Source organism: Ancylobacter sonchi (genome assembly GCF_018390695.1).
In the GTDB taxonomy this organism is placed as follows: domain Bacteria; phylum Pseudomonadota; class Alphaproteobacteria; order Rhizobiales; family Xanthobacteraceae; genus Ancylobacter; species Ancylobacter sonchi.
In genome coordinates this window covers 113,389-163,369 of sequence record NZ_JAHBGF010000026.1, presented here as the reverse complement: position 1 = coordinate 163,369, position 49,981 = coordinate 113,389, and the positions used below count along the sequence as shown (strand labels likewise).

51 protein-coding genes and 1 tRNA gene (1 of these 52 cut by a window edge) are annotated in these 49,981 nt (G+C 66.9%); 32 read left to right on the top strand and 20 right to left on the bottom strand.

The genetic code is table 11. The annotated features are described in order from the left end of the window. Window positions 1-699: 699 nt before the first annotated feature. Entirely contained in the window at window positions 700-924 is a 225-nt protein-coding gene (locus tag KHC28_RS15255; protein ID WP_214009213.1) for a helix-turn-helix transcriptional regulator, read from the top strand. 305 nt (window positions 925-1,229) lie between these two features. Here KHC28_RS15255 and KHC28_RS15250 read toward each other — a convergent pair whose 3' ends face one another. Next, the gene (locus KHC28_RS15250; protein ID WP_214009212.1) at window positions 1,230-2,150 is read right to left on the bottom strand and encodes an Abi family protein; all 921 of its coding nucleotides are present in this window, start codon (window positions 2,148-2,150) and stop codon (window positions 1,230-1,232) included. 850 nt (window positions 2,151-3,000) lie between these two features. Here KHC28_RS15250 and KHC28_RS15245 point away from each other — a divergent pair. The 6 genes from KHC28_RS15245 (at window position 3,001) to KHC28_RS15220 (ending at window position 7,501) form a co-directional block, all read left to right on the top strand. Next, a complete protein-coding gene (locus tag KHC28_RS15245; protein WP_214009211.1) occupies window positions 3,001-3,468 on the top strand; it encodes a hypothetical protein in 468 nt (155 codons plus the stop codon). 159 nt (window positions 3,469-3,627) lie between these two features. Next, on the top strand, window positions 3,628-4,119 hold the full coding sequence (locus tag KHC28_RS15240; protein ID WP_214009210.1) for a hypothetical protein: 492 nt from the start codon (window positions 3,628-3,630) through the stop codon (window positions 4,117-4,119). Further along, window positions 4,112-4,396 carry a hypothetical protein gene (locus KHC28_RS15235; RefSeq protein ID WP_214009209.1) on the top strand — a complete coding sequence of 95 codons (285 nt, stop codon included), beginning with the start codon at window positions 4,112-4,114 and terminating at the stop codon, window positions 4,394-4,396. The genes KHC28_RS15240 and KHC28_RS15235 overlap by 8 nt, the downstream gene beginning before the upstream one ends. A gap of 204 nt (window positions 4,397-4,600) precedes the next feature. Then, a complete protein-coding gene (locus KHC28_RS15230; protein WP_214009208.1) occupies window positions 4,601-4,888 on the top strand; it encodes a hypothetical protein in 288 nt (95 codons plus the stop codon). Next, window positions 4,888-6,147 (top strand): DUF927 domain-containing protein, encoded by a 1,260-nt coding sequence (locus tag KHC28_RS27760; protein WP_214009207.1) that lies wholly within the window; start codon window positions 4,888-4,890, stop codon window positions 6,145-6,147. The genes KHC28_RS15230 and KHC28_RS27760 overlap by 1 nt, the downstream gene beginning before the upstream one ends. Continuing rightward, the gene (locus KHC28_RS15220) at window positions 6,140-7,501 is read left to right on the top strand and encodes a DUF927 domain-containing protein (RefSeq protein WP_214009206.1); all 1,362 of its coding nucleotides are present in this window, start codon (window positions 6,140-6,142) and stop codon (window positions 7,499-7,501) included. The genes KHC28_RS27760 and KHC28_RS15220 overlap by 8 nt, the downstream gene beginning before the upstream one ends. 238 nt (window positions 7,502-7,739) lie before the next feature. Here the strand turns inward: KHC28_RS15220 and KHC28_RS15215 are convergent, their stop codons facing one another. Next, window positions 7,740-7,934, bottom strand: a complete 195-nt coding sequence (locus KHC28_RS15215) for a hypothetical protein (protein WP_214009205.1) — start codon at window positions 7,932-7,934, stop codon at window positions 7,740-7,742. Between the two features lie 30 nt (window positions 7,935-7,964). On the opposite strand from KHC28_RS15215, the gene KHC28_RS15210 reads away from it, so the two are divergent. From KHC28_RS15210 to KHC28_RS15180, 7 genes are all read left to right on the top strand, one after another. Continuing rightward, window positions 7,965-8,156 (top strand): helix-turn-helix transcriptional regulator, encoded by a 192-nt coding sequence (locus KHC28_RS15210; protein WP_214009204.1) that lies wholly within the window; start codon window positions 7,965-7,967, stop codon window positions 8,154-8,156. A gap of 113 nt (window positions 8,157-8,269) precedes the next feature. Beyond that, window positions 8,270-8,515 (top strand): helix-turn-helix transcriptional regulator, encoded by a 246-nt coding sequence (locus KHC28_RS15205; RefSeq protein ID WP_214009203.1) that lies wholly within the window; start codon window positions 8,270-8,272, stop codon window positions 8,513-8,515. Beyond that, a complete protein-coding gene (locus tag KHC28_RS15200) occupies window positions 8,512-9,399 on the top strand; it encodes a head maturation protease, ClpP-related (protein WP_214009202.1) in 888 nt (295 codons plus the stop codon). The genes KHC28_RS15205 and KHC28_RS15200 overlap by 4 nt, the downstream gene beginning before the upstream one ends. Next, window positions 9,387-9,680: a phage tail assembly protein gene (locus tag KHC28_RS15195; protein WP_214009201.1), complete on the top strand. Its 294-nt coding sequence runs from the start codon at window positions 9,387-9,389 to the stop codon at window positions 9,678-9,680. The genes KHC28_RS15200 and KHC28_RS15195 overlap by 13 nt, the downstream gene beginning before the upstream one ends. 2 nt (window positions 9,681-9,682) lie before the next feature. Continuing rightward, a complete protein-coding gene (locus KHC28_RS15190) occupies window positions 9,683-9,820 on the top strand; it encodes a hypothetical protein (protein ID WP_214009200.1) in 138 nt (45 codons plus the stop codon). Beyond that, window positions 9,817-11,691: a phage tail tape measure protein gene (locus tag KHC28_RS15185; protein ID WP_214009199.1), complete on the top strand. Its 1,875-nt coding sequence runs from the start codon at window positions 9,817-9,819 to the stop codon at window positions 11,689-11,691. The genes KHC28_RS15190 and KHC28_RS15185 overlap by 4 nt, the downstream gene beginning before the upstream one ends. 52 nt (window positions 11,692-11,743) lie before the next feature. Continuing rightward, complete coding sequence (locus KHC28_RS15180; protein ID WP_214009198.1) at window positions 11,744-12,697, top strand: hypothetical protein; 954 nt, start codon at window positions 11,744-11,746, stop codon at window positions 12,695-12,697. A 121-nt stretch (window positions 12,698-12,818) separates the two neighbouring features. On the opposite strand, the gene KHC28_RS15175 is transcribed toward KHC28_RS15180, so the two are convergent. After that, window positions 12,819-12,895: transfer RNA gene (locus KHC28_RS15175), tRNA-Arg, on the bottom strand. Window positions 12,896-13,039: 144 nt separating this feature from the next. Here KHC28_RS15175 and KHC28_RS15170 point away from each other — a divergent pair. Beyond that, window positions 13,040-13,882: a HesA/MoeB/ThiF family protein gene (locus KHC28_RS15170; RefSeq protein ID WP_246564864.1), complete on the top strand. Its 843-nt coding sequence runs from the start codon at window positions 13,040-13,042 to the stop codon at window positions 13,880-13,882. Window positions 13,883-13,889: 7 nt separating this feature from the next. Here KHC28_RS15170 and KHC28_RS15165 read toward each other — a convergent pair whose 3' ends face one another. Further along, on the bottom strand, window positions 13,890-14,891 hold the full coding sequence (locus KHC28_RS15165) for a 2-hydroxyacid dehydrogenase (protein WP_214009197.1): 1,002 nt from the start codon (window positions 14,889-14,891) through the stop codon (window positions 13,890-13,892). 292 nt (window positions 14,892-15,183) lie between these two features. Here KHC28_RS15165 and KHC28_RS15160 point away from each other — a divergent pair, with 292 nt between their 5' ends. After that, window positions 15,184-15,726 carry an SH3 domain-containing protein gene (locus KHC28_RS15160; protein WP_376772710.1) on the top strand — a complete coding sequence of 181 codons (543 nt, stop codon included), beginning with the start codon at window positions 15,184-15,186 and terminating at the stop codon, window positions 15,724-15,726. Window positions 15,727-15,813: 87 nt separating this feature from the next. Here KHC28_RS15160 and KHC28_RS15155 read toward each other — a convergent pair whose 3' ends face one another. Continuing rightward, the gene (locus tag KHC28_RS15155; protein ID WP_214009195.1) at window positions 15,814-16,221 is read right to left on the bottom strand and encodes a tautomerase family protein; all 408 of its coding nucleotides are present in this window, start codon (window positions 16,219-16,221) and stop codon (window positions 15,814-15,816) included. Between the two features lie 95 nt (window positions 16,222-16,316). Here KHC28_RS15155 and KHC28_RS15150 point away from each other — a divergent pair, with 95 nt between their 5' ends. After that, on the top strand, window positions 16,317-17,183 hold the full coding sequence (locus KHC28_RS15150) for a LysR family transcriptional regulator (protein WP_214009228.1): 867 nt from the start codon (window positions 16,317-16,319) through the stop codon (window positions 17,181-17,183). Window positions 17,184-17,308: 125 nt separating this feature from the next. Here KHC28_RS15150 and irrA read toward each other — a convergent pair whose 3' ends face one another. Beyond that, window positions 17,309-17,791 (bottom strand): iron response transcriptional regulator IrrA, encoded by a 483-nt coding sequence (irrA, locus tag KHC28_RS15145; protein WP_281419118.1) that lies wholly within the window; start codon window positions 17,789-17,791, stop codon window positions 17,309-17,311. Between the two features lie 411 nt (window positions 17,792-18,202). Between irrA and fabA the strand changes: the two genes are divergently transcribed. The 3 genes from fabA to fabI (KHC28_RS15130) all read left to right on the top strand — a co-directional run bounded on the left by fabA (window position 18,203) and on the right by fabI (KHC28_RS15130) (window position 21,047). Further along, entirely contained in the window at window positions 18,203-18,709 is a 507-nt protein-coding gene (fabA, locus tag KHC28_RS15140) for a 3-hydroxyacyl-[acyl-carrier-protein] dehydratase FabA (RefSeq protein WP_214009227.1), read from the top strand. A 145-nt stretch (window positions 18,710-18,854) separates the two neighbouring features. Next, window positions 18,855-20,078, top strand: coding sequence for a beta-ketoacyl-ACP synthase I (gene fabB / locus KHC28_RS15135; protein WP_214009193.1), 1,224 nt, complete (start codon window positions 18,855-18,857; stop codon window positions 20,076-20,078). A 135-nt stretch (window positions 20,079-20,213) separates the two neighbouring features. After that, entirely contained in the window at window positions 20,214-21,047 is an 834-nt protein-coding gene (fabI, locus tag KHC28_RS15130) for an enoyl-ACP reductase FabI (RefSeq protein WP_214009226.1), read from the top strand. A gap of 123 nt (window positions 21,048-21,170) precedes the next feature. Here fabI (KHC28_RS15130) and KHC28_RS15125 read toward each other — a convergent pair whose 3' ends face one another. Then, window positions 21,171-22,652: a metal-dependent hydrolase family protein gene (locus KHC28_RS15125; RefSeq protein ID WP_214009192.1), complete on the bottom strand. Its 1,482-nt coding sequence runs from the start codon at window positions 22,650-22,652 to the stop codon at window positions 21,171-21,173. Between the two features lie 187 nt (window positions 22,653-22,839). Continuing rightward, window positions 22,840-23,697: a prephenate dehydratase gene (locus KHC28_RS15120; RefSeq protein WP_214009191.1), complete on the bottom strand. Its 858-nt coding sequence runs from the start codon at window positions 23,695-23,697 to the stop codon at window positions 22,840-22,842. Window positions 23,698-24,124: 427 nt separating this feature from the next. On the opposite strand from KHC28_RS15120, the gene KHC28_RS15115 reads away from it, so the two are divergent. From KHC28_RS15115 to KHC28_RS15080, 8 genes are all read left to right on the top strand, one after another. Continuing rightward, window positions 24,125-24,658 carry a c-type cytochrome gene (locus tag KHC28_RS15115; protein ID WP_214009190.1) on the top strand — a complete coding sequence of 178 codons (534 nt, stop codon included), beginning with the start codon at window positions 24,125-24,127 and terminating at the stop codon, window positions 24,656-24,658. Window positions 24,659-24,997: 339 nt separating this feature from the next. After that, a complete protein-coding gene (locus KHC28_RS15110; RefSeq protein ID WP_214009225.1) occupies window positions 24,998-26,806 on the top strand; it encodes an extracellular solute-binding protein in 1,809 nt (602 codons plus the stop codon). A 20-nt stretch (window positions 26,807-26,826) separates the two neighbouring features. Beyond that, window positions 26,827-28,734, top strand: a complete 1,908-nt coding sequence (locus tag KHC28_RS15105) for an extracellular solute-binding protein (RefSeq protein ID WP_376772709.1) — start codon at window positions 26,827-26,829, stop codon at window positions 28,732-28,734. A gap of 253 nt (window positions 28,735-28,987) precedes the next feature. Continuing rightward, window positions 28,988-30,097 (top strand): microcin C ABC transporter permease YejB, encoded by a 1,110-nt coding sequence (locus KHC28_RS15100; protein WP_214009188.1) that lies wholly within the window; start codon window positions 28,988-28,990, stop codon window positions 30,095-30,097. Window position 30,098: 1 nt separating this feature from the next. Next, window positions 30,099-31,286, top strand: a complete 1,188-nt coding sequence (locus KHC28_RS15095) for an ABC transporter permease (RefSeq protein ID WP_214009187.1) — start codon at window positions 30,099-30,101, stop codon at window positions 31,284-31,286. Window positions 31,287-31,300: 14 nt separating this feature from the next. Then, window positions 31,301-32,965: an ABC transporter ATP-binding protein gene (locus KHC28_RS15090; protein ID WP_246564861.1), complete on the top strand. Its 1,665-nt coding sequence runs from the start codon at window positions 31,301-31,303 to the stop codon at window positions 32,963-32,965. Next, a complete protein-coding gene (locus tag KHC28_RS15085; protein ID WP_214009186.1) occupies window positions 32,962-33,633 on the top strand; it encodes an NUDIX domain-containing protein in 672 nt (223 codons plus the stop codon). The genes KHC28_RS15090 and KHC28_RS15085 overlap by 4 nt, the downstream gene beginning before the upstream one ends. A gap of 97 nt (window positions 33,634-33,730) precedes the next feature. Continuing rightward, complete coding sequence (locus KHC28_RS15080; protein ID WP_214009185.1) at window positions 33,731-35,503, top strand: alkaline phosphatase; 1,773 nt, start codon at window positions 33,731-33,733, stop codon at window positions 35,501-35,503. 186 nt (window positions 35,504-35,689) lie between these two features. Here the strand turns inward: KHC28_RS15080 and KHC28_RS15075 are convergent, their stop codons facing one another. From KHC28_RS15075 to KHC28_RS15040, 8 genes are all read right to left on the bottom strand, one after another. Further along, complete coding sequence (locus KHC28_RS15075; RefSeq protein WP_214009184.1) at window positions 35,690-36,541, bottom strand: C40 family peptidase; 852 nt, start codon at window positions 36,539-36,541, stop codon at window positions 35,690-35,692. Window positions 36,542-36,703: 162 nt separating this feature from the next. Next, window positions 36,704-37,066, bottom strand: coding sequence for a MarR family transcriptional regulator (locus KHC28_RS15070; protein ID WP_214009183.1), 363 nt, complete (start codon window positions 37,064-37,066; stop codon window positions 36,704-36,706). 175 nt (window positions 37,067-37,241) lie between these two features. Continuing rightward, a complete protein-coding gene (locus KHC28_RS15065) occupies window positions 37,242-38,633 on the bottom strand; it encodes a leucyl aminopeptidase family protein (protein ID WP_214009182.1) in 1,392 nt (463 codons plus the stop codon). A gap of 81 nt (window positions 38,634-38,714) precedes the next feature. Further along, window positions 38,715-39,308, bottom strand: coding sequence for a histidine phosphatase family protein (locus tag KHC28_RS15060; RefSeq protein WP_214009181.1), 594 nt, complete (start codon window positions 39,306-39,308; stop codon window positions 38,715-38,717). After that, window positions 39,305-39,946 carry a hypothetical protein gene (locus tag KHC28_RS15055; protein WP_246564859.1) on the bottom strand — a complete coding sequence of 214 codons (642 nt, stop codon included), beginning with the start codon at window positions 39,944-39,946 and terminating at the stop codon, window positions 39,305-39,307. Before KHC28_RS15055 ends, KHC28_RS15060 begins: the two co-directional genes overlap by 4 nt. Before the next feature lie 52 nt (window positions 39,947-39,998). After that, window positions 39,999-40,796 carry an enoyl-ACP reductase FabI gene (gene fabI, locus KHC28_RS15050; protein WP_214009222.1) on the bottom strand — a complete coding sequence of 266 codons (798 nt, stop codon included), beginning with the start codon at window positions 40,794-40,796 and terminating at the stop codon, window positions 39,999-40,001. A 201-nt stretch (window positions 40,797-40,997) separates the two neighbouring features. Next, window positions 40,998-41,966 (bottom strand): DnaJ C-terminal domain-containing protein, encoded by a 969-nt coding sequence (locus KHC28_RS15045; RefSeq protein WP_214009180.1) that lies wholly within the window; start codon window positions 41,964-41,966, stop codon window positions 40,998-41,000. Between the two features lie 236 nt (window positions 41,967-42,202). Beyond that, a complete protein-coding gene (locus tag KHC28_RS15040) occupies window positions 42,203-42,619 on the bottom strand; it encodes an RT0821/Lpp0805 family surface protein (RefSeq protein WP_312893209.1) in 417 nt (138 codons plus the stop codon). A 114-nt stretch (window positions 42,620-42,733) separates the two neighbouring features. Here KHC28_RS15040 and pdxH point away from each other — a divergent pair, with 114 nt between their 5' ends. Together pdxH and KHC28_RS15030 are read left to right on the top strand one after the other, a co-directional pair. After that, complete coding sequence (gene pdxH / locus KHC28_RS15035; RefSeq protein WP_376772705.1) at window positions 42,734-43,366, top strand: pyridoxamine 5'-phosphate oxidase; 633 nt, start codon at window positions 42,734-42,736, stop codon at window positions 43,364-43,366. 60 nt (window positions 43,367-43,426) lie between these two features. Next, the gene (locus KHC28_RS15030; RefSeq protein ID WP_214009177.1) at window positions 43,427-44,173 is read left to right on the top strand and encodes an SDR family NAD(P)-dependent oxidoreductase; all 747 of its coding nucleotides are present in this window, start codon (window positions 43,427-43,429) and stop codon (window positions 44,171-44,173) included. 44 nt (window positions 44,174-44,217) lie between these two features. Here KHC28_RS15030 and KHC28_RS15025 read toward each other — a convergent pair whose 3' ends face one another. Continuing rightward, complete coding sequence (locus KHC28_RS15025) at window positions 44,218-45,219, bottom strand: magnesium transporter CorA family protein (protein ID WP_214009176.1); 1,002 nt, start codon at window positions 45,217-45,219, stop codon at window positions 44,218-44,220. A gap of 181 nt (window positions 45,220-45,400) precedes the next feature. After that, on the bottom strand, window positions 45,401-45,628 hold the full coding sequence (locus tag KHC28_RS15020; RefSeq protein WP_214009175.1) for a hypothetical protein: 228 nt from the start codon (window positions 45,626-45,628) through the stop codon (window positions 45,401-45,403). A 296-nt stretch (window positions 45,629-45,924) separates the two neighbouring features. On the opposite strand from KHC28_RS15020, the gene KHC28_RS15015 reads away from it, so the two are divergent. After that, window positions 45,925-46,527: a L,D-transpeptidase gene (locus KHC28_RS15015; RefSeq protein ID WP_214009174.1), complete on the top strand. Its 603-nt coding sequence runs from the start codon at window positions 45,925-45,927 to the stop codon at window positions 46,525-46,527. Between the two features lie 179 nt (window positions 46,528-46,706). Here KHC28_RS15015 and KHC28_RS15010 read toward each other — a convergent pair whose 3' ends face one another. After that, complete coding sequence (locus tag KHC28_RS15010) at window positions 46,707-48,089, bottom strand: aspartate aminotransferase family protein (RefSeq protein ID WP_214009173.1); 1,383 nt, start codon at window positions 48,087-48,089, stop codon at window positions 46,707-46,709. A gap of 110 nt (window positions 48,090-48,199) precedes the next feature. Then, entirely contained in the window at window positions 48,200-49,891 is a 1,692-nt protein-coding gene (locus KHC28_RS15005; RefSeq protein WP_214009172.1) for an extensin family protein, read from the bottom strand. 48 nt (window positions 49,892-49,939) lie between these two features. Between KHC28_RS15005 and KHC28_RS15000 the strand changes: the two genes are divergently transcribed. Then, window positions 49,940-49,981, top strand: the 5' end (the start) of a protein-coding gene (locus tag KHC28_RS15000; protein ID WP_214009171.1) for an HAD family hydrolase. It continues 666 nt past the right edge of the window; only the first 42 of its 708 coding nucleotides appear in the window; the start codon lies at window positions 49,940-49,942; the stop codon falls past the right edge of the window.

Below are 49,981 nucleotides of genomic sequence, written 5' to 3'. Positions count from 1 at the left end.
CCCATACCAGCCTCGGCGGCCTATCGCCGTCGATGTTCGCAAGCCGGTCCCATGAGGACCAAAACCCAGCCGGGCCTAACTTATGACCGGCAGGAAAATGGGGAGCACGTCAATGCAGCCTGTGATTGTCCTGACGCAACTGAGTCGCGTCTGAGTCTGGGGAGGCGCTTAACATGGCGAACGTTAAAGGCGGTAAGGATCATTCCGATAGCGTCGAACGGCTTGCAGGTCAGAAGCTACGCGACCCTAAAGCTGGCAAGGATATGAAGAGGCTCGCTGCCGCGGTCCTGGCTCATGGTGACGGGAAGCCCGCTAAAGCCGCTCCTAAGAAGAAATAATCTGGTCCACGTTTCTGGGGAAGGGTAGGGCGTGACCGTTGGTGACTCTGTCGGCGTAAACGCAACGAACTGGCGGTCGGACCCGAGGGCGGCCGCTCTGGCAACCCAGTTCGGCCGATCAGATCAGCGCCATCTGTCCGTGGCTCTTCGTGGAAAGCTATGCCGCCACCTACTCGCTGCGAGATAGTTGGTCTCTTGCCGCTGGTGGCTGGAGTGTGATCGGATCCAGCGAGGGCACCCTTGTGCGCCACGGTGGCGCGCAATGCCGAGGCAACAGTAGCTGAGCGCTTAAGTGTCGGAACACGCTCGAACGAAACTCAGGAGGTGGCCAGCAATGCATGATCAAGGAGCCTCCCCGGCTATGTACCTGACCGATGCCGAAGGCGACCGGCTGCTCAAGCTCGCCGAGGTGACGGCCCGCGTCGCTCTCGGTAAGTCGGCCCTGTACGTGAAGATCAACGAGGGCACGTTCCCGTCGCCGGTGCGGCTAGCGCCCGGCGCGGTGCGCTGGAAGAAGTCCGAGGTGGACGCCTGGATTGCCGGCTTGCAGCCGGTCTACCAGCGTCCTACCGGCGCGGGAGCGTGACCAGTTCGGCGATCGGCATCTGGCCTTCCATCAGGAAGTCTGCCCATGCCTGTGCGATCTCCCGGCGCCGGTCCATGTGCTCGGCACGGTTATAGGCGCCCTCGCGCTTGCCGTCTCGATCTGCGACGGGAAAGGCTGTGCGCGGCCGGCCTTCTCGGTGGGCGTGCGCATCGTGAGCCCGCGATGCTCGCGCTGGACGCAGAAAGATTCCCGCCATTAAGGAGGAAGGCGGTTCAATCTCCATGCGCCCCATGGTGGGGCGCAACCCCGTTCCACCGTGGAACGGGGTTGCCGGTGGTTCATCCTCAAATTGAGGGCGGACCAGCTATCTTCCAAGCAGGCAAGTTCTTCCAATTGTTCGGAAAGCCCATGGAGACAGGGTCGGCAAGCGGACAGGACGCAATCAGCCCGACCAAGTGTTTCCGCCACTCTGTGCCTGGCGCGACGATCCCAATCAAATAGCCGAGAACTGCCAACGTGTTGTAGAGCTTTCGCGTGGCTGCTGTGTTCATCGCCAGCTTCAGCGAGCCCGGAGAGTTTGGAATGGTCATTGTGACAGTGAATTGTTTATTCCAAAGCCTTCCATGATGAGCGCAGATATTTCGTACGTAGGTCAGATGATGCGCGACTGAAACAAGTATTTTTTCATCAAGACCATATAGTTTAGCGACTGCTTGGCGATCGTGCCGAAGCCTCAAGTTGCTAAACCATTTGGAAAGTTGTCCGAGAGACATGACTTCGGCAGTCATCCAAATCGGAGGCTGCGCCGGATCGCCATATTTCCTCTTGTAATGGACTATGAAAGTGTCCGTCGATCGTTCTATTTCTTCCAGAAGGCCGGCAAAGGCTTTGGCATATCGATCGGCCCTATCGTATAGGGCGGCGTCTAGGTAGCCGTGGGAGCCATACCTTGTCGCGAGGTGATAGGCCCATGCACCCCGCAATGACACCTCCACCCGCTCAATGGCATCCATCACCAGCAAACGAAGTTGACGATCGAATACGTAAAGCGCGATGGCGTCATCTATAGAGGTGCCGGCGCGAAACATGTGATCGCCGCTCAATGGCGCGGGCTGCTCAAACGGAAGCCAATAGGCCCTCAGCCTATAGTAGCTGACGTGTTGAAGGTAATGCTCTGCCCGCGCCCGATCTGGAATTCCCATGCCTCTTCGTTCAAGAAGGGCTATCTGATCAGCGATAGAAAGGGATGGCTTGGCGAACTTCATGTCGCCATGAATATGACGAGAACAGCGGGGTGAAAAGAAGAAACCCGCCAGGGTGCGCAGTGCGAAGCCGAGGCTTCGTCCGAGGCGTGGCGGGTCTTATTGATCAGAGATATGGCGCATCAGCCTTAAGATGGCAATAACGCGATCGTCGCAGGTGCGGTACCCAACAGCCTCGATCAAGTGCAACCCCTTGATCTGGATTCAGAAACTTTTTTCATTCCGAGCGCGCCTTCCTCAGCCGCACCCCGGCCCCTCGCCACTCTCTGCTTTGTTGGATCAGAAGGTCGACGCAACGACGTTCTCCCAGCCATAGTTTTCAAAGGCCTGATCTGGATTTTCGAAGCACGATCCACAGTAAAATGCTTTCCCGTCGGTATCTTCGATCGGTATTGATGCTGAGTGACGGCAATCAAGACACTGAAATCTCACGTGCGTTGCGCCTGATGATTTCGCCTCTGACACTTTTTCTGAGCTAAGCGTCACAGGAATTTGTCTGCCCTTAATTTTAATCGTAAAGCGCGTCATCGCTCGACACCAAAGCTCAACCTCACACCTGGCCCGCCGCTGGTCGTGTCGCCGCTAGCGAGGAACGTGACGCCAGCGGCTTCTAGAGCGCGCTGGATGGCGGCGGACGCATCCGCTGAAACGGCTCGGCGGGCTTTCTCAAAATCCACGACAGTCGAGAGGCCAAGCCCGGAGGCTTCCGCCAACCGAGGCTGGGTCCAGTCGATAAGAGCGCGAGCAGCGCGGCATTGTGCAGGTGTCATGACCAATATTTTCTGTTGACGATAAGGGGTGTCAGCTCTATCAACATAAACTGTTGACCAATCCATACCATAGGACACCGCCGATGCACACGCATTTGGGCGAACGCCCCAACTATGTCCGCGACTTCACGATGGTCGAGGCGAGCGGTTTGAAAAAGCGCACCGAAGCGACGATGGCCGCTTTGCAGGCGTTGCTCGACGAGCTGTCCGGCGATCCCGACCCAATCTTCACGGCGATTGCCGAGTGGCGCGCGGCGTCGACTTATTGTTGGTCGCTTATTGACGCGCCGCATGAAGCCTTAGAGGCCGCGGGTGACGCTGAATGTGCCGCGGCTTTTCAGCTCCTCACGACGTCGCCGACTTCGCTCGCGGGTTTTCTTGCGTTCTGCGAGTGGGGCGAAGAGGTCCAGATCGCGGAGCGAGAACGGGAAGGAAATCTCGCTGAGTGGTTCCCTGGCTATCGCATGGCAGGGACAACCGATGATGCGGAGACCCTGTTCTTTCGGACGCTCGCGGGTGCTGCACGTCGCTTTCTGCCGGCGCAAGTGTGAGCCGTCGATAGGGAGGCAGACGGGGGAGGTCCCTGGCGCCGCGGGTCGCAACCCATCGACTGCTAGCGGGCAGTTTTCGCTCAATGTCGCGAAATGACATCGCTTGAAAACAATCTGAATCTCTCATATGATTTCATATGTGAACATTGGAGTCGTGCCATGAGGGATTATTCGAGGGGCGAGGCCTGCCAGCTGGCTGGCATCTCCCTCAGGCGATTCGCCACACTCGATCATCGCCAGCAGCTCCCGATCGATGCCGGGGCAAAATATTCGCGTGTAAGGCACACGGCCGCTGATGTCTTGCTGCTGGCTGTCGGTGTGCGACTGGCTGACAAGATCGGACTCGATCATGGTCTCTCTCCGGAAACCGCCTGCTCAATACTGGGAGCACGGGGAGATGTGCTCCGGGCTGCTAAGAGCCGCGGAGCCGATTGGTGGTTCGGCTATGCCAGCGAGCCGATAGAGCTCGATGTTCCCGATGGCGGGTTCGGTGTGGCCGGGTCGCTCCCTGACGTGGTCGGTTCGTTAGAGCAGGAAGGGCGTAGGCCCCTCCGCGTCGCCTTGATCAACGTCTCGGCGGTGCTGAACGAGATTGGCCTGCGAGCCATGAAGCACGGCATCGCCTGGAGCGAGGGGGACATCAATGTCTGACCTCTCCCCTCAAACTCCGGACCGCTCCCGGCTACCCACCGCGCTCAACAAGCCTCGCCTGCGCCGGCAGGAGGCGACCATCTATCTCGAAACGGTTCACGGCATCCTCGTCCGTCCTGCCACGCTCGCGAAATGGGCGGTGACAGGTGGCGGGCCTGCCTTCCAGCACGCGGGCCGCTTTCCACTCTATCCGGTCGACGAACTGGACCAGTGGGCGGCCGCGCAACTCAGCCCGCTCCGAACCTCAACCAGCCATGAAGGGAAAATCGATGCCTGAAAGCAAAACCGCCACGACGGGGGTAGGAGCCCGGCGCGGCGGCAAAATGCGGAAAGCTTGCTCAGCTCTCTCCGCCAGTTTCAACCATATCCCGTGCTCCGGCGCAACCATGGTCGCCGTCCATGATGGACGATGCTTTGTCGGCTACCGCTGGTTTGCCAGTGCTGACGAGGCCCGCCGCCATATGATGCATGGAGGGCTTGTTTGATCGACTTCGCTCGCATCAATGCCGCAGCTTTGCCCGCGCTCCCGGCGCTGCTGTCGCGGTGGCTGCCGAACGGGCGGCGGGAGGGGCAGGAGTGGGTGGCTCTCAATCCTCGTCGCGCGGACCGCGCTGCGGGGAGCTTCCGCGTCAACATGCGGTCGGGGAAATGGGCTGACTTCGCCACCGGGGATAAGGGCGGCGACGTGGTGAGCCTCGCCGCCTATCTCGCCGGCACCGGCCAGGCCGAAGCCGCGCACAAGCTCGCCGACATGCTGGGAGTGCAATGATGGACGCCACCACCATGTTCGCTCCCCTCTCGTCGAACGAGGCCATGACGGCCGAGCAAACGGCGCCGAAGGCCAACTGCAAGACGCCGATCGTGCCGGTGCCTGACGACGCGCCACCCATGACTTTCAAACATCCCAAGTTCGGAGAGCCGTCGAAGTCATGGCCGTACCGAAACGCCGATTGCGACCTCGTTGGCTATGTCTGTCGGTGGGATTTCCTCGATTCCGAGGGCAGGCCTGCGAAGGAATTCTTCCCCGTCACCTATTGCGACATCGGGAACGGTAGGCGCGCTTGGCGATCGAAAGGGATGCCGGCGCCGCGCCCGCTGTTCAATCTTCCGTTCATGGTGGACGTCACAGAGGGCACGGTCCTCGTCGTCGAGGGCGAAAAGACGCGCGACGCTGCCGCCGAGCTGTTCCCCGACATGCTAGCGACGACACCCGCCCATGGCGCCAAGAGCCCGCACTTGACGGACTTCAGTCCGCTCGCCGGTCGTGACGTCATCATCGCCACTGACAATGACAAGGCGGGGCAGGAATATGGTGACAAGGTATGCGAGCTGCTGCGCGCGGCCGGCGCTGCTTCCATCCGACACCTGCCACCCGATCGGCTCGGCGCCTGGCGCTGGCAGGATGGCGAGAAGGTACTACGTGGCGAGCCTATCCCCGAGGGCTGGGATCTTGCTGACGCTCTTGACGAGGGATGGACTGCCGAACGCGTCGCCGAGCTGCACGACGATCCTGCTTTCCTTCCTCCTTATCGCGATGCTGCGGAGCGGAAGGCTGCTCAGTCCATGCTCGGTGACGACGCGGATCTCGACGGGCCGGAAGCCTTCGAGGGCTGGCCGTTCCGGCTCGCCTGGAACGGCGTCGAAAAGCGAATCGAGCGGGCCGACAAGGAAACCGGGATGATCACCGTCGAATGGCGGTGGTTCTGTTCGCTGCTGGAGGTCGCCGCCGAAACACGCAGCTCCGAGGGCGAGGAATGGGGCCGGCTGCTGTCCGTCACTGATCGCGATCAGCGCACCAAAGAATGGGCGATGCCGATGGCAATGCTGGCGGGCGACGGCACCGCCTATCGTGAACGCCTTCTATCCCTCGGTCTGATCATGGCGCCGGGCAAGTTCGCCCGTGATGCCCTGCACGAATACATCTCGACCGCCCGGCCTGACACCAAAGCGCGCTGTGTGGCGCGAGTCGGGTGGCACTCCCGTTCTTTCACCCTCAGCAACCAGACAGTGGAGCCAGCACATGGGTGAGCGCATTATTCTCCAGACCAATGGTGCGGTGGATCACGCGCTTCGGGAAGCCGGCACGCTGGAGCAGTGGCAGGAGCATGTCGGCCGTTACGCTGTCGGCAACTCTCGACTGGTGCTGGCGCTCTCGACGGCATTCGCTGCACCTCTGCTTTATCCGACGAGTGCCGAGAGTGGCGGCTTCCATTTCCGTGGCGCTTCCTCGACGGGGAAGAGCACTGCCCTTGTCGTGGCAGGTTCGGTTTGGGGCGGTGGTGGCATTCGCGGCTATGTGCGGACCTGGCGCGCCACGTCCAACGGGCTGGAGGGCGTTGCTGGGATGCACTGTGATTGCCTCCTCTGTCTCGACGAGATGGGGCAGGTGGACGGGCGGGAAGCCGGGCAAATCGCCTATATGCTCGCGAACGGTGTCGGGAAGTCGAGGGCATCGCGATCCGGCGAAGCTCGGCCGTCGGCAGAATGGCGCCTGCTCTTCCTCTCCAGCGGCGAACTCTCACTTGCCGATAAGATTGCGGAAGATGGGCGCGGGCGGAAAGCGGCCGCCGGCCAGCAGGTGCGCATCGTCGACATCCCCGCCGATGCTGGTGCTGGGCTTGGCCTGTTCGAAAACCTGCACGGTTTTCCTTCGGCCGATGCCTTTGCGCGGCACCTGAAGACGGCGGCGGGAGAGCACTATGGACACCCCAGCCGGCATTTCCTCCGCACCCTGGTCGACAATTTCGATGCCATCGCACCGACCGTCAAAGGCTTCATGGACGAGTTTCTTGCCGAGAACTGCCCCGCGGATGCCGATGGGCAGGTAAGCCGCGTCGCGGCGCGGTTCGGCTTGGTCGCAGCGGCCGGCGAGATGGCGACAATGGCGAGCATTGCGCCGTGGGAGTCCGGCGAGGCGACCCGCGCCGCTTCTCGTTGCCTTCAGGATTGGCTTGGCGCGCGCGGCGGTATCGAGCCTGCCGAGGAAAGCGAAGCGATCGGGGCCGTCCGTCGGTTCATCGAGCTGCACGGCACGTCGCGCTTCGAAGCTATGGGCGATTTGGCACCGAAGGATGGGATTGGCAGTCCGATTGATCAGCGCATATCGAACCGTGTCGGTTTCCGTCGCCGCTCGGATGCGGGCGGGACCGAATATCTGGTGCTTCCCGAGGCATGGCGAACCGAGGTGTGCTCCGGCTTGGACGCAGCCGCGGTGGCGAAGACGCTGGCGCGGCGCGGGTGTCTTGTCACCGGCAATGATGGCAAGCCTCAGATAAAGACTCGGCTCCCGAGTTTCGCCAATCCGGTGCGGTGCTATGTGCTGACGTCCGATATCCTCGGCGAGGCCGAGCCGCGCACCTATGCCGATCGGGATTTCGGCTGATGCCGGATCTCACCCGCTTCGCTGTCTTCGCTACGAAGGGGAGGGCTGTTCCCCTTGTTCCCCCAGCTGCGGAGAGTTGGCAAAGTGGGGAACGCATCAAAGCGTTGCAAATGAACGATTTGCGGAGGCCGTTCCCCATGTTCCCCTTCGAAACGATGTAGCTGAGAACGTGCGGGGAGCCACCGTGCCCGTTCCCCATGTTCCCCAACCCACCGAGAGTTGGGGAACAGAGGCAAGATCAACACAAGGCCTTGAAACCAAAGGGTTTCAGAAAGCTGTTCCCCTTGTTCCCCACGTTCCCCTCGAAAACAATGAGGGCTGGGACGAAGAAGACTGGCAAGCCGCTTACGACGAGAGAGCTGCCATCCTCGAATACGACGAGGGCTTGCCCCGCGCAGAGGCCGAGCGCCTGGCAGCCGAGCAGATCGCTCAATCCCGTTCCCTCAATCGCAAAGGGTGAGACATGTCCGACCGCATCCTCCGCACCATGAACGTCATCGCCAAGCGCCTCGGCGTCTCCCCGGCCACTGTGTGGCGCTATGCTGCGCGTGAAGGACTGCCCGTATTCAAAATGGCGTCCGGCTCGACATCTCCGCTCTGCATTCGAGAGAGTGACCTTGATGCATGGGTAAAGAAAAGGTCAGATTGCAATTGATCTGAAATGCATTGAGTGTCTTCACTCTGATCTGATCCAATATTTTGTGAATTTGTCTAAAACTGTCTGAGTCATTCGGCCGATCAGTTTGATCGGGGAACGCAAGGCTCACGATGGTAAAGATCGCACCTGATGGCGATGTTCTTTATGGGGCATCTGCCATCGCCGATTTTCTCGGCGTCTCTCCCAATACCATCTATTACCGCGTTCAGTCCGGCAGCCTGCCGACCTTCCGGTTGGGTTCGTCCATCTGCGCCCGTCGCTCGACATTGCGTGCATGGATGGAAGAGCAGGAAGCCGTAGCAGGCGGGCAATATATCGGCCTGTCGCGCGGTGGGATGCTGGAGCCCCGAGGATGAGCGCGGATAGGGCGGCCGGCAGCTGGCATGCCAGTGAGGCTGTGATCGAAAATCTCGATCAGGTGGGCAATAAAATTTCCGAAACATCCTCCGCGCGCAACTTTATTTCGTCGGGTCCTTCCGGGCCGGTGGCGGGGATGGGTGTTTCGGAGGCATGGGCTTCCCCTAGCGCCAAGAAATTCCCAGGGGGTAATAATAATTTTCTATCGCCCTCGTCGAGACCTGTCACGCCGCGTGATCCGCAAAACCTTATAGCGGACAATGCTTTGCGTCTGTGGGGCGCAATTGGCATCCCGGATGCGTATTCGCCGACGATCTACGCCGAAGACGTCGAAATCGCACTTTCCACGCTGAGCGGGCCTGTGGTCGTCCGGCTCAACAGTGGAGGTGGATCGCTCGGCGAGGGCCTGAAGATCTGGGCGATCCTCAAGCAGCATCCGACGCCGAAACTTATCGTGATCGACAGCATTGCCGCCTCGGCGGCCTCGATCATTGCGATGGCTGGCGATCAGATTGTGATGCGGACCGGCGCTCGGATGATGATTCACCGGCCTCGCCGCGTCGCCATACCGCTTGATCAGGCACGGGCTATGGCCGCGGCCGGGTCGCTCTATCGCATGGATATTGCGACGAACTTTGCGGCCGACATGGTCGCGGTCTACGCCGATCGAACCGGCCTCAGCCGTGACGCCATAGAGGCGATGCTTGATGCCGAGAAGTTCATGCCCGGCGATGAAGCAGTGCGGCTGGGTTTTGCCGACCAAGCCGATGTCCTCGAATGGCGGACGTCCGCCTTTCTCGCCGATTTCGATGCCCCTTTTCCGATCGCCAACCTGCACGCAATTCCTGCGGCAGCACATGGAGCATGCTCATGTCCAAGGTAATTTTCTCCCGCCCGCCCAAGTCCTTCGGCAGTGAAGTGCCGGAGGTGGAGTTTCGAGAGCCGACCGGCGCCGAGATCCGCCGCCACGGGCTGCCGTTTATCGCGCTTCCCTCCGGCGGGATCGACTTCGACATGGAGCGGGTGGCGCAATACGCCGTGCTGCTTTCCAGCCCGCCCCTGACGCCGAACGCCATCGACCAGCTACGTGGTGGCGACATGATCAAACTCGCGGGGGCACTCGCGCCTTTTTTCGGGGATTCGACCGACCCGACGATGTCGTGAGGTTGGCCTTCGATCTGGCGTGGTTCTGGAAGGCCACGCCGGATCACTACCTAGCCAAGTCGCTGTCGGAATTGCTTGAGGACCATGAAGACACGGTCGCTTTCATGGAGCGCAGCAAGAGCCCAGAGGACCGAACATGACCCAACCCTTGGACATTCGCGGCGTCGCCGAGATCACCGACCGCGTCTCACCGACGCTCGCGAGGATTGGCGCCTCGATGGGGGCCGTTGCTCGGAATCCGGCACTGAAGCGCGTAGCCGTCGATATGAGCGGCGTCAGCAGGGCGACGCAAGGTGTTGGGCGCGCGCTCGGCGGTGTGGGGCGCGGCTTGCAGTCGGTCGCATGGAACTTTGCGGCCGTCGGCTCCCTGGCCGCGCTGGGGGTGGTGACATATTTTGGTGCCGTGTCGTCAGCCGCCTATGCTGCCGCCAAGTCCTTTGCGGCCGCCGGCTCGGGAATATCCGATGTCGCCGATCGCCTCGGTGTCTCGGCGCAATCGCTTCAAGAGTGGCGGTATGCCGCCGAAACCAGTGGCGCTTCGGCTGGTGCTCTGGATGCCGGCCTCGGCCAGCTTCAGAAAACCATGGTGGACGTGAGCCGCGGCAAGAACAAAGACGCCGCCGGGCTGTTCCGCAAGCTCGGTATCAGCGTCAAAGATGCACATGGAAAGCTGAAGCCGCTCGAAACGCTCCTACCGCAGCTGGCACAGGCTTTCGAGAAGAACAAGGACCCTGCACTTCGCGCCCGTATGGCTATGACCTTGTTCGGCGAGAGTGGAGCGGCGCTGGTCCCTATGCTCGCCGACGGAAGGCAGGGTCTTAAGGACATTGCCGCCGAAGCGAGGAAGCTGGGCATCATCATCTCTGATGACGATGTCAAACGCGCCAAGCGCCTCGGCGACGAGATGGACAAGACCGGGACAGCATTCCAGGGGCTAGGCCTGACCATCGGCTCGGCGCTTGAACCTGTCTTGACACCCCTGCTTCGGCAATTTCGGGAGTGGATCACGCTCAACCGAGAATGGGTCGCCCTGAAGGTGAAGCAGGCGGTTATGGGGCTTCGTGACGCCTTCGCCGGCTTCGATATGAAGCAGTTCATCATCCAGACAGAAACCGGCTTCAAACGAATCGACGGCTTCGTAAGGGCGATCGGAGGCTGGAAGGGGGCGCTGATCGGGCTGGCCGGGGTGCTGACGGCGCCGCTATGGGTGCCGATCGTACAGTTGGGGCTGGCGCTGGGGAAACTCGCTTTCAACATCATCAAGGTCGGCAGCGCCGCCCTCGCCATGGGGGGATGGCCGGTGATCCTCGGCCTAGCCGCCGTAGCCGGCGCTCTCCGCAACTGGGAAGGGTTCTCCGCCGGCATCGGGCGGATATGGGACGGCTTCAAGAAGTTGTTCACCGGTGACGTGTTTGGCGCGATGGGAGACATCTGGGGCGGCCAGTTCGATACACTGACGGCCATCGTGTCCGGATTGCTGAAGATCCTCGACGACACCTTCAGCACCGACTGGAGCGCGAAGTTCGAAGGTGGCGTCCAGCGGATCCGGGAGATCATGAATGATGTCGCCACCTGGGTGCGTCAGGCGATTGCCGATATCCAGGCGGCCTGGAACAGCTTGAGCTTTACCGGCATCACCGGCGCGGCTCCCGCCGCCAACGGTTCTCGAGGCCAGACGATCACGCCGGGAACGGCCCCGGCCCCGGCGGCACCGAACTCACCATCATCAGATAGCCCGCCTCGGCAATACCGTGGCCGCTATGGCTCGTTGTCCGATCGCCCCAGCTTGTACGCCATGGAGCGTCGCGATCGGGTGGCGGATGCCGGCGGCGCGATGCGCGGTGGCGCTACCCTGAACGTGAAATTCCAAAACGCGCCCGCCGGAACCACCGCCGCTGTTCACACACAGGGGGCGGCATTCGGGACGTGGGATCTCGATATGGGACATTCGGGGCGTCGCGGTCCTGTCGACCCAATCACGAAAGAGCTTTACCTGTTCGATCGTGCCTGATCCTCCCATCCCACGAAGCTTGATACTCTCGCCAACGGTCAGGACACCACAGATGAAAATCTTCGACAGCTTTAAGGCGATGCTTCAGGTGAAGAAGCCAACGCTAGATCAAATGGAGGCGTCTGTTGCCTCGGCAGAGCAGGCAGTCGCTAGCTTGCGATCGCAAATGGAGGAGCTTGAGGGACGGCGCCGTGACTTGCTTATCGCCAGCGACACCGAGCGCGCCCGGCACAAGCAAGCGATCTCCACGACGGCCGATCAACTCGCCGATGCCGAACTCTATCTCGCTACGCTGCGTGAGCGCCTGGCGCTGGTGCAGCAGGAAACGGCTGAAGCTGAACGGGCGGCACGGTATGCCGCGGCCCTGTCCGCGCGCGCGGACGCCGGCAAGAGGCTGGCGAAGATCTATCCGCAACTCGTCAGCCAGTTCGTGGACCTCATGGAAGAAATGGCGCGCGCGGACGCGGCGGTTGACGCTGCCAACGTGGACCTACCGAAGGGGCGCACGCCTCTCGCCCGCACAGAGGCGGCGATGCTCTACCCACGTCGGGAGCGCGAGGTGCTCGGCGAGCGGATCGAAAGGCTCTGGATCGCCGATGGCATGTCGCGGCCTCTGGAAGACCAGCGCGCTGTTCGGCAGACGGGAACCGATATTGGCTTGGTGAAGCTGGACGATCCTTGCGACAATCCGCTTTGGAATACGCGTCCTTTGGTTCTCGCTCGACTCCGCTCCTTCCGCCGGATCGAATACCTGCCAGCGGAGGCGGTCACGCAGATGCCTGCCGGCATCGCTGGCAATGTTCAGCTGCCGGCGATGTTCGAGGGTTCGGCGTGCTGGGGCTATTACCTCTCGGGCGGGCGCATCGTCGATCCGCAGGAAGTTCTGGCGGAAGTCGCAGCGGTCCGACGACTGCCGCGGGCGCGCTCGGTCAGCACGGAGGACCATATCGCCGCAGTCGTAGAGTTCGAGCTGATCGACGACCCGGCTGAGCAGAGTGCAGCTTGATCAAGGCACCACAGGATTGACCATCATCACGGCCGCGCTTCGGTGCGGCCGTTTTGGTGAGTATTTGGTGAGTAGCTTCGCTGCGGTAGAGGTGGCGTCTCAGCTAAGTGCTTGAGATAGTTGGCGCACCCGGCACGATTCGAACGTGCGACCTTTGCCTTCGGAGGGCAACGCTCTATCCAGCTGAGCTACGGGTGCCAGCGGCGCTCGGCGCCGGACGTCGTCTTCTTAGTCGAATGCCTGCGCCTGGGCAACATGTGCCCGCCGCTCCTTCGCCGGAAATGCGCCGATCCGGCTTCGCCATATGGCAGCGGGACGGGCGATGGTTATATAGCGGGCGTCATGAGCACCGATATGCCCGCCGCCGCCGCCCGCAAGCCGTTCTTCTCCGCCGAGGAGATCGAGCGCTATGCCCGCCATCTCGTGCTGGCCGAGATCGGCGGTCCGGGACAGCAAAAGCTCAAAAAGGCGAGCATGCTCATCGTCGGTGCCGGCGGGCTCGGCGCGCCGGCGCTGCTCTATCTCGCGGCCGCCGGCGTTGGCCGCCTCGTCGTGGTCGACGACGACGTCGTCTCGCTCTCCAATCTGCAGCGGCAGGTTATCCACACCACCGACGCCGTCGGCCGGCTGAAGACCGAGAGCGCTGAAGCGTTCGTCGCCGCGCTCAATCCGCATGTCGCCTTTCGAGGCGAGGCGACGCGGCTCACCGCCGACAACGCGCTCGATCTCATCGGCGAGGTCGACGTGGTCATCGACGGGTCGGACAATTTCTCCACCCGCTATCTGGTGTCGGATGCCTGCGTGCTGGCGAAAAAGCCGCTGGTCACCGCCGCGCTCGGCCGCTTCGACGCCACCGTCACCACCTTGCGGGGGCATGAGCGCGGGGCTGACGGTACGCTCAATCCCACCTATCGCTGCCTGTTTCCCGAACCGCCGCCGGCCGGCACCGTGCCGAGCTGCGCCGAGGCCGGCATTCTCGGCGCGATTGCCGGCGTCGCCGGCTCGCTGGTGGCGCTGGAGGCGATCCGCGCCGTGGTCGGCTTCGGCGAGGGCTTGGTCGGGCGCCTGTTGATGATCGACACGCTGTCGATGCGCTTCGAGACGCTGAGCTATGGCTGGGATCCTGACAATCCGCTGACCGGCACCGCGCCGACCATCACCGACCTGTCGCGCCACCGCCGCTGAGCAGCTCTCACAGCATGGACGGCACGACGCGATCCGGCGGGCGATGGCCGTCCATGAAGGCGCGGATGTTGACGATCACCTTCTCGCCGGTGTCGATGCGGGCTTCCACCGTTGCCGACCCCATATGCGGCAGCAGCACCACCTTGCCCTGGCGCGCCAGCTTGAGCAGCTTGGGGCTGACCGCCGGCTCGCGTTCGAACACGTCGAGGCCGGCGCCGGCCAGCTCACCCGTCTCGATCATCCGGATAAGCGCATGTTCGTCAATGACTTCGCCGCGGGCGGTGTTGACGATATAGGCGTCGCGCTTCACCAGCTTGAGCCGACGGGCGGACAGCAGGTGGAAGGTGGCCGGGGTGTGCGGGCAGTTGACCGAGATGATGTCCATGCGGGCCAGCATCTGGTCGAGGCTGTCCCAATAGGTGGCTTCGAGCTCATCCTCGATCTGCGCCGGCAGCGGATGCCGGTTGTGGTAATGGATCTGCAGGCCGAAGGCCTTGGCGCGGCGCGCCACCGCCTGGCCGATGCGGCCCATGCCGATGATGCCGAGCCTTTTGCCCCAGATACGATGGCCGAGCATCCAGGTCGGCGACCAGCCGGGCCACACGCCCTCGTCGCGAATGATGAGGGAGGCACCCTCGGTAAGTCGCCGTGGCACCGCGAGAATCAGCGCCATGGTCATGTCGGCGGTGTCCTCGGTAAGGACGCCGGGCGTGTTGGTGATGGCGATGCCGCGCTCGGTGGCGGCGACGACGTCGATATGGTCGACGCCATTGCCGAAATTGGCGATCAGCTTGAGATTCGGGCCGGCCGCCTCGATGATGCGGGTGTCGATCCGGTCGGTGATCGCCGGCACCAGCACGTCGGCGCTTGCCATGGCCTCGGCAAGCTGCGCCTGTGTCATCGGCACGTCCTCGACATTCAGCCGGGCGTCGAACAGCTCGCGCATGCGGGTTTCGATTTTGTCGGGCAATTTGCGGGTCACCACGACCAGTGGCTTCTTGCGGGCCATCTCAATCCCCGTCGCGAGCAAGGTCCCGTTAACGTCGAAGGCGGAAAATGCCGTCCGGCTGGGACGGTGCCTCATTAGCAGACGGGTCGGCGAAACACAAAAAGCACCCATTCGCGGTGCAGGCGTGCGCCCGCCGCCCGGAGCTCCCTCCGGGCGTCTTGGTGCATGCGATGAACAGGTGACAGGAACGATGCGAATTTCCACGCTTCGAATCGGTGAGAAGCTTCGAGGCGGCAAGGGGCGCCGGGGTGGTCGGCCGGGCGGTTTCAGGAAACGCTCGCTGATCTTGGTCCTGATCGCGGCGGCGACGGTGCTGGCGGCGGAGCCCTTGATCTACAAGACGTTTTCGCATGCGCATGCACAGACGCAGGCTTCCGCGCCGGCCAATGCCGGGCCGGTCGGGCGCGAGAGCGGGCTGCCGGTGCCGCGCTTCGTGTCCATCAAGGCCGACAAGGTGAATGTGCGCTCCGGCCCCTCGCGCGACCATGGCGTAGCCTGGGTGTTCACCCGCGCCGGCCTGCCGGTGGAGATCACCGCGGAATTCGAGACCTGGCGCCGCATCCGCGATTCCGACGGCGCGGAGGGCTGGGTCTATCACTCCATGCTGTCGAGCCGGCGCACCGCGCTGGTCGGCCCGTGGCTGAAGGGCGGGCCGACCTCGCTCTATGCCAGCCGGGACACGAAGTCCCGCGTCGCCGCGCAGGTGGAGCCGGGCGTGCTCGGCCAGGTGAGCGATTGCGACGGCACCTGGTGCCGCTTCTATGGCGACGGTTTCGAGGGCTTCATCGAGCAGGAGAGGCTGTGGGGCGTCTATCCCGGCGAGAAGGTGGATTGATACCCCTCGTTCCATCCTGCGCGAGCGCGGGACGGAGGAGGGTGAGGTGGACGATGCGGCCGATCCCTGTACGGTGAGGCCGATCGATCAGAGCGGACGCGCTTCGATATAGCGACGCTCCTGCGTGCGGCCGCCATAACCATAGGAATCGGCCCGCGCCTCGACCACATGCACGTAGCTCTCGCCGTGCAGCGGTCCCAGCAATTCCCCCATGCCGGCGAAGGTCGCGGCGATGAAGGCCGCCTTCTCGGTCTTGTCGTTGGTGCCCTCCGTCACCCGGATGTCGAGCCAGAAGCCGGCGAGATCCTGCTCCGCAAGTGGCTGGCCGCCGCAGAACCAGTGCGCGGGGTCGATCCGCTGGATCGCCACCGCCGTCACCGCCGGGTCCTTTCCGAGTTCGCGTTCGGCAAGCCGGGCCGCCAGGTCGGCGAGTTGCGGCTCGATCCCCGTGGGCGTGGCGGGGCCGGGGGCATAGCTAATCTGGATCATCGGCATGAAAGCCTCCTTTCGTGATGTCGGGGAAGGCTAGCGCCGCGACGGGAATGATGAAATCATATCGCTGATGATATTAGTGATGACGATTTGAAATGATGGATCGGCCGCTCGACCTCGATCTCGTCGAAGCCTTCGTGCATGTGGCGGAACTCGCCAGCTTCACGCGCGCCGCCGAGCTCGACGGCACCACCCAGTCGGCGGTGAGCCTTAAGATGCGCAAGCTGGAGGCGCGGCTGGGGCGCATCCTGCTCGAACGCTCGCCGCGACTGGTGCGGCTCACCCTCGACGGCGAGCGCTTCCTGCCGCTCGCCCGCGACCTGCTCGCCGCCGAGCGCCGGGCGCGGCTGTGGGAGGCGGCCGAACCGGTGCGGTTGCGGCTGGGCATCAGCGACCAGGTGGTGGGCGACAGGCTGGCCGCGCTGGTCGGCCGAATCGGTGCCGCCGCTCCGGCGGTGCGGCTGGAGGTGCGGGCGGGTTTCTCGCGAGCCCTGCTCGATGCCTATGACGCCGGCGACCTCGATGCGGTGCTGGTGCGGCGGGAGGGCGACCGTCGCGACGGCGAAAAGCTGCGCGTCGATGGCTATGGCTGGTTCGCCAGCCCCTCCCTGCGACTGGCTGCCGGGGAACCGGTGCCGCTGGCGCTGCTCGCCGTTCCCTGCGGGGTGCGTGCGCAGGCGCTGAAGGCGCTCGCGGCCGGCGGCCTTGGATGGCGGGAGGCTTTCGTCGGCGGCAGCGTCGCGGCGGTCGCGGCCGCGGTATCGGCCGGGCTGGCCGTGGCGCCGTTGGCCTTGCGGCTGGCGCCGGCGGGCAGCCGGGAAGTCGGGCGCGATTTCGATCTGCCGGGCCTGCCCGAGGCCACGGTGATGCTGCACGCGCGCGCCTCCGAACCGGGGCAGAAGCGGGCGCTGGCGGCTCTGGCGGCGCATGCGAGGGGGGTAGGCGAGGCACGGGCGACGGCGTGATCCGGGCGGCCTCGACCTTGCCTTGTGGCGGCTTGCCGGCGTGCGGCGTGCAAACAAAAAGGCCGGTCCTGAGACCGGCCTTGCTTATTCCTGTCCGAGGCTGCCGGGGCTCACCCCCGACGCAATCAACCGCGGCGCTTGGGGCGCAGGCGGACGACCACGTCGACGCGGGCGATCTCGTAGCCTTCCGGCGGCTCGGGAACCCGCTCCACCTCGACCGCCGTGCTGGGAATGTCGAGAAGGTGATTCTCGCCTTCCATGAAGAAGTGATGGTGGTCGGACGGGTTGGTGTCGAAATAGGTCTTCGAGCCGTCAATGGCGAGCTCGCGCAGCAGGCCCACCTCGGTGAACTGATGCAGCGTGTTGTAGACGGTGGCCAGCGACACCGGGAAGCGCGCCTTGATGGCTTCCTCGTGCAGGATTTCCGCCGAGACGTGACGGTCGCCCTTGGCGAACAGCAGCCAGCCGAGCGCCAGGCGCTGGCGGGTGGGGCGCAGCCCGACATCGCGCAGCATGTGGCGAACGTCGTGGAACGGGCAGCCGGTGCGGCTCGCGGCAGCTACGTCCCGCAGCCGGGCCACCGGAAGCACCGGCTCGTCATCCTCCATCACCATACGCGACACGGCGATAGGGGCAGGGCGAAAAGTCTCGCTCATTTCACGTTCCGAACAGACAATCCAAGCGACGGCCGGACTTTCGACCGACATCGCAAGCGGTTGCAAAGGCGATGCCACCACAGCGCAAATGGCCGCGGGCAACGGGTTTTTCAACCAGCATTATATTCGCAGGCTTCGCGTCAGGGCAACAATGCGTCGCACTATAGTAATCATTCCAAACAACAAGCCGGCTCCCGCCCGGCACCGCGCGCCGCCCGGCTCGTCATCCGCCCGACACACTGAGCGGTAGCGCCGCACTGAGGATGGCTTTGAGCCGGCAGGGCGCTGTGATAGGAAGCGCCAGAAACCGGGCGGCAACATGCCGCTCGCGGTCGAAACATGATGCGTGGTGATACGGCGGCAATGGTCGAACGGCAGAACAGCTTCTCCTATGATGAACTGCTCGCATGCGGGCGCGGCGAGCTCTTCGGGCCCGGCAACGCCCAGCTGCCGCTGCCCCCCATGCTGATGTTCGACCGCATCACCGAGATCTCCGAGGATGGCGGCGCGAACGGCAAGGGCCATGTGCGCGCCGAGCTCGACGTGAACCCGGACCTGTGGTTCTTCGCCTGCCACTTCAAGGGCGACCCGGTGATGCCGGGCTGCCTCGGCCTCGACGCCATGTGGCAGCTGGTGGGCTTCCATCTCGGCTGGCTCGGAGCGCCCGGACGTGGCCGCGCGCTCGGCCTCGGCGAGCTGAAATTCTCCAACCAGGTCCTGCCGACCACCAAGAAGGTGGTCTACGGCATCGACTTCAAGCGCGTGATGCGCTCGAAGCTGGTGCTCGGCATCGCCGATGGCTGGCTGGAAGCCGATGGCGAGGTGATCTACCGCGCCAGCGACCTGAAGGTCGGCCTGTTCCAGAGCTGAGCCTCCCCGGCCGTACACGGCCGTCACGCGGCCCTTGTCGACAACGGCCCCCGGCGCCATCTGCCGGGGGCTCATTCACGAAGAGGGGTCCCCGCGCGGCACCGGACTAGAAACGCCGCCGGACCCCGCCAAGGAAGGAAAGCCTATGCGCCGCGTCGTCGTCACCGGGATGGGTATCGTCTCGTCGATCGGCAACTCCACCCAGGAGGTGCTGGCCTCGCTGCGCGAGGGCAAGAGCGGCATCACCCGCTCCGACAGCTATGCCGAACTGGGCTTCCGCTCCCAGGTGCACGGCGCGCCGCAGCTCGACGCCAGCGCCATCGTCGATCGCCGCGCCATGCGCTTCCATGGCGGCGGCACCGCCTGGAACCATGTCGCCATGGAACAGGCGATCCGCGATTCCGGGCTGGAGGAGAACGAGATCTCCAACGAGCGCACCGGCATGGTGATGGGCTCGGGCGGCTCTTCCACCCGCACCATCGTGGAAGCCGCCGACATCACCCGCAAGAACACGAGCCCGAAGCGCGTCGGCCCGTTCGCGGTGCCGAAGGCGATGAGCTCCACCGCCTCGGCGACGCTGTCGACCTGGTTCAAGATCAAGGGCGCCAGCTATTCGATCTCGGCCGCCTGCGCGACCACCAATATCTGCATCGGCAACGCCGCCGAGATGATCCAGTACGGCAAGCAGGACGTGATGTTCGCCGGCGGCTGCGAGGATCTCGACTGGACGCTGTCCTGCCTGTTCGACGCCATGGGGGCGATGTCCTCCGACTACAATGACCGCCCCGCGGTGGCCTCGCGCCCCTATGACAAGAACCGCGACGGCTTCGTGATCTCCGGCGGCGCCGGCGTGCTGGTGCTCGAGGAGCTGGAACACGCCAAGGCGCGCGGCGCCCGCATCTATGCCGAGATCGTCGGCTACGGCACCTCCTCGGACGGCGCCGACATGGTCGCCCCCTCGGGCGAGGGCGCGGCACGGGCGATGCGGCTGGCGCTGGCCGGCGTGAAGGGCGGCATCGACTACATCAACCCGCACGCCACCTCGACGCCGATCGGCGATCTCAAGGAGATCGAGGCGATCCGCGCGGTGTTCGGCGCCAATTGCCCGCCGATCTCCGCCACCAAGTCGCTGACCGGCCACTCGCAGGGCGCCACCGGCGTGCACGAGGCAGTCTACTCGATCCTGATGATGCAGAACGGCTTCATCGCCCCGAGCGCGCATATCGACGAGATCGACCCGGCCTTCGCCGACATGCCGATCGCCCGCGAGCGCATCGACAATGTGAAGCTCGGCCGGGTGCTGTCCAACGGCTTCGGCTTCGGCGGCGCCAATGCCGTGCTGGTGCTGCAGCATCCCGACGCCGCCTGATTTTTTTGACGTGAGCGTGCTTTCCCGTCGACCGGACGTCATCGTCCGGTCGGAAAGAGCTCCATCCGGCGTTGCGCCGGCCGCGAGGAGAAGACGATGAGCCTGACGCAGGGCAATCCGGTGCACGACACCCCGATGCAGGGCAGCCTGATGCAGGGCAAGCGCGGCCTGATCATGGGCGTCGCCAATGATCATTCCATCGCCTGGGGCATCGCCAAGACGCTGGCGGCCCAGGGGGCGGAGCTGGCCTTCACCTATCAGGGCGAAGCGCTGGGCCGCCGGGTGAAGCCGCTGGCGCAAAGCCTCGGCAGCGACACCGTGCTCGCCTGCGACGTCGAGGACCTCGCCTCGGTGGACGCCCTGTTCGCGGAGCTGAAGGCGAAGTGGGGGACGATCGACTTCCTCGTCCACGCCATCGGCTTCTCCGACAAGAACGAGCTGAAGGGCCGCTATGCCGACACCACGCGGGAGAACTTCTCACGCACCATGGTGATCTCCTGCTTCTCCTTCACGGAACTCGCCAAGCGCGCGGCCACGCTGATGCCGAATGGCGGCTCGCTGGTGACGCTGACCTATGGCGGCTCGACGCGGGTGATGCCGAACTACAACGTGATGGGCGTCGCCAAGGCGGCGCTGGAAGCCAGCATGCGCTACCTCGCCGCCGATTACGGGCCGCAGGGCGTGCGGGTGAACGCCATTTCCGCCGGGCCGATCCGCACGCTGGCCGGCGCCGGCATCGCCGATGCGCGGCTGATGTTCAACTACCAGAAGCGCCATGCGCCGCTGCGGCGCACCGTGACCATCGACGAGGTGGGCGGCGCGGCGCTGTACCTGCTGTCCGACCTGTCGAGCGGGGTCACCGGCGAGGTGCACTTCGTCGATTCCGGCTACAACATCATCTCCATGCCGCATCCCGAGGCGCTGAAGACCATCGAGGACGCGGTGGAGGCCGGCGAGGCGGCGGAGTAGGCCGCCTGCCGTGAAGGGCGCGCCAGAGCATGTCCGGTGAACGCCGGTTGACGGACATGCTCCAGGTATTTGTTTCTCCGAATTTTCTTCACGCGAACCGGTGCCCGCTTCGCTCGAAAATGCCTAGAGCGTGTCCTTGTAGATTTTGCCGTCCTTCATGATGAGGCGGAGATTGCGCTCGGGATCGGCGATCAGCGACAGGTCTTCGAGCGGGTTGCCGTCGACCAGCAGCAGGTCGGCATAGGCGCCTTCCGCCAGCACGCCGAGCTTGCCGTGATAGGGATTGCGCGGACCGGACAGCGCCAGCAGTTCGGCATTGGCCGCGGTGGCCATCTTCAGGGCCTCCGCGCCGGAATACCAGCGGGCGAGATGGGTGAGCATCACCCCCTGGCGGCGCGCCAGCGCCGGCGAGAACAGCATGTCCGAGCCGAAGGCGGTCTTGATGCCGTGCTTCTTCGCCAGTGCGTAGAGGCTGTCGGTGGCGGCGAAGATCATCAGTGACCGGTCGCGGCTGGGGCCGGTCAGCGGCCCGGTGTCCTCGGCGCTGAGGAAGGGCTGGGTGCTCAGCCAGATGCCCTTCTCCGCCATCCGCGCCGCGATCTCCTCATCCATCAGATGACCGTGCTCGATGCAGGTGACGCCGGCGTCGAGCGAGCGCCGGATGGTCGGCGAGGCATAGGCGTGGCTGGCGACATAGGTGTTCCAGTCGCTCGCCACCTGTACCGCCGCGCGCATCTCTCCTTCGGTGAAGGTGGAGGCGTCGAGCGGGCTGCGCGGCGAGGACACGCCGCCGCCGCCGACCATCTTCAGCTGCGAGGCGCCCTGCATCAGCTGCTCGCGGGCCCGCAGCATCACCTCTGCCTCGCCATCGGCGATGGCGAGCGCGCCGGTCTGCTCGGTATGGCCGGGCACGCCGGCGGCGCGCGGCAACTCGCCGAGCGGGCGCAAATCGCCATGGCCGGCGGTGGCGGTGATCATCGCGCCGCAGGGATAGATGCGCGGGCCGGTGGTCAGCCCCTCGTCGATCGCCTGCTTGAGTGGGAAGGACGGGCCGCCCAGATCGCGAATGGTGGTGAAGCCGCGCATGAGCGTGCGCTCCGCCTCGGCGGCAGCGGCAAGGAAGATGTAGCCGGGCTCGGCCGTCATCATCACCGGGAGCGGCAGAGCGGCGAAGATCGCGTGCCAGTGCATGTCGATCAGGCCGGGCATCAGCACCCGGCCGCCGCCGTCGATCACCCGCGCGCCCTCCGGCGGCGTCGGGGTGCCGGCGGCGATGGCGGCGATGCGATTGTCCTCGACCAGCAGCGACACGTCATCGCGCAGCGAGGCGGAGGTGCCGTCGAACAGCCGGATCCTGGTGAACAGCACCCGCTGCGGGCCACCCGGCGCGCCCTGCGCTCGTGCCGGGCGCGCGAGGCCGAGCGCGGCGAGCGAGGCGGCCATGCCGGCGACGAAGCCGCGCCGCGACAGGCCGGCGTCGAGCCGGGCCGTCAGCGCGGCGAGCTCCGGGCGGTGGCAGAGGCAGCCGGTATGGCTGGCGGCCTCGTCGGCGGTCGGGTCGGTGCAGGCAAAGCTGGGGGGAGGGGGTGAGGGGCGGAACGACATGAGGCACCTCCGGATCGCCTCGGGAGGCGGTTCGTCCCGTCCCGTTCGCGACCCGCGCACCCTACGCGGATACACCGCGTGCGCAACCCGCGAGCCCTCGGCGAGAAGATCGGCCAGAAGATCGGCGAGGACACCGCGCGGTGTTCCGCGCGAGGTCCTCGCATGGAGGCGGCCGCGCCGCCCGGGGCTACTCGCCGGCGCTGAGCGCGATGCGGTAGGCGTCGGCGGGGTAGACGCCGAGGATGCGCAGCTCCTTGGAGAAGAAGGCGAGCTCCTCCAGCGCGTGCTTCAGCCCGACATCGTCGGGATGGCCGATGACGTCGGCATAGAACTGGGTGGCGAAGAACTCGCCGTCGAGCTGGTAGGATTCCAGCTTGGTCATGTTGACGCTGTTGGTGGCGAAGCCGCCCAGCGCCTTGTAGAGCGCGGCCGGCACGTTGCGCACCCGGAACACGAAGGTCGTGACGGTCAGTCCGTTATTGGCCGGCGCCCAGTCGGCGTCGCGCGACAGGATGATGAAGCGCGTGGTGTTGTGCGCCTCGTCCTCGATGTTTTCGGCGATGATGTCGAGGCCGTAGATCTCGGCGGCGAGGCGCGGGGCGATGGCGGCCACCGTGGGATCGCCCGCCTCGGCGACGAGGCGCGCGGCGCCGGCGGTGTCGGAGCCGACCACCGCCTTCAGGCCCAGCTTGCGGATGATGTTGCGGCACTGGCCGAGCGCCATGACATGGCTGGTGACGGTCTTCACCGTGGCCAAAGTCGCGCCCTTCACCGTCATCAGCTGGTGCGACAGCGGCAGGAAATGCTCGCCGATGATGTTGAGCCCGGAGGTCGGCATCAGATGGTGGATGTCGGCGACGCGGCCGGCGATCGAGTTCTCGATCGGGATCATGCCGAGATCGGCCTCGCCGGACTGGATGGCGGCGAAGGCATCCTCGAAGGTCGGGCAGGGCAGCACCGTCGCGTCGGGAAAGCGCTCGCGGCAGGCATTGTGGGAATTGGCGCCCGGCTCGCCCTGGAACGCCACGGTGCGGGGGGTCTTCATGTCCTCAAGATCCTCATAGCTGCGTCCACGGACCGGCCGTGGCGCCTCGTGCCGGCACTGCGCCGGAGTCTCATCGCCCGCGCCGCAAAAAAGCGCGACGGAACGCCGCGCCACCCGCCGCTCCCCGCCGCCCGGGTGCCGGGCGCGGAGGGCGGACCCGCGCCCCGCCTCGCTGCCGCTTCGGCAGGTCGTGCGAAAAATGACAGATATGTCATGGGCTTGCGCGAGAAGTGCGCCGGCCCGCACGGGCGCGGACGGTGGCGAAACGTAGCACCGACGGCGCGCTTATACGGGTTGCACGCCTAGGGTCAAAATGATTAGTTCCGCCCGCCGTTGGCGGCTGCGTAAAGCGGCTGTTACATTACGTGCGGGCATCAATGGTTCAGCCGGATGGATCGTGGTGCCGGTCGAGGGAGCGGAACTGAATATGGACAGCTTCGAGCTGAACAAGATCGCCGGCGCCGTGCTCGGCGTGCTGACCTTTACGCTGGGCCTGAACGTGTTTTCGGGCATCCTGTTCACGTCGCACGCGCCTGAGAAGCCGGGCTTCGAGATCGCCGTTCCCGAAGGCGGCGGCGGGGCCGCCGTGGCCGCCACCACCGCCGACGTGCCGATCGCCGAGCTGCTGCCCAAGGCCAGCGTCGAGAAGGGCGCCGTCGTCGCCAAGAAGTGCGCCGCCTGTCACAATTTCGTCGAGGGCGCCGGTGCCAAGGTCGGCCCGGACCTCTATGCCGTGGTCGGCCGCCCGGTGGCCAGCGCCGAGGGCTTCGCCTATTCCGCCGCGCTCAAGGCGCATGGCGGCAACTGGACCTTCGACGAGCTGAACGCCTTCCTGAAGAACCCCAAGGGCGACATCCCCGGCACCGCCATGGGCTTTGCCGGCCTCGCCAAGGAAACCGACCGCGCCGACCTGCTGGTCTATCTCAACTCGCTGTCGCACAGCCCGCAGCCGCTGCCCTGAGCCGGGGTTCCGGCCGGCTTCCGAAGACAAAGCTTCGGAATTGCAGGTGAATTGCTTCACGATCACGTCAGGCCGGAGGCGCGGCGCGCTTCCGGCCTTATTGTTTTCCGAACGTCACCGTTCACATTGGCGTCGCGGGAGGTAGGCTGTGCCGGAAGACCGGCGCGCCGACCCGCCTGCCGCATTGAGGTTCGAACAAGGAAAGTGCGCCGCATGGTCGATCGCCGACTCACCCCGGTTCCCGCCGCTCCGGCCGATGTCGCCCCGGTCGTTGTCGCCCCGGTCGTCCGGGTCCGTCCCTCCCGCCGGCTGGTGCTGGCGCTGACGGGCGCCGCGCTCATGCTCGGCGGATTCGGCCTTGCCGGCCCGGCGCAGGCGGACCCGCAATGGCGCCACGGCCTCTCCCTGCTCGGGCAGCCGAAATACCCGGCCGACTTCAAGCGCTTCGACTATGTGAACCCCGACGCGCCCAAGGGCGGGCTGCTGCGGCTCTCCGCCGACGGCACCTTCGATTCGCTGAACGACATCATCCCGCGCGGCAATCCCGCCGGCGGGCTGTCGCTGATCTACGACACGCTGATGAGCCCTGCCGCCGACGAGGTGGCGACCGAATACGGGCTGATCGCCGGCAGCGTGCGCTATCCCGACGACTTCTCCTCCGTCACCTACAGACTGCGCCCCGAGGCGAAATGGCATGACGGGCAGAAGATCACCCCCGACGACGTGGTGTGGTCGTTCGAGCAGACCGTGAAGAACAACCCGCGCCAAGCGTTCTATTACAGCCACGTCAAATCGGCGGCGAAGACCGGCGACGACGAGGTGACCTTTACCTTCGACCAGGCGGGCAATCGCGAGCTGCCGCAGATCCTCGGCCAGCTGCGCATCATGCCCAAGCACTGGTGGACGGCGAACGGCCCGGACGGCAAGCCGCGCGACATCTCGCAGGGCACGCTGGAAGTGCCGCTCGGCTCCGGCCCCTACAAGGTGAAGCAGGTGGTGCCCGGCCGCTCGATCTCCTTCGAGCGGGTGAAGGACTATTGGGGCCGCGACCTGCCGGTGAATGTCGGCACCAATAATTTCGACGAGCAGCGCTTCGAGTATTTCCGCGACGACACGGTGGAGCTGGAGGCCTTCAAGGGCGACCAGTACGATTTCCGCATCGAGTCCTCCGCCAAGGACTGGGCGACCGCCTATAATTTCCCGGCGGTCAAGCAGGGCAAGGTGATCCTGGAGGAGTTCGCCAACCGAGCCTCCGGCCAGATGCAGGCCTTCATCCCCAATCTTCGCCGGGCGAAGTTCCAGGACCAGCGGGTGCGGCGGGCGCTCAACTACGCGCTCGACTTCGAGGGCATGAACCGCACGCTGTTCTTCGGCCAGTACAAGCGCACCGCCAGCTATTTCCAGAACACCGAGCTCGCCTCCTCCGGCCTGCCCGAGGGACGCGAGCTGGCGATCCTCGAGGGGGTAAAGGACAAGATCCCGGCGAGCGTGTTCACCACCGCCTATGAGAACCCGCCGCAGGGCGGCGAGGAGGAGCGCCGCGCCAATCTGCGCGAGGCGGCGCGGCTGCTGAAGGACGCCGGCTGGGCGGTGAAGGACCGCAAGCTGGTGAACGCCAAGGGCGAGCCCTTCACCGTCGAAATCCTGATCGCCAACCCGGCCTTCGAGCGGGTGGCGCTGTTCTACAAGCCGGCGCTGGAGCGGCTCGGCATCACCGTGAACGTGCGGCAGGTCGACACCTCGCAATACATCAACCGCCTCAGGGCGCGCGACTTCGACGTGATCCTCTCCGGCTGGGGGCAGTCGCTGTCGCCGGGCAACGAGCAGCGCGACTTCTGGGGCTCGGTGGCGGCGGAGCGCGAGGGCTCCGCCAACTATGCCGGCATCAAGGAGCCCGGCATCGACGCGCTGATCGAGAAGGTGATCTACGCCAGCGATCGCGACGACCTGGTCGCCGCCACCCACGCGCTCGACCGGGTGCTGCTGGCCTATGACTTCGTGATCCCGACCTGGAACTACCCGAACTACCGCACCGCGCGGTGGAACCGGTTCTCGCATCCCGACAAGCTGCCGGAATACTCCTTCGCCTTCCCCGACATCTGGTGGTGGGACGCGCAGAAGGCGGCCGCCACCGGCGGCACGCAGTAGCGGAGGCGGGCATGCGCGGCATGGGGCGGATATCAGGCGTGAACCGGCGGCAGCTACTGGCGCTCGGCGCCGGGGCGGGCGCGGCGCTCGCCTTGCCGCGCGCCGGCTGGGCGCAGGCGGCAGGGACGGCGGCGGCCCCCGGCGTGGCGATCCCGCCTGCCGGCGAGTTGCACGGGCTGTCGGCATTCGGCGACCTGAAATACCCCGCCGATTTCGCGCATTTCGCCTATGTCGATCCGGCGGCGCCCAAGGGTGGCGGCTTCTCGCATATGGGGCCGGTCGCCTTCTACAATCAGGCGCTGCAGACCTTCAATTCCTTCAATGGCTATATATTGAAGGGCGACGCGGCGCAGGGCATCGAGCTGACCTTCGACACGCTGATGGCCCGCGCGCTCGACGAGCCGGACGCGGTCTACGGCCTTCTCGCCCGCTCGGTGGCGGTGAGCGAGGACGGCACCGTCTATCGCTTCCGGCTGCGGCCGCAGGCGCGCTTCCATGACGGCTCGACGCTCGATGCCGAGGACGTCGCCTTCTCGCTGAACCTGCTGAAGGCCAAGGGCCATCCGGTGATCCAGCAGAGCCTCACCGACATGGAGGGGGCGGAAGCCGAGGGGGCCGACATCGCGGTGGTGCGGTTCGCCCGGACCCGCGCGCGCGACGTGCCGCTGATCGCCGCGCAGCTGCCGATCTTCTCGCGTGCCTATTACGGGACGAAGAACTTCGAGGAATCGACGCTGGAGCCGCCGCTCGGCTCTGGGCCCTACAAGGTCGGGCGCTTCGAATCCGGGCGCTATGTCGAATATGCGCGGGTGGCGGATTACTGGGGCGCCGGCCTGCCGGTGAATGTCGGCATCGATAATTTCGATGTCGTCCGCTACGAATATTTCCGCGACCGCGAGGTGGGCTTCGAGGCCTTCAAGGCTGGCGCCTACCGCTTCCGCGAGGAGTTCACCTCCCGGACCTGGGCGACCGGCTACGATTTTCCCGCCATGAAGGACGGGCGGGTGAAGCGCGAGGAACTGCCCGACGGCACGCCGTCCGGCGCGCAGGGCTGGTTCCTCAATCTGCGCCGGCCGCAATTCGCCGATCCGAGGCTGCGCGAGGCGCTGTCCTATGCCTTCGACTTCGAATGGACCAACACCAATTTGATGTACGGCGCCTATAAGCGCGTGCATTCCTTCTTCGAGAACACCGATCTGAAGGCGCAGGGGCCGGCGGACGCCGCCGAGGCCGCGCTGATCGACAAGCTGGCCGACCTCGTGCCGCCGGAACAGATCGCGGCGCTGAAGGGCGAGCCGTGGTCGCCGCCGGCCTCCGACGGCTCCGGGCAGGACCGCATCCTGCTGCGCAAGGCGAGCGCGCTGCTGCGCGAGGCGGGCTTCGCCGTGAAGGACGGCAAGCTCACCGACAAGGCCGGGCGGGCGGTCACCATCGAGTTCCTCGACGACGAGGGCTCGCTGGAGCGGCACACCGCGCCCTTCATCAAGAATCTCGGCGTGCTGGGGATCTCGGCGAACTTCCGCCTCGTCGACCCCGCGCAATATCAGCGCCGGCTTAACGACTTCGATTTCGACGCCACGGTGCGGCGCTACTCGATGTCGGCGGTGCCGGGCGAATCGCTGCGCAGCTTCTTCGGTTCCAAGGCAGCGGCGACGCCAGGCTCCTCCAACCTGTCGGGCATCGCCGATCCGGCGACCGACCGGCTGATCGATCTCGTCATCGCCGCCAATTCGCGCGAGGAACTGACCATCGCCTGCCGGGTGCTCGACCGGCGGATGCGCTTCAACCGGATCTGGGTGCCGCAATGGTATTCCGGCCTCCACCGCATCGCCTATTGGGACGAATTCGCCTGGCCGTCGGCGCCGCGCCCGACCTATGGCCGCGGCATTCCCGACATCTGGTCGGCGAAGGCGCGGAAGGCGGGGTGAGGGGGGGACGACATTGGGAAGCCAGGAAGAGCCCTTACCCCATCCCTCACCCCGACGGGGAGAGGGAGCCGTCGCTCTTGTGGGGCGGGGCGTTTTTCATTCTTCCTCGGTGGAAGGGAGTTCGGTCGTGCCGAAAGGAATGACCATTCGAGGTCCCGGCCGTCTCCGTTCCCCCTTCCTGACAAGACGTTAAGTTGACCGGCGGGCCTGCGCCCGCCACCTTGTGCGCCACCTTCGGAGGTCTGCACCCCGCATGCTCGCCTATATCGTCCGCCGTATCGCGCTGATGGTGCCGACCCTCGTCGGTATCATGCTGATCTCCTTCGCGGTGGTGCAGTTCGCGCCGGGCGGCCCCATCGAACGGGTGATCGCCCAACTCACCGGCGAGGGCTCCTCCGCCACCCAGCGCATTTCCGGCGGCGGCGGCGATTTCGGCGGCGGCGCCGGCAGCGGCGCGCCGTCCGGCGACCCGATCTCCTCGAAATATCGCGGCGCGCAGGGGCTCGACCCGGCCTTCATCAAGCAGCTGGAAGTGCAGTTCGGCTTCGACAAGCCGGCCTATGAGCGCTTCGGCAAGATGCTGTGGGACTATGCCCGCTTCGATTTCGGACGCTCCTATTTCCGTGACATCTCGGTGATCGACCTGATCAAGGAGAAGATGCCGGTCTCGATCTCGCTCGGCCTGTGGATGATGCTGATCACCTACGCGATCTCGATCCCGCTCGGCATCGCCAAAGCCGTGCGCGACGGCTCGCGCTTCGACGTGTGGACCTCGGCGGTGATCATCGTCGGCTACGCCATACCGAGCTTCCTGTTCGCCATCCTCTTGATCATCCTGTTCGCCGGCGGCTCGTTCTTCTCGATCTTTCCGCTGCGGGGGCTGACCTCCGACAATTGGGACCAGCTGTCCTGGGGCGCGCGTATCCTCGACTATTTCTGGCACCTGGTGCTGCCGATCACCTCCATGGTGCTGGGCGCCTTCGCCACCATGGCGCTCTTGACCAAGAACTCGTTCCTCGACGAGATCCGCAAGCAATATGTCGTCACCGCGCGGATGAAGGGGCTGTCGGAGCGGGCGGTGCTGTACCGCCACGTGTTCCGCAACGCGATGCTGATCATCATCGCCGGCTTTCCCGGTGCCTTCGTCGGCGCGTTCTTCTCCGGCTCGCTGCTGATCGAGACCATCTTCTCGCTCGACGGGCTCGGACTGCTCGGCTTCGAGAGCGTGCTGAACCGCGACTACCCGGTGGTGTTCGCCAATCTCTACATCTTCTCGCTGGTCGGTCTGGTGGTGAACCTGATCTCCGACCTCACCTATAGCTGGGTCGATCCGCGCATCGACTTCGAGACGCGGGATGTCTGAGATGGACGCTTCCGCTTCCCAGCCCGTGCTGCCGCCCGCCCCGCCGTCCGCCGCCGGGGTCGCCCCGCCGGAGACCCGCGAGCGCTCGCGGCTGTCGCCGATCAACCAGCGCCGGCTGGCCAATTTCCGCCGCAACCGGCGCGGCTTCTGGGGCTTCTGGATCTTCGCGGTGCTGTTCGTGGCCAGCCTCGGGGCCGAGTTCATCGCCAACGACAAGCCGTTCCTGGTCGAATATGACGGCGGCTACTACTTCCCCGCCTTCAAGGCCTATCCGGAGACCGCCTTTGGCGGCGACTTCGAGACCGAGGCGGATTATCGCGACCCCTATCTGCAGAAGCTGATCGCTTCGAGCGGCGGCTTCATGGTGTGGCCGCCGATCCGCTATTCCTACTCAACGCATAATCTCGACCTGCCGACCCCGGCGCCCTCGCCGCCGACCTGGATGCTGACCGACGCGCAATGCGCGCCGGTCGCCGAGAAGCTGGGGCATCCGGGCGGGGGCTGCGGCGCGCTGGAATGGAACTGGCTCGGCACCGACGACCAGGGTCGCGACGTGCTGGCCCGCCTCATCTACGGCTTCCGGCTGTCGGTGCTGTTCGGGCTGGTGCTGACCATCATCTCCTCGGTGATCGGGGTGGCGGCCGGCGCGGTGCAGGGCTATTTCGGCGGCTGGACCGACCTGTTGTTCCAGCGCTTCATCGAGATCTGGACGGCGATCCCGGCGCTGTACCTGCTGCTGATCATCTCCTCGATCCTGGCGCCGGGCTTCTGGATCCTGCTCGGCATCTTGCTGCTGTTCTCCTGGGTGGCGCTGGTGGGGCTGGTGCGCGCCGAGTTCCTGCGGGCGCGCAACTTCGAATATGTGCAGGCGGCGCGGGCGCTCGGCGTGTCCAACGGCGTGATCATGTGGCGGCACCTGTTGCCCAACGCCATGGTGGCGACGCTGACCATGATGCCGTTCATCGTCTCCTCCTCGGTGATGACGCTGACCGCGCTCGACTTCCTCGGCTTCGGCCTGCCGCCCGGCTCGCCCTCGCTCGGTGAATTGCTGGCGCAGGGCAAGGCCAATGTGCAGGCGCCGTGGCTGGGGCTCACCGGCTTCTTCACCGTGGCGTTCATGCTGAGCCTGCTGATCTTCATCGGCGAAGCGGTACGCGACGCCTTCGACCCGCGGAAGACCTTCGCATGAGGGACGATACGCGCATGAGTGACATCACCGCCCCCGACGCGCCGCTGCTTTCCGTCGAGGATCTCTCCGTCGCCTTCGCCCGCGAGGGCGGGGTGCCGGCCGTGGCGGTCGACCATGTGTCGTTCCAGCTGAAGCGCGGCGAGACGCTGGCGCTGGTGGGGGAGAGCGGCTCCGGCAAGTCGGTGACGGCGCTCTCCATCCTCAAGCTGCTGCAATATCCCGCTGCCTCGCATCCCTCGGGCCGGGTGATGTTCGAGGGGCGCGACCTGCTCGCCATGGAAGAGCGGCAGATCCGCCGCGTGCGCGGCAACGACATCACCATGGTGTTCCAGGAGCCGATGACCTCGCTCAATCCGCTGCATACGGTGGAGCAGCAGATCGCCGAGATCCTGTCGCTGCACCGGGGAATCTCGGGGGCGGCGGCGCGCAAGAGGGTGATCGAACTGCTCACCGAGGTCGGCATCGCCGAGCCGGAGACGCGGCTCGGCTCCTATCCGCATCAGCTGTCCGGCGGCCAGCGCCAGCGGGTGATGATCGCCATGGCGCTCGCCAACGAGCCGAAGCTCTTGATCGCCGACGAGCCGACCACCGCGCTCGACGTCACCGTGCAGGCGCAGATCCTCGCGCTGCTCAAGCAGTTGCAGGCGCGGCTCGGCATGACGCTGTTGTTCATCACCCATGATCTCGGCATCGTCCGGCGCATCGCCGACCGTATCTGCGTGATGAACAAGGGCCGGATCGTCGAAGCGGGCACGGTCGACGAGGTGTTCGGCGCCCCCAAGCACGCCTATACGCGCCAGCTGATCGCCGCCCAGCCCTCAGGCGAGCCGGCGCCGCCGCATCCCGACGCCGAGCTGATCATGGAGGCCCGGGATATCAAGGTGTGGTTCCCGATCAAGGCTGGGCTCATGCGCAAGACCGTCGGCCATGTGAAGGCGGTGAACGGGGTGTCGGTCGCCATCCGCAAGGGCGAGACGCTGGGCGTGGTGGGCGAATCGGGTTCGGGCAAGACCACGCTGGGGCTCGCCCTGCTGCGGCTGATCTCCTCCGACGGGCCGATCGTGTTCATGGGCCAGCATGTCGACACGCTCGGCTTCAAGGCGATGCGGGCGCATCGCAGCGACATGCAGATCGTATTCCAGGACCCGTTCGGCTCGCTCTCCCCGCGCATGTCGATCGCCGACATCATCGGCGAGGGGCTGAAGGTGCACCAGCCGGAACTCGACTCCGAGCAGCGCGACGCGCGGGTGGTGGCGGCGCTGACCGATGTCGGCCTCGACCCGTCGAGCCGGCACCGCTACCCGCACGAATTCTCCGGCGGCCAGCGCCAGCGCGTCGCCATCGCCCGCGCCGTGGTGCTGGAGCCGACCTTCATCGTACTGGACGAGCCGACCAGCGCGCTCGACATGATCGTGCAGGCGCAGATCGTCGACCTCTTGCGCGACTTGCAGAAGCGGCGCGGGCTGACCTACCTGTTCATCAGCCACGATCTCAAGGTGGTGGCAGCGCTGGCATCGAAGCTGATCGTGATGCGGCATGGCGAGGTGGTGGAGCAGGGCGAGGCCTCGACCATGTTCGCCGACCCGAAGACGCCCTATACGCGGGCGCTGTTCGCCGCCGCCTTCCATCTCGAGGAGGCGCCGGGGGCGAACGGGACCGCCGCCGGAGCCCCGGCGTGAGCAGGGAGCGGCGCGAGGCGGCGCAGCGCGAGGCGCTCGGCGACCGGGCGGTGAAGGTCGTGCTGGAGGGACCCTCCGATATCGGCGGCGACGGCTTCCGGCCCTATCATCGCTACACGGTGACGCTGCCGGGCGCCGGCGGCGCGCCGCTGACGCAGGTGCGCGACATCTTGCGGGTCGGCCCGGTGGTGGCGGTGCTGGCCTGGGACCCGGCCGTCGGGGTGTTCGCGCTGATCCGCCAGTTCCGCCTCGCCGCCCATGTGGCGACCGGGCGCGGCGAGCTCGTCGAGATCGCCGCCGGGCGGATCGAGGACGGCGAGACGGCCGCGTTCGCGGCGCGCCGCGAATGCCTGGAGGAACTGGGCGTCGAGCCGCTCGCGCTGCTGCCGATGCTGAGCTTCATGCCGACGCCGGGCGTCACCGACGAGCATGCCGAGCTGTTCCTGGCGCTGGTCGACGCGGCCGCGGTGCCAGCGGAGGCCGGCGAGCCTGGCGAGGCGGAGCATACCCGCCCGTTCCTGCTGCCGGCGGAGGCGGCGATGGAGGCCCTCGTCGCGCCGGCGCCGGGGCTGATCGGCAACGTGTTCACGCTGGCGGCGCTGCAATGGTTCGCGCTGAACCGAGCACGGGCGGAGGCGTTCGCCGCGCAATCTGTGCCGGCTAAATGACGTAACGCCGACCAACTGTCACCGGCGTGACATTGAAGCTGCCTAGAGGACTCCCCGATCCGCGGCCGCGCCGCCTGTCCGAAGCGGGAGATCCTCCATGCGCAAGACCCTGCTGGCTGCCGCCAGCCTCGCCCTTCTTTCCTCGACCGTGCTGTCCGGCGCGGCCTTTGCCGAGGCCGTCTATCCGCTCGACCGCGCCACCATCCTCCAGGGCTCGCCCTTCGACTTCAAGGTGGAGTTCGACGGCGTGGTGAAGCCGGAAGACGTCAAGATCACCATCAATGGCGAGGACTACAAGAAGGTCCTCGGCAAGGAAGTGACCTTCGTCGAGAAGGAGCCGGGCGTCGAGGCGTCGGCGGTGCTGCTGCGCGACATCTCCATCGCCACCCCCGGCAGCTACAAGGTCGAGGCCAGCGCCGCCGGCAAGACCAAGTCGGTGACCTGGGACGTGTACGGTACGCCGGCGCTGCCCAAGGTGAAGAACGTGATCTTCTTCCTCGGCGACGGCATGTCGGTGGCGCATCGCACCGCCGCCCGCATCATGTCGAAGGGCAACACCGAAGGTAAGGCCAACGGCAAGCTCAACATGGACTACATGGACCACATGGCGTTCATCGGCACCTCCTCGACCGATTCGATCGCGGTGGACAGCGCCAATTCCATGTCGGCCTACATGACCGGCCACAAGAGCGCGATCAACGCCATCGGCGTCTATGCCGACCGCACCAAGGATTCGTTCGACGACCCGAAGGTCGAGGTGCTCGGCGAGGCGGTGCGCCGCACCGGCAGCAAGGCGCTCGGCATCGTCTCCACCGCCGAGCTGCAGGACGCCACCCCGGCGGCGGTGGTCGCGCATACCCGCAAGCGCGCCGACAAGGCCGAGATCGCCCAGATGATGTACGACGTGCGCCCCGACGTGGTGCTCGGCGGCGGCGGCGCCTATTTCATCCCGCAGACGACCCCCGGCTCGAAGCGCAAGGACGACAAGAACTTCGTCGAGCTGTTCAAGGCCGACGGCTACCAGATCGCCACCACCAAGGCGGAGCTGGAGCAGGCCTCGAAGTCCAACTCCGGCAAGATCTTCGGCGTGTTCCATCCCGGCAACATGGACACCTGGCTCGACCGCAACCAGCTGAAGAAGGGCACGGTCGGCAAGTTCCCCGACCAGCCGGGCCTCGTCGACATGACCAAGACCGCGCTTGAGGCGCTGTCGAAGAACCCCGACGGCTTCGTGCTGATGGTCGAGGGCGCCTCGATCGACAAGATGTCCCACCCGCTCGACTGGGACCGCGCGGTGGTCGAGACCATCGAATTCGACCAGGCCGTCGGCCTTGCCCGCGAATTCGCCAAGAACAACCCGGATACGCTGATCGTCGTCACCGGCGACCACGCGCATGGCGTCTCGGTGATCGGCACCATCGACGACAACAAGCCGGGCACCGACATGCGCGAGAAGGTCGGCACCTATGCCGAGGCCGGCTTCCCGAACTATGAGGACAAGGACGGCGACGGCTTCCCCGACCGTATCGACGTGTCGAAGCGCCTCGCCATCTTCGCCAACAACTATCCCGACTATTACGAGACCTTCCGTCCGAAGCTCGACGGCCCGTTCGTGCCGGCGGTGCAGAACGCCGAGAAGAAGTACGTCGCCAACGAGCAGTACAAGGACGTGCCCGGCGCGGTGCTGCGCATCGGCAACATCCCGCGCGATGGCGACACCGGCGTGCATGCGGTGGACGACATCGTGCTGCAGGCCACCGGCCCGGGCGCCGACGGCTTCAAGGGCTACATGGAAGAGAGCGACGTCTATCGCGTGATCGCCGAGGCTCTGGCGCTCGGCGCGCCGACCAAGCGCGCCTCCGCGCAGTGAGGCCGCGCGGGGGCTATCCCCGCGACTGATGAAAACGACGATGCCCGGCCCGCCTCGCGCGGGCCGGTTTCGTTTTCGGGGGTATGGCGGGCGGCGTCGTCGTTTGGGGAGAGGGGGCCGGTCGCTCGCCCGGGGAGAGCGTTTCCAGCCGATGCCGTCCTGAGCCTATGCCGTCCAGATGGATCGCTAGAGCCGCTTCACCGTGCGCACCGGGGTGCCGACGGCCTCGATGCGGGCGAGCGCCGCGCCGAGCGGCTCGCGCACCACCGACAGGTAATGCGCGGTGGCGTGCAGCAGCGTCTCGCCGTCCTCCACCATGCCGACATGGCCGGGCCAGAAGACGAGGTCGCCGCGCCGCAATTCGGCGATGTCGCCGGCAAAGCCGATGTCGTGGCCGAGCGCGGCCTCCTGCATGTCGCTGTCGCGCGGGCAGGCGATGCCGCACGCCGTCAGCCCGGCCTGCACCAGCCCGGAGCAATCGAGGCCAAGGCTGGAGCGGCCACCCCACAGATAGGCGGCGCCGAGGAAGCGGGCGACCACCGCCACCGGATCGGCCTCGACGCGATCCAGCGGGGCGAGATGGTCGGCGAAGACAAAGCCGCCCTCCTCGGTGAGCAGGAAGCGGTCGCGGGTGCCGGTGACGGTGACGCGCGCGCCGAAGGAGAGCAGGGCGGCCGGCGGCAGCTTGATGCTGGGACCGGGGAAGACCGGGGTGCGCAGCGCCGCCACCTTGTGGGTGGCCGGCGCACCGGGAGGGGCCAGCGCCTCCAGAGCCATCCAGCCGACATAGAGGTCGCCGTCGAGCTGCACCCAGGCCCAGCCCTCGTCGGTCGCCTCGTAGAGGGTGACGGTCTCGCCGAACAACGCCTCGGTGGTGAGCGGCGCGGTGGAATCCGGCGTGCGGGTGACGCCGGCGCGCTCGCGGATGACGCGGTAGGGCGTGCCCTCGACATAGCGCGCCGCTTCCACCGTGCCGCGCAGATGCGCGGCGGCGAGATCGGGGCGGGCGGGGGTGAGGCGGGGGTCGAGAAAGGTCATGCGCGACGCGATCCGGTGAATGCTATCGTCTATGAGATGCGCCGGCCCGGCGCGGCAGGCAAGGGCGACGTCTGCGCCGGGCGGCGGCTTCGTGGCTTCCGTCGCGCCCGGCCATCAGTGCGACAGCGGCAATCCCGGCGGCACTGTTGAGGTCGCGCCTCCCTATCGCGGCAAAGCGCGGGCGGTGGCGACCACGAGGTCGCCGAGCTTTTCCAGATAGAGCGCGCCTTCGACGGTACGCTGGACGATGACGTTGCGCCGGTCGGCCTCGTCGCGCCGACGCGACACCAGCTTGCGCGCGCCCATGGTGTCGAGGGCGCGGGTGATCACCGGCTTGGTGACGCCGAGGCGGGCGGCGAGGCCCCGCACCGTGTGCGGCGGGCTCTCCAGATAGACGCTGAGCAGGATGGCGAGCTGGCGCTGCGACAGGTCCGGCGCCTCGTCGCGCACCTGATCGCGCACCTGTGCGAGCGTCAGCTCGTGCAACAGGCGCAGGGCCTGCGAGGCGCGCATCTCGACCGCCATGTCACCGCCTCCGCCGATCCGCCCGCAATCGTTACGGCTACGGATTGTTCTCGCATTGTCGCGACGCTGCGGCAAGCAAGGCTTCGGGAAAGGCTTAACGGGCAATCACTTTCGCGCATCACTTCCGCGTTGGCGGCGGGCGGCGAGAGCGGCGGGAGTCCCCCGCCGCGCCGGGTCAGTCGCCGTAGCGCTCGGCGAGCAGCGCGTCGAGGGCGCGGATGGTCTGCGCCTCGCCGCCTTCCGGCCGGGCCGGGCGGGAAGAGGGGTTCCAGGCGTAGATATCGAGATGCAGCCAGGCGCCGGCGCGCTCGACGAAGCGCTGCAGGAACAAGGCGGCGGTGATCGAGCCGGCGAAGCCGCTGCCCGGCGCGTTGTTCATGTCGGCGACCGGGCTGTCGAGCATGCCCGCATAGGGCTTCCACAGCGGCAGGCGCCACAGCGGATCGGCCTCGGCGGCGGCATGGCGGGCGAGATCGGTGGCCAGCGCCTCGTCGTCGGTATAGGCCGGGGGCAGCTGCGGGCCGAGCGCGACGCGGGCGGCGCCGGTCAGCGTCGCGAAGTCGATCATCAGCTCCGGCGCCTCGTCATCGGCGAGGGAGAGCGCGTCGGCGAGCACGAGGCGGCCCTCGGCGTCGGTGTTGCCGATCTCCACCGACAGGCCCTTGCGCGAGCGCAGGATATCGCCGGGGCGGAAGGCGGAGCCGTCGATGGAATTCTCCACTGCCGGGATCAGCACCCGCAGGCGGACGGGCAGGGCGCGCGCCATGATCATGTGCGCGAGGCCGAGCGCGCTCGCCGCGCCGCCCATGTCCTTCTTCATCAGCAGCATGCCGGAGGACGGCTTGATGTCGAGGCCGCCGGTGTCGAAGCACACGCCCTTGCCGACCAGCGTCACCTTGGGCGCATCGACCGGCCCCCAGCTGAGGTCGATCAGGCGCGGCGCGCGCGGCGAGGCACGGCCGACGGCGTGGATCATCGGCAGGTTGGCGGCCAGCAGGTCGCCGCCGGCGGTGACCTCGACCGTGGCGCCGTGGCGGGCTGCAAGCGCCCGCGCGGCGGCTTCCAGCTCGGCCGGGCCCATGTCATTGGCCGGAGTGTTGACGAGGTCGCGGGCGAGCGTCACCGCCTCGACGGTGCGGATGAGCGCCGCCTCGTCGACGGCCTCGGGAATGACGAGGCGCGGGCGTGGCGCGTTGCGGGTGCGGTAGCGCTCGAAGCGGTAGGCGCCCAGCGCGAAGGCGAGGGCGGCGAGGCGCGGATCGGCGGCGCCGCTGGCGAGCCGGTAGTCGCCGGCCGGCAGGGTGGTGGCGAGCTTGCCGAAGGCGAGCGGATCGCGCGGCGTGGCCTCGACGCCGAACAGCACGCCGGCAATGGCGCCGGCGGCGTCCGGCACCACCAGCACCTTGCCCGGCTCGGCGCGGAAGCCCGACGCCTCGGCGAAGGCGACGGCGATGGGCGGCAGCTCGCTGGCGACCTTGCGCCAGTCCTGCGCGGTGACGCACCAGATCGGACGCGGCTGGTCGGCGGCCTCGGCGCGGATCAGCGCGGTGGGAGCGTCCTGCGGCATTTCTTCCTCAACCTCCGGCTTGGGCCCCCGGCCCGGCTTCGACTGTACCGACGACGTTACTGGCGGCCGGGCGGCCCGTCGTCAGGCGAGGGCGAGCTCGAAAGCGCCGTCCTCGATGAGATAGACCGCGCCCTGGCGCACCGGCAGGAACACGGCCTCCTTGGCCGGCATGCCGGTGAGCGCGTGCAGCATCGCCCGTACCACGCCGCCATGGGTGACGACGACGGAGTCGCGGTTGATCTCGCTGATCGCCGCCATCACCCGCACCGAGAGGTCGAGATAGCTCTCGCCCCCCGGCGGGCGGTAGTGCCAGGGATCGGCGCGGTGCTCGGCGACCGATTGCGGGTCGCGCCGGCGCAGCTCGGTCCAGGTGAAGCCTTCCCAGCGGCCGAAGGAGATCTCCTTCAGCCGCGACTCGCGGCGGAACGCGTCCGGCGGCAGGCCGAGCTCGGAGCGCAGGATTGCCATGGTCTGGGACGCGCGCGAGAGCGGGCTGGCAATATAGTCGAGCGGTGCGGCGTTGCCGGCCAGCCGCCCGATGACGCGGGCGAGGCTGGCGGCCTGCTCGCAGCCGAGATCGTTGAGCGGAATGTCGTGGCCGGCGCCCTGCAGGCGGCCGGCGAGGTTCCAGTCGGTCTCGCCGTGGCGGACGAGGAAGATGCGGCGTTTGCTCATCGCGACGGGAGGGCCACGGTGTGCGTGTAGCTGGTGCCGCCATTGCGGCCGACGCGCGGCCAGGAGACCTTCACCGTCACGCTGCCGCCGCCGCGCGGCGGCCGGCCGGCCAGCACGACACGGGTGCCGCGCACGTTGCGACCCCGGCAATAGGTCGAGCCGGCGTCGTTGCCGGTCGCGGTGAAGGCGCCGTAATCGGTGGTGAGGTTCACCCCCGGCGGGGCGCTGAGGATGGTGATGTCCGGCGCGTCGGCCGGCTGGCACAGCGTGTCGGCCATGCCGGCGGCGAAGATCACGCGGCCGGCGCCGCCGCCGGTGAGCAGCGCGAGGCGCTGATAGGAGCTGTCATTGCTGGTGGGCGAGGTGTAGCCGGGGAAAATCGCGCCACCGCCGCCGAAGATGCGGTTCCAGAACGGGTATTGCTGGAAGCTGGGCGGCAGGCCGCTGTCCTGGTTCGGAGAGCCCGGCGTCGCCCAGTCCGGCGGCAGGCCGGAGCCCGGCGGCGGGTAGACGGTGATTGCGGTCTCGGCCGAGGCCGGCAGGGCCGCCGGGGCGATGCCCGCGAGCAGCAGGGCGGCTACCGCCATGCGGAGAGTGCCGCGCTTGCTGGCCTGTCTGCCGCCGGGAGCCTTGATCATCGCCGTCTCCTGTGGGTGCTGGAAGCCGTTTGGTGCCGGAAGCCGTTCGGCGTCAGTCCCGCTCGAGCGTCAGGTCCGGCGCCTCGGGATTCTTCATGCCCACCACATGGTAGCCGGCATCGACATGGTGAATCTCGCCGGTGACGGCGCGACCGAGATCGGAGAGCAGGTACATGCCGGTATCGCCGACCTCGTCGATGGTGACGGTGCGGCGCAGCGGCGCGTTCAGCTCGTTCCACTTGAGGATGTAGCGGAAATCGCCGATGCCGGAGGCGGCCAGCGTCTTGATCGGGCCGGCGGAGATGGCGTTGACGCGGATGTTCTTCGGGCCGAGATCGGCGGCGAGATAGCGCACGCTGGCCTCAAGCGCGGCCTTGGCGACGCCCATCACGTTGTAGTGCGGCATCCACTTCTCGGCGCCGTAATAGGTCAGCGTCAGCATGGAGCCGCCGTTCTTCATCAGCTTCTCGGCGCGCTGGGCGACGGCGGTGAAGCTGTAGCAGGAGATCAGCATGGTCTTGCTGAAATTCTCCGCCGAGGTGTCGACATAGCGTCCGTCGAGCTCGTTCTTGTCGGAGAAGGCAATGGCGTGGACCAGGAAGTCCAGTCCGCCGAACTGGCGCTCGGTCTCGGCGAACACCGCGTCGATGCTCGCCGGGTCGGTGACGTCGCAATGACCCACCAGGGCGGCATCGAGTTCGGCGGCCAGCGGCTCGACGCGCTTCTTCAGCGGCTCGCCCTGCCAGGTGAACGCGAGCTTCGCCCCCTGCATATGCGCGGCCTTCGCAATACCCCAGGCAATGGAGCGGTTATTGGCCACTCCCATCACCAGGCCGCGCTTGCCGTTCATCAATCCGGCCGAAACCGTGCCCTGCTGCGTCACGCCCTGCTCCGTCAACCCAATTCAACGCCGTGCGGCGAGAGGTTCCTATCGCACAGCGGCGTGGAGTGCTCAAGCAAGCCGGAAGACGGAGATGCCATCAGCGGCCCCGGTCGTGGTCTCCGCCGGGTTCGGCGCGGCGATTCATCCCGCCTTGCCAGGCCCGTCCGGTCAGTCCGCCTTGCCCGCCAGCCGCCGCATCAGCTCCTCCAGCTCCGGGTCGGGCTTCTCGGGCAGCATGATGCGCAGGGTGGCGAGGATGTCGCCATCGCCGGTCTCGCCGACCGGGAGCCCCTTGCCGCGCAGGCGGAAGGTGCGTCCCGAACTGGTCCAGGCCGGGACATTGAGCTCCACCGAGCCGGTGAGGGTGGGCACGCGGACCTTGCCGCCGAGCACCGCGTCGGCCAGCGGCACCGGCACGTCTATGCGCAGATCCTGGCCGTCGACGCGGAACTGCCGGTGCGGGGCATAGGCGACCACCACATAGGCGTCGCCCGGCGTGCCGCCGAAGGCGCTGGCCTCGCCCTGGCCCTTCAGCCGCATGCGGAAGCCTTCCACAGTGCGTGGCGGAATCTTCACCTCCACGGAGCGTCCGTCGGGCAACGTGACCTTCACCGGGCCGCCGGCGACCGCGGTCTCCAGCGGCACAGGCAGGCGGATGTCGATGTCGCCGCCGCGCGGCGGCTCGAAGCCGGTGGAGGAGCCCCGCCGGCCGGTGCGGCCGCCACGGCCCATGCCGCCGAGGATGTCGGAGATGACGTCGTCGAAGCCGCCGGCATCGTGCCGGCCGTGACCGGCGCGCCCGCCGCCCTGGCCGAAGGAGAAGCTCTCGAAGATGCTGTCGTCCTCGGCACCGCGACGGAAGCCGCCACGGCCGAAGCCGCCGGCTCCGGCGCCGAAGCCCTCGAAGCCCTTCGGCTTGCCTTCGGCGTCGATCTCGCCACGGTCGAACTGGCCGCGCTTCTCGGTATCGGACAGGATCTCGTAGGCGCCGTTGAGCTCGGCGAACTTTTCCTGTGCCTTCGGGTCGGAGGTGTTGGCGTCGGGGTGCAGCTTCTTGGCGAGGCGCCTGAAGGCGCGCTTGACCTCGGTCTGGTCGGCGCTGCGGGCGACGCCGAGGATGTCATAGGGATCGCGCATGGGTGCTGGTCTTCTCGGGCCGGCGGTTCCGGGCTTACGGTCTCATATGGAACCGGTGTTGCGCTGATGCAACGGTCCGGCGCGTGTTTGGCGACGATATCCGCGATAATCTCCGCAAAACCGTTGAGCCGCGCCGATTTGTGCCGTTCCGACCCGTGGTTCCCGCGCGGCGTTAGCCGCAGGCCTGTCGTTTCAGCGCGGCTTCAGCCGCGCAGATCCGTCGTTTCGGCGCCGCTTCAGCCGCGCTCCAGCATCCGCGCCTGGCCGATGCGCCAGCCGCGCGCGGCGGTCCGGCAGGCCTCGCCCTGCAACCAGTCCTCATTGTCGGCCCGCACGAAGCTCATGAGGAAGGCGCGGCACTTGCCGTCGTCCTTGCTGGCGAGCGGGGTGACGGTGCCGCGCGTCGCGGTGGCGGTGTTCTCCCACGGCACGCTCGGGGCGGCGTCGCGGGCGGCGAGCGCCTCGGCCAGCGCCCGCCGGGCGGCGATCCAGTCGTCCGGCGTCACGCCTTTCGGCGCCGGCTCGCTGCTGGCGGTGATGGGAGCCGGCGTCGGCGCGATCGATCCGGTGATGGTGCCGTCGAGTCCCGGCGCCAGCGCGCCGCAGCCGGCGAGCGCTACCGATGGGAGCAGCGCGATGAGACGGAAAAGCACTGGGCGCGACGCCCACCGCCGACTATATGGGAGACGCCGGCCGCACACGTGCTTTGCCGCCGCTGCCTTTTCGCTCTCTGTCACCATGGGCCGCCCCCGGTCCCGCTGCCGTTGATGAAGCCAATGAATACGCAAGAACCGTTAACAGCCGGTGATTTCACCGCCGCCGACGAGCCATTTGACCTGTTCGAGGCGTGGTTCGCCGAGGCGCAGGCCAGCGAGCCGAACGACCCGCATGCCATGGCGCTGGCCACGGTGGACGAGGACGGGCTGCCGGACGTACGCATGGTGCTGCTCAACGCCCGTGACGCGCGCGGTTTCACCTTCTTCACCAATACCGGCAGCGCCAAGGGGCAGGAGATCGCCGCCCATCCCAAGGCGGCGGCGGTGTTCCACTGGAAGTCGCTGCGCCGGCAGATTCGCGTGCGCGGGCCGGTGGAGCAGGTGACCGACGCCGAGGCCGACGCCTATTTCGCCACCCGCCCGCGGCTGTCGCAGATCGGCGCCTGGGCGAGCAAGCAGTCGACGCCGCTCGAAGGGCGCTTCGCGCTGGAGACGGCGATCGCCAAGGTGACGGCGCAATATGCGCTCGGCAGCGTGCCGCGCCCGCCGCACTGGACCGGCTTCCGCATCCGGCCGGTGCAGATCGAGTTCTGGCACGACCGGCCGTTCCGGCTGCACGACCGTATCGTGTTCCGCCGCGAGGGCGAGGATCTGTCCTGGATCAAGACACGCCTCTATCCTTGAGCTAGACCTTTTCCAACGAGCTAGACCTTTTCCAACGCGATTCACCAGACAAGGCTCATCATGTCGGGCACCAACCAGCCCCGCCGCACCCTCTTGCTGACCGGCGCCTCGCGCGGGATCGGCCACGCCACCGTGAAGCGGTTCTCGGCGGCCGGGTGGCGGGTGATCACCTGCTCGCGCCACGCCTTCCCGGAGAACTGCCCGTGGGAGATGGGGCCGGAGGACCATATCCAGGTCGATCTCGGCGACGAGGCCGATACCCGCCGGGCTGTCGAGGAGATCAAGAGCCGGCTGCCGGACGGCCAGCTGCACGCGCTGGTCAACAATGCCGGCATCTCGCCCAAGGGCGCGGGCGGCGCCCGGCTCGGCACCCTCGACACGCCGGAGGAAACCTGGCGCAAGGTGTTCCAGGTGAACTTCTTCGCGCCGATCCTGCTTGCGCGCGGCCTGCTGGACGAGCTGAAGCGCACGCAGGGCGCGGTGGTGAACGTCACCTCCATCGCCGGCATGCGGGTGCACCCCTTCGCCGGGGCTGCCTATGCCACCTCGAAGGCGGCGCTGGTCGGGCTGACGCGCGAGATGGCGGCCGATTTCGGCCGGCTGGGTGTGCGGGTCAACGCCATCGCTCCCGGCGAGATCGACACCTCCATCCTGTCGCCGGGCACCGAGAAGATCGTCGAGCAGATTCCGATGCAGCGGCTCGGCACCCCCGACGAGGTGGCGAAGATCATCTATGTGCTGTGCACCGACACCTCGTCCTACCTGAACGGGGCCGAGATCCACATCAATGGCGGCCAGCACGTCTGAGCGCGGTCGCGTTGGGGAGAGGGCGCGGGTGAGGGCGAACCGGCCTAGAGCCAGCGCTTCCACTTGAAGAACAGATAGGGGCCGATGGCGGCGGCCAGCATGGCGACCAGCGCCAATGGGTAGCCCCAGTGGTCGGCCAGCTCCGGCATGTACTGGAAGTTCATGCCGTAGATCGAGGCGATCAGCGTCGGCGGCATGAACACCACCGACAGCACCGCGAAAATCTTGATGATGTTGTTCTGCTCGATCGACACCATGCCGAGCGTGGCGTCGAGCAGGAAGGTGATCTTGTCGCCGAGATAGGACACGTGGTTGGTCAGCGAGGCGATGTCGCGCTGCAGGCTCTTCAGCGCCGTGCGCTGGTCCTTGGCGGGGCGTCGTCCCTCGCTCTCCGCGGCGAGGAAAGTGACGATGCGCGCCATGGAGACCAGGCTTTCGCGTGCCTTGGAGGCGAGGTCGCCCTTGCGCCCGGTCTGCCGCAGGATCGCCCGGTAGCGCTGGCTGTCCCGGCCGTTGTCGCGCTCGAAGATGCGGCGGGAGATGAGGTCGATGTCGGCGGCCACCCGCTCGATGGTATCGGCGGTGCGATCGACGATGGCGTCGAGCAGCGACATGAAAATCTGCTCGCCGCGCAGCCCATCCGCGCAGCCCCGCTCCAGCTTGGCGATCACCAGGCTGAACGCCTTGAACTCGCCATAACGCACGGTGAGCAGCCGGCCGCGGAACAGGATGAAGCTGACCTCGGACAGGATCGGGCGCTCGCCCTCGCTGCCGAGCACCAGCGAGCCGGTCATGTACTGCGCCTCGTTCTCCACCCGGAGGCGGCTCGATGGCTCGATCTCCGCCATTTCCTCATGGGTGGGGATGGCGATGCCAAGCGCCGCCTCGACGAAGCGGTCCTCCGCCGCGCTGGGATTGTACAGGTCGATCCAGAGCGCGTCGGCGGGCATCGCGCTGCCGGGCGCGGCGCCCTCGGGGCCGTCGCCGGCGACGGGCACGTCGATGCGCCTCAATGCGCCCTCGCGCGGGCAATAGGCATGAATCATGGCATCTCCCCGCCGCGTGCCCCGCCAGACTTAACCCGCCCGCGCCGGGGCAACAACTCTGGTCAGGCAGCAGGGGAGCCCGGCTGCCTGCGGCCCGGTCCGGGCCGCGGCGGTCGCGTGCGAGGGGAAAGGGAGCGGCGGCGGGCGGTTTTGGCTTTCCACAAGGGGAGAGCCCACCGAATCAGGCCGCGAAGAACTCGATGTCCCGGAGGGTGACGACCTTCGGCGCGGCCGTGTCGGATTTGGCACCTTCCGTGCCGGAGGCCGCCACCGGCGGCACAGGGGTGGACGCGTAGCGCGCCGCCGCCGCGACGGCGGAAATTCCGATTTCGCGCCAATGGGCGCTCTGCTGCGAGCGCTCCCAGCGCCCGCGACCCGGTTCGATGTCCCGGTTGTCCTCGGCCGACATGATATTCCTCCTATGCATCGCCCTTGACGGGTTCGACTGCCAACGAATTGGGCGACGACTGCGTCAGAATTAAGCAAATTGCGACGGGGCGGTAGGCATGCATGGATTTTGTCACCGTTTTGGTTAACTATTTGAAACGTTGCAATCTAACTGATGCCTTTTGGCAACAGTCGCGCGCGACCGGCATGCGGCGCTCGCATGGCCTCTTCAAGGCGAAGCCGAGTTCGGCTATCCCGAATACAGGATGCGGCGCGTAGTGCGTGCCGTTGCGGCAAGTGATTCTGGAGAACTCGAAAATGAAACTGCGGGGGATGAGCGTGATGCTCATCGCGCTTAGCTTGGGTGCTTGCAGTAATTCTGTGAAGGCGCCGGCGCCGGAAGCTTCCCTGACGCCCCGCGACAAGCAGTTGCTGGCGAACGCGCCGTATCAGAAGGTGCTGCCGCCGGACATGTACCAGCGGCACATCGTCGACTATACCGGCGGCCAGAAGCCCGGCACCATCGTGGTCGATACCGACAAGAAGTTCCTCTATCTCGTCGAGAACGACGGCAAGGCGATACGCTACGGCGTGACCGTCGGCGAAGAGGGCCTGGCCTTCAAGGGCGATGCCAAGGTGGGCCGCAAGGCCGAGTGGCCGACCTGGACGCCGACCGCCGAGATCAAGGAGCGCATCGCCGGCGTGCCGAACTTCGTCGGTCCCGGCCCGCACAACCCGATGGGGGCGCGCGCGCTGTATCTCTACCAGGGCAACAAGGACACGCTGTTCCGTATCCACGGCACCAACCAGCCGGAATATATCGGGCAGGCGATCTCCTCCGGCTGCATCCGCATGCTGAACGAGGACGTGATCGACCTCTACACCCGCGTTCCGCAGGGCGCCGACGTCGTCGTGCTCTGAGGCGCGGCCCGGCAGGCCGGGCGGATGAAACAATGAAAGGGCGCGGCTTCGGCGGCGCCCTTTTTTATTGCGCGGGTGATGGAGCCGGTGGCGCGAGGCGCGGAGGGCGCGTCCGCGCCAGTACCCCGCGCCTCCCAACGCGCGCTGTCCGGGAGGCGCCGCCGCCGTCGGGGCGGGGCTCAGGCCGCCAGATGCTGCTCGCGTACCGCCCAGTCGAGCGTCTTGTCGAGGGCGCGGGTCAGGCGGTCGAACAGTTCGTCGATTTCCGCCGGCGAGATCACCAGCGGCGGGCAGATGGTGACTGCGTCGCCGAACACGCTGCGCACGATCAGGCCTTCCGCTTGAGCGAAGGCGACGCACTTGGCCGCCACGCCCAGCTTGGGGTCGAACTGCCGCTTGGTCTTCTTGTCGGCGACCAGCTCGATGCCGGCCACCAGGCCCCTGCCGCGCGCCTCGCCGACGAGGGGATGGTCCTCCAGCGCGGCGCGGCGGGCGTCGAACTGCGGGATCTTCGCCCGCACCCGCTCGAACACGCTCTCGCGCTCGTAGATCTCCAGCGTCTTCAGCGCCACCGCTGCCGCCACCGGATGGCCGGAATAGGTGAAGCCGTGGCCGAAGGAACCGAGCTTGCGGCTCTCCTCCAGCATCGCCTCATACATGCGCTCGGGAATCATCACCGCGCCGATCGGCTGATAGGCGGAGGACAGCGCCTTGGCGATCGAGATCGAATCCGGCTGCATCTCCATCGCCTCGCAGCCGAAGGCGGTGCCGAGCCGGCCGAAGCCGGTGATGACCTCGTCGCCGATGAAGAAGACGTCGTAGCGGTCCAGCACCGCCTTGATCTTCGGGTAGTAGGTCTTTGGCGGCACGATGACGCCGCCGGCGCCCATCACCGGTTCGGCGATGAAGGCGGCCACGGTGTCCGGCCCCTCGGCGAGAATCAGCGCCTCGAGATCGGCGGCCAGCCGGGTGGCGAAGTCCTCCTCGCTCTCGCCCGGCAGAGCGAGGCGGTAATGGTGCGGGCAGGTGGTGTGGCGCACGCCGGCTATGGGCAGGTCGAAGTCGTTGTGGTTGCCGGCCAGCCCGGTGAGCGAGGCGGAGGCTATGGTGACGCCGTGATAGGCGCGCACGCGGGAGATGATCTTCTTCTTGTTCGGCCGGCCGAGCGCGTTGTTCATGTACCAGACGAGCTTCATCTGGGTGTCGTTGGCTTCGGAGCCGGAATTGGTGAAGAACACCTTGGAGATCGGCACCGGGGCCATCTCCTTCAACTTGTCGGCGAGCTCGATCGCCGGGTCGTGGCTCTTGCCGCCGAAGATGTGGCTGAAGGGCAGCTTGCGCATCTGCCCCGCCGCCGCTTCCACCAGTTCCTCGTTGCCGTAACCGAGCGCGGTGCACCAGAGGCCCGCCATGCCTTCGAGATAGGGCTTGCCGTCGACGTCGTGCACCCACACGCCCTGGCCGCGCTCCAGGATCAGCGGCCCGGTGTCGCGGATGGTGACGAGGTTGGTATAGGGATGAACCAGCGTCTCGACGTCGCGAGCCTGAAGGTTGGTCAGCATGGGTAGTGCTCCGGGGGGAGGAAATTCGGCGCTAGCCTACTGCCGGCGGCTCCGGCCCGGAAGCGCGCCCTTGGTCGGAGCCGGGACGCGCGGGAGCGGGGGAGAGATGGCTATTTTCGGGAACTGCCGCCGGCGCGACCCGGCGCCGAGCTACCTGCCTGGGCATTCGCCGGGGCCTCGGATTCCGGCTCGTCCGTCTCGGCCTCGGCGGGGTCCTCCTCCGGCGACGCGGCGGGCGTGGCGCCCTTCGTGTCACCTGCTTTGGTGTCCCCGGCCTTCGGGCTCGCCGCGGTATTGCCGCCGGATCTGGCGCTTTCGGGCTTGTCGGTTCCGCTTGCCGCCTTGGCACCGGGCGGCCGCGTGCCGGTGGCCCAGCGGCACAGCACCATGTTGTTGCGCCGGACGGCGCGGTCCACATGCAGGTGCAGCTCGTGATAGCCGTCCGAGCCGGGGCCGAGAATGGTCATGAAGTCGGCGCAGGCGGTAGCCTTCAGCTGCTCCTGGAAGGCGAGCGGCATCGCCTCGTCGCCGGTACCGCCGACCAGCACGCGGCGCCCGTCCATCAGCTTGTAGCCGCGGGTGTCCATGGCGTTGCCCTGGCCGTGCTCGCTGATCTTGGCGCCGGCGACGCGGTTGCGCGGCCGGCAGGAATAGGAATCGGCCACTTCGATGGTCGCCAGCGGGCTGCCGAGCGTTTCGACGGCGGGCGCCACCCCCTCGCGCACCCAGCGGGCTACCGCCGCCGCCATGTCGCAGCGCAGGGTGGCGGGCGGCTCGATCGGTACCAGCCGTCCGTCCTTCAGCTTGACGCCGGTGAGAGCGACCGGCCGCTCGATGCGGCAGGCCGGCTTCATCGTCACCGCGGCAGTGGTGAAGGTGCCGATGTCGCCGATGCTGAGCTCGGGGCAGCCGGCGAGCGGGCCGGGCGGCGGGGTGAGCGCCGAGCCGGCCGGCGGGGCGTCGGCATCGGGCGCGGGGGCCGGGGAGGAGGCGTCGGGCGCCGGGGCGAGCATCGCGGTGCGCGCCTGCGGGCCCGCCTGTGGTCGCTCGGGCGGCAACGGCACGTTGGCGGTCGGGTAGTCCTCCGCCTCGGCCGGCGGTTGCTCCGGCTTGCCGGCCGGCGGCGCGGCGAGCGTCGCCATCCGCGGCTGCGGCCGCTCCGGCGGCAACGGGACGAGGGCGCCCTGCGGCGTGCGGGCGGCAGGTGCTGTTGGGGGTGGTGCTGCCGGGGGCGTCGCTGCGGGGCCGGTGGCCATCGCCACGCGGCCCGGGCGTTCGGGCGGCAGCGGAATGCCGGGCGCCTCGGCGAAGGACGGCTCCTCGGGTGCCGGCTCCTCCACCGGCCCGGCCGGCTGGGCCGGACGTATCCCGGCGAATGAAGGGCCCGCCGGCCGAGCGCTCGGCTTGGCGGTCGACTTGGTATCGGGCTTGGCGGCGGGGAGCGCCGCCGTCCCGGTCGGCGCAGGAGCGTCCGCGGTTTCCGCCGGTGCCTCGGCGTCGGCCTCCGCCGGGCGCGGTGGCGGCAGCGGCACCGCGCGCGCCGCGGTCGCTCCGGCTGCCGATGCTCCCGTCTTTGGGGTCGTCGAGGTGCGGGCGCGGGTCTTGCGCGCCGGCTTCGGGGCGGGGGCGCCGAGCCATTGCTCGATCTGCTGGCTGGCGGCGCTGCCGGCGCGGTCGATGGTCGATTTCAGCTCCTCGGCCGCCAGCGGCGTGGCCGTCGCGAGGAGAAAGCCGGCCATCGCCAGTGCCGGCAACAGGCGAATCGCCCCGAAGGGGCCGGTTGGGAGCCGGCTCGAATTCATGCTATCGGTGCTCCCCTCGCCCGCGACCTGCCCGGAGGTCTACACCACGTGAACGCCGTTCGCGCCATTCTGTTCGACAAGGACGGCACT

Coding starts and splice junctions, on each gene's coding strand:
- KHC28_RS15255 (WP_214009213.1), top strand. CDS start 700: ATGTACCTGACCGATGCCGAAGGCGACCGGCTGCTCAAGCTCGCCGAG.
- KHC28_RS15250 (WP_214009212.1), bottom strand. CDS start 2,150: ATGAAGTTCGCCAAGCCATCCCTTTCTATCGCTGATCAGATAGCCCTT.
- KHC28_RS15245 (WP_214009211.1), top strand. CDS start 3,001: ATGCACACGCATTTGGGCGAACGCCCCAACTATGTCCGCGACTTCACG.
- KHC28_RS15240 (WP_214009210.1), top strand. CDS start 3,628: ATGAGGGATTATTCGAGGGGCGAGGCCTGCCAGCTGGCTGGCATCTCC.
- KHC28_RS15235 (WP_214009209.1), top strand. CDS start 4,112: ATGTCTGACCTCTCCCCTCAAACTCCGGACCGCTCCCGGCTACCCACC.
- KHC28_RS27760 (WP_214009207.1), top strand. CDS start 4,888: ATGGACGCCACCACCATGTTCGCTCCCCTCTCGTCGAACGAGGCCATG.
- KHC28_RS15220 (WP_214009206.1), top strand. CDS start 6,140: ATGGGTGAGCGCATTATTCTCCAGACCAATGGTGCGGTGGATCACGCG.
- KHC28_RS15210 (WP_214009204.1), top strand. CDS start 7,965: ATGTCCGACCGCATCCTCCGCACCATGAACGTCATCGCCAAGCGCCTC.
- KHC28_RS15205 (WP_214009203.1), top strand. CDS start 8,270: ATGGTAAAGATCGCACCTGATGGCGATGTTCTTTATGGGGCATCTGCC.
- KHC28_RS15200 (WP_214009202.1), top strand. CDS start 8,512: ATGAGCGCGGATAGGGCGGCCGGCAGCTGGCATGCCAGTGAGGCTGTG.
- KHC28_RS15195 (WP_214009201.1), top strand. CDS start 9,387: ATGTCCAAGGTAATTTTCTCCCGCCCGCCCAAGTCCTTCGGCAGTGAA.
- KHC28_RS15185 (WP_214009199.1), top strand. CDS start 9,817: ATGACCCAACCCTTGGACATTCGCGGCGTCGCCGAGATCACCGACCGC.
- KHC28_RS15180 (WP_214009198.1), top strand. CDS start 11,744: ATGAAAATCTTCGACAGCTTTAAGGCGATGCTTCAGGTGAAGAAGCCA.
- KHC28_RS15170 (WP_246564864.1), top strand. CDS start 13,040: ATGAGCACCGATATGCCCGCCGCCGCCGCCCGCAAGCCGTTCTTCTCC.
- KHC28_RS15165 (WP_214009197.1), bottom strand. CDS start 14,891: ATGGCCCGCAAGAAGCCACTGGTCGTGGTGACCCGCAAATTGCCCGAC.
- KHC28_RS15155 (WP_214009195.1), bottom strand. CDS start 16,221: ATGCCGATGATCCAGATTAGCTATGCCCCCGGCCCCGCCACGCCCACG.
- KHC28_RS15150 (WP_214009228.1), top strand. CDS start 16,317: ATGGATCGGCCGCTCGACCTCGATCTCGTCGAAGCCTTCGTGCATGTG.
- irrA (WP_281419118.1), bottom strand. CDS start 17,791: ATGGAGGATGACGAGCCGGTGCTTCCGGTGGCCCGGCTGCGGGACGTA.
- fabA (WP_214009227.1), top strand. CDS start 18,203: ATGGTCGAACGGCAGAACAGCTTCTCCTATGATGAACTGCTCGCATGC.
- fabB (WP_214009193.1), top strand. CDS start 18,855: ATGCGCCGCGTCGTCGTCACCGGGATGGGTATCGTCTCGTCGATCGGC.
- fabI (WP_214009226.1), top strand. CDS start 20,214: ATGCAGGGCAGCCTGATGCAGGGCAAGCGCGGCCTGATCATGGGCGTC.
- KHC28_RS15125 (WP_214009192.1), bottom strand. CDS start 22,652: ATGTCGTTCCGCCCCTCACCCCCTCCCCCCAGCTTTGCCTGCACCGAC.
- KHC28_RS15120 (WP_214009191.1), bottom strand. CDS start 23,697: ATGAAGACCCCCCGCACCGTGGCGTTCCAGGGCGAGCCGGGCGCCAAT.
- KHC28_RS15115 (WP_214009190.1), top strand. CDS start 24,125: ATGGACAGCTTCGAGCTGAACAAGATCGCCGGCGCCGTGCTCGGCGTG.
- KHC28_RS15110 (WP_214009225.1), top strand. CDS start 24,998: ATGCTCGGCGGATTCGGCCTTGCCGGCCCGGCGCAGGCGGACCCGCAA.
- KHC28_RS15105 (WP_376772709.1), top strand. CDS start 26,827: ATGGGGCGGATATCAGGCGTGAACCGGCGGCAGCTACTGGCGCTCGGC.
- KHC28_RS15100 (WP_214009188.1), top strand. CDS start 28,988: ATGCTCGCCTATATCGTCCGCCGTATCGCGCTGATGGTGCCGACCCTC.
- KHC28_RS15095 (WP_214009187.1), top strand. CDS start 30,099: ATGGACGCTTCCGCTTCCCAGCCCGTGCTGCCGCCCGCCCCGCCGTCC.
- KHC28_RS15090 (WP_246564861.1), top strand. CDS start 31,301: ATGAGTGACATCACCGCCCCCGACGCGCCGCTGCTTTCCGTCGAGGAT.
- KHC28_RS15080 (WP_214009185.1), top strand. CDS start 33,731: ATGCGCAAGACCCTGCTGGCTGCCGCCAGCCTCGCCCTTCTTTCCTCG.
- KHC28_RS15075 (WP_214009184.1), bottom strand. CDS start 36,541: ATGACCTTTCTCGACCCCCGCCTCACCCCCGCCCGCCCCGATCTCGCC.
- KHC28_RS15070 (WP_214009183.1), bottom strand. CDS start 37,066: ATGGCGGTCGAGATGCGCGCCTCGCAGGCCCTGCGCCTGTTGCACGAG.
- KHC28_RS15065 (WP_214009182.1), bottom strand. CDS start 38,633: ATGCCGCAGGACGCTCCCACCGCGCTGATCCGCGCCGAGGCCGCCGAC.
- KHC28_RS15060 (WP_214009181.1), bottom strand. CDS start 39,308: ATGAGCAAACGCCGCATCTTCCTCGTCCGCCACGGCGAGACCGACTGG.
- KHC28_RS15055 (WP_246564859.1), bottom strand. CDS start 39,946: ATGATCAAGGCTCCCGGCGGCAGACAGGCCAGCAAGCGCGGCACTCTC.
- fabI (WP_214009222.1), bottom strand. CDS start 40,796: ATGAACGGCAAGCGCGGCCTGGTGATGGGAGTGGCCAATAACCGCTCC.
- KHC28_RS15045 (WP_214009180.1), bottom strand. CDS start 41,966: ATGCGCGATCCCTATGACATCCTCGGCGTCGCCCGCAGCGCCGACCAG.
- pdxH (WP_376772705.1), top strand. CDS start 42,734: ATGAAGCCAATGAATACGCAAGAACCGTTAACAGCCGGTGATTTCACC.
- KHC28_RS15030 (WP_214009177.1), top strand. CDS start 43,427: ATGTCGGGCACCAACCAGCCCCGCCGCACCCTCTTGCTGACCGGCGCC.
- KHC28_RS15025 (WP_214009176.1), bottom strand. CDS start 45,219: ATGATTCATGCCTATTGCCCGCGCGAGGGCGCATTGAGGCGCATCGAC.
- KHC28_RS15020 (WP_214009175.1), bottom strand. CDS start 45,628: ATGTCGGCCGAGGACAACCGGGACATCGAACCGGGTCGCGGGCGCTGG.
- KHC28_RS15015 (WP_214009174.1), top strand. CDS start 45,925: ATGAAACTGCGGGGGATGAGCGTGATGCTCATCGCGCTTAGCTTGGGT.
- KHC28_RS15010 (WP_214009173.1), bottom strand. CDS start 48,089: ATGCTGACCAACCTTCAGGCTCGCGACGTCGAGACGCTGGTTCATCCC.
- KHC28_RS15005 (WP_214009172.1), bottom strand. CDS start 49,891: ATGAATTCGAGCCGGCTCCCAACCGGCCCCTTCGGGGCGATTCGCCTG.